Origin of the sequence: Flavonifractor sp. An306, assembly GCF_002159455.1 — a bacterium.
GTDB lineage: Bacteria > Bacillota > Clostridia > Oscillospirales > Oscillospiraceae > Flavonifractor.
Window position 1 is genome coordinate 1 of record NZ_NFIQ01000003.1, and the last position, 57671, is coordinate 57671.

The window sequence follows — 57671 nt, forward strand, 5'->3', positions numbered from 1 at the left end:
GGGTTGGGGTAGGGGTAGGCGTAGGCGTGGGAATGACCTCCCACAGGCCAAGTTCCACCGCTGCGTAGCCGGTGGCTCCGTAGACGGGCAGCTCCAGCCCGTTGGAGGTAAGCTTGGGCAGCGCCCGGTCCAGGGTGTGGTCCTCGTCAAAGACGGGAGGCGTAGGTTCCGGGGTAGGCGTGGGCTCCGCCGAGGGGGAGCCGGTGGGCGCGGGGGAGAGGGTCGCGGCGGGGGTTGGCTCCGGCGAAGCGGAGCCGGTGGGCTGGGGCTCCTGCGTGGTGCAGGCGGACAGGCTGAGGGCCAGCGCCAGTGTGCACAGCAGAGAAAGGCCTCGGCGCATGAGGGGCGTCACTCCTTCCTGTAGGCGTTAAGGGGTCAGGCGGTCAGGTCCAGGAGCCGGTTGACCATGGCGGCGGCCTGGGCGCGGGAGGCGGAGGCGTTGGGCATCAGCTTGCCGTTGTTCCCCTGGATCAGCCCGGCGGCAGTGGTGCGGGCGGCGGACTCCAGAGCCCAGAAGGCGATCTGGCCGTCGTCGGAGAAACCCAGGCCGTTCTCATCGGGCAGGTCCATGCAGCGGTCGATGAGCACCATCATCTCCTGCCGGGTGATGGCCTGGTCGGGGGAGAAGGTGTCCGAGCCGGTGCCCGAGATCAGGCCGAACTGGATGGCTTCCTCAATATAGGTCTGGGCCCAGTGGCCTTGGATGTCGGTAAAGGCAGGTGCCTCCGGCTCCGGCGTGGGGGTGGGCTCCGGGGTGGAAGCGGCGTCCGGGTCGGGCTCCGTGGTGTTTTCCGGGGGGAGGCTCTGTTCGCTGTCCTCCTCGGCAGGCAGGGCGGATTCCGTCGGCTCCGGGGGCTGGGTAGTCTCCTCCGGCAGCTCCGGCAGGGCGCCGGACTGGGCCAGCGCGGTGTAGAGCATGGCGGTGAATTCCGCACGGGTCACGTTGGCGTCAGGCCGGAAGGACTCCCCGTCGGGGTGGAGCTCCACCCCCAGGTCCTTCAGAGCCGCCACGTCCTCCCGGCCCCAGTGATAGGCCATGTCGGTATAGGGGGCCTGATACTCCAGCATGGCGAAGCCGTAATCCAGCAGGGCGGTGGTGTCGGTGTGGCGGGTCTTGTCGTCGTCGGCGTGCATGACCACGCTGATGATCCGGCGGCCGTTCTTCACGGCGGTGGCGCTGAGGCAGTAGCCCGCGGCGCTGATGGTGCCGGTCTTGAAGCCGTCCACCCCGTCATAGGCGTAGTCCAGGCCGGGCAGCAGTTTGTTGGTATTGGGATAGTACTTGCCGTTGAAGGTCACTCCGGTCATGGAGGTGTACTCCAGCACCTGGGGGAAACGGCTGATAAACTCCCGTACCAGGATGGCCTGGGACCGGGCGGTGAGGTAGTGAACGTGGGCCCCGTGGCTGTTCTCGTATTCAGCGGTCATGCCCAGCCGCTTGGCGGTCTCGTTCATCCGCTGAACAAAGGCAGCCTCGCTGCCGGAAATGTAGTCCGCCATGACAATGCAGCTGGCGCTGGCGGAGGGGATGAGGATCAGCTTGAGCAGGGTGTCCACCGACTGGGATTTCCCGTAGGGCAGCGGCACCATGGCGGGGTAGCTGGAGCTGCGGGAGCGGTCGGCGTTGGTGTTGCTGACGGGCACCATGGTGTCCAGCGTCAGGTTGCCGGCCTCCAGCTCCTCAAAAATGATGTAGGCGGTCATCACCTTGGTCATGGAGGCGGGCACCCGCATGGTGTCGGCGTCCTTTTCATAGAGTACCTCGCCGGTGTCGTAGTCCACGACAATGGCGCTGTCCGCGGTGATGTTGGGGGGCGTGGGAGGCGTGGCTGCCACAACGGTGGATGTGAGCAGCAGGGCAAACAGCAGGGTCAATGCGGTGATTCGTGTGAACAGAGAGGCTTTGCGTTGATACATCGTTTTCATCTCCAATCCAATCCCTGCGGGCGTACACCCGCTTTTCTGAAATTTAGTATGGCATAGATGGCCGGGTTTGTCAAACGCGGAAGGATCTGCCTTTTGCTTTTGGGCAAGCTATGATATAATAAGCCATTCTGTATGGAAAGGGGCGCTGGTATGCTGAAGCTGCTGCTGGGGCGGTCGGGAACCGGAAAGACGGAGGCGCTTTTGCAAACAATTGCCCGGGAAGCCAGGCTGCGGCCCCAGATCCTGGTGGTGCCGGAGCAGCACTCCCACGATATGGAGCGGACCCTGTGCCGCCTGGGGGGGAACGCTGTCTCCCCGGGGGCGGAGGTGCTCTCCTTTACCCGCCTGGCCAGCCGGGTGTTTTCCGTGTACGGCGGCCTGGCGGCCCCCGCCCTGGATGCTGGCGGGCGGCTGCTTCTGCTCCACATGGCCCTGGGATCGGTGGCCGGCCAGCTGAAGGTCTATCAGCGGCCCTCCCGCAAGTCCGCCTTTCTCAGCGGCCTGCTGGCCACGGTGGACGAGCTCAAGACCTGCCGGGTCACCCCGGAGCAGCTGTGGACCGCCGGCACCGAGACCGGGGGGGAGGAGGGGGACAAGCTGGCTGACCTGTCCCTGATCTACGGCGCCTATGAGGCCATGACCGCCCGGCAGGGGGCGGATCCCCGGGACAAGCTCACCCGGCTGGCGGAGGTCCTCCGGCGGGAGGACTGGGCCAGGGGCAAGGACTTCTACCTGGACGGCTTTACCGACCTGACGCCCCAGGAGCGGCAGGTGGTGGACGTGCTGCTGGGCAAGTGCGGCAGTCTTACCGTGGCCCTCACCTGCGACAAGCTGGAGGAGGACCAGGGGGGCGCTGGGATCTTTTCCCCCGCCCGCCGCACCGCCCGGCAGCTGCTCCGCCTGGCGAAGGACAGAGGAGTACCCGCCCAGGTGGCGGTGCGGGAGGAGACCCAGGGAGTACGGACGCCCCCTCTGGCCCATCTGGAGCGGGAGCTGTTTTCCCCCCAGCCCCGGCCTTTTTTGGAGGAGGCGGAGGGGCTGGGCCTGTTTACCGCCTGCTCCCCCTACTCCGAGGTGGAGTGGGTCGCCGCGGAAATGTTGCGGCTGGTGCGGGAGGAGGGCTACCGGTTCCGGGATATCGCCGTGTGTGCCCGGAGCATGGAGGGCTACGGCAGTCTGATTGAGACGGTCTTTGCCCGGTACGGGGTGCCGGTGTTTTTGAGCCGCATGAGCGATATCCTGGAAAAGCCCATCCTGGCCCTGATCACCGCCGCCCTGGACACGGCGGCGGGGGGCTACCGCTATGACGACGTGTTCCGCTACCTGAAAACCGGCCTCACCGACCTGAGCCAGGAGGATGTGGACCTGCTGGAAAACTACGCCCTCACCTGGAACCTGGAGGGGAGCGCCTGGACAGGGAGCAAGCCCTGGACCAACCACCCCAAGGGGTACGGCCGAACCTTCACGCCGGAGGACAAGGCGCTGGTGGAGCGGCTGGATGGCCTGCGGCGGCAGGTGGCGGGCCCGCTGGAGACCCTGCGGAAGAACCGGGACAGGACAGGGGCGGGGCAGGCGAAGGCCCTTTACAAGCTGCTGGAGGACATCGGAGTGCCCCAGCGGCTGGCCGAGCGGGCCCAGGCCCTGCGGGCGGACGGCCAGGAGGCCCTGGCGGAGGAGTACGCCCAGCTGTGGGACATCCTGTGCGGGGGTCTGGAGCAGTGCGCTCAGATTCTGGGGGAGAGCCCCATGGAGCTGGAGGAATTTGCCCGGCTGTTCGCCCTGGTGCTCTCCCAGTACGACGTGGGCTCCATCCCGGTGTCCCTGGACCAGGTGACCTGCGGAGAGATGCCCCGGCTGGCCCACAAGCAGTATCGGGCGGTCTTTCTGCTGGGGGCGGACGACGGGGCCATTCCGGCGGCGGCCCCCTCTCCCGGCCTGCTCAACGACGACGACCGGAGCCTGCTGGCCTCCTACGGCCTGGAGCTGGCCCCCCAGCTGGGGGACAAGCTGTATCGGGAGATGACCATTGTATATGAGTGCTGTTCCATGGCCCGGGAGCGTTTCTCCGTAAGCTGGGCCGCCGCCGGGCCGGACGGGGCGGAGCGCCGGCCCTCCTTTCTGGCGGAGAAGCTGCGCCTGCTGTTCCCCAGGCTGATCCGGACGGAGGAGAGCCGGCTGGACGGCTCCTTCCGGCTGGCCGCACCCCGGCCCGCCCTGGAGCTGGCGGGCCGCTGGCGGTGGGTGGGGGAGGCCCTGGAGCGGCTGCCCCGCTACGCCCCCCTGGTGGAGCGGATGGAGCGGGCGGCCTCCCTGGACCGGGGACGGCTCCACCGGCAGGCGGTGGACGCCCTCTACGGCAGCCGGGTGCCCATGTCCGCCTCCCGGATGGACAAGTACAAGGCCTGCCACTTCTCCTACTTCATGCAGTACGGCCTGAAGGCGGAGCCCCGCCGGGCCGCCGGGTTCCAGGCTCCGGAGTACGGCACCTTCCTCCACTATGTGCTGGAGCATGTGCTCCGCCAATGCAAGGAGCTGGGCGGTGTGAAGGAGGTCCCCGCCGGGGAGCTCCATGCTCTGTGTGATCAGGCGGTGGAGCGCTACGTGGCGGAGGAGCTGGGGGGCCTGGAGCATGAGACCGCCCGGTTCCGCTACCTGTTCCGGCGGTTGCGCAAGTCAGTATACGCCGTGGTGGACAACGTGGCGGAGGAGCTGCGTTCTTCCCAGTTCCAGCCCATCTCCTTCGAGTTGGGCTTTGGCCGGGGCCAGGACCTTCCTCCGGTGGAGCTGAGTGTGGACGGCATGACGGTGAGCATTTCCGGCTTTGTGGACCGGGTGGACGGCTGGGTCCACGACGGGCGGCTCTACCTGCGGGTGGTGGACTACAAGACCGGCCGGAAATCCTTCGACCTCACCGAGATCTGGAACGGCATGGGCCTGCAGATGCTCCTCTACCTCTTTACCCTGGAGGAGCAGGGAAAGGAACTGTATCACATGGACGTCACCGGGGCGGGGGTGCTCTACCTGCCCGCCCGGGACGCGGTGGCGGCGGGGAGCCGGGCCATGAGCGACCAGCAGCGCCAGAAACTGGTGGATACCCAGCTGCGGCGGCGGGGCATTGTGCTGGACGACCCGGAGGTGCTCTCGGCCATGGAGGACCCGGAGGCGGGCATCCGCTTCCTGCCTGTCCGGGTGACCAAGACCGGCAAGCTCAGCGGGGAGGCCCTGGTGTCCGCCCAGCGGCTGGGCAAGCTGGCCCAGCACACCCGGAAGATCATGCAGGAGATCGGCCAGGAGCTGGCCGCCGGCAACATCAACGCCGACCCCTTCTGGCGGGGGCCGGAGCACAACGCCTGCCAGTGGTGCGAATATGCCGCCGCCTGCCACTTTGAGGAGGGCCGGGGGAACGACCGGCGGCGCTGGCTGCCTGCCGTCAAGGGGGAGGACTTCTGGACGGCGGTGAGCAAAGAAACCGAGGATAGAAAGGAATCGTAACTCTATGACCGCTTTCGGAACCTTGCTGGGGGAGCTCAGCAACTTTCTGTACACCTATATTCTGATTATTCTGCTTATTGTGGCGGGATTGTATTTCACCCTCCGCACCGGCGGGGTGCAGTTCCGGCTGTTTCCCGAGGCCCTGCGGGTGCTGGGGGAGAAGAAAAAGGACGGCAAGGACATCTCCTCCTTCCAGGCCCTGATGATCTCCACCGCCTCCCGGGTGGGCACCGGCAACATCGCCGGGGTGGCCAACGCCATTATCGCCGCCACCCTCATCGGCGGCTACGGGGCGGTGTTCTGGATGTGGCTGCTGGCGATCATCGGCGCCGCCTCCGCCTTTGTGGAGAGTACCCTGGCCCAGTGTTATAAGGAAAAGCACGGGGAGAACTGGGTGGGCGGCCCAGCCTACTATATCCAGAAGGCCCTGGGCAGCCGGGCCTTCGGTGTGGTGTTCGCCGTGCTGCTCATCGCCTGCTTTGCCTACGGCTTCAACGCCCTCCAGGCCTATAACGCCGGCTCCGCCCTGCAATACTATCTGCCCGGCTACTCCTCCAGCGTGTGGCCCGCCGTGGTGGGGGCGGTGCTGGCCGCCCTCACCGGGCTGTGCATCTTTGGCGGGGTGCGGCGCATCAGCGCCATCACCTCCGGCATTGTGCCGGTGATGGCCGCCATCTATATCGCTCTGGGTCTGTTCATCACCATCCGGAACATCGGCCAGGTGCCCCATATGCTCTCCCTTATTTTCTCCCAGGCCTTTGATCCGAAGGCCATGTTCGCCGGGGTGGGGGCCTCCTGCGTCATGCAGGGCATCAAGCGGGGGCTGTACTCCAACGAGGCGGGCATGGGCTCGGCCCCCAACGCCGCCGCCGCTGCCGACGTGTCCCATCCGGTGAAGCAGGGACTGGTGCAGATGCTCTCCGTGTTCATCGACACCATTCTCATCTGCTCCACCACCGCCTTCATGCTGCTGCTCTCCGGGGTGCCCATCGACGCCTATGCCGAGGGCATGAACTTCGTCCAGGCGGCGGTCCATGCCCAGGTGGGGGCTTTCGGGCCGCTGTTCATCACCGTGTCCATCTTCCTGTTCGCCTTCAGCTCCCTGGTGGGCAACTACTACTATACCGAGTCCAACCTGAAGTTCATCAAGGACTCCAGACCACTGCTGCTGGTGTTCCGCATCACCTGTGTCGCCGCCATCTTCATCGGCGCCCAGATGGATTTCTCTATGGTGTGGGACCTGGCCGACGTGCTCATGGGCCTGATGGCCCTGGTGAATCTGGTGGCCATTCTGCTGCTGGGAGGCAAGGCCATTAAGGTATTGAAGGACTATATCCGCCAGAAGAAGGCGGGGAAGAACCCGGTGTACCGCTGGGACGAGGTACAGATCGGGGACCGGACGGTGTGGGACGAGGCCCACGCCCGCAAATGGGAGGAGGGGTGAGCGATGGCCTTTTCCCTGACAGGGGAACAGCAGGCCGCGGTCGATAACCGGGGCGGCGGGCTGCTGGTGTCGGCCGCCGCCGGCTCCGGCAAGACCCGGGTGCTGGTGGAGCGGCTGCTGGCCCGGGTGGAGGAGGGGGCGGACATCGACCGCTTCCTGGTGATTACCTACACCAAGGCCGCCGCCGCCGAGCTGCGGGGGCGGATCGTGGAGGAGCTGTCCGCCCGGCTGGCCGGGCGGCCTACCGACGGCCACCTGCGGCGGCAGGCCACCCTGGTGTACAAGACCCAGATCTCCACCATCCACGCCTTCTGCGCCCAGCTGCTGCGGGAGCGGGGCCAGGAGGCGGATGTGGACCCCGACTTCCGGCTGTGCGACGAGGGGGAGGCGGGCATTTTGATGCTCCGGGCCCTCAACGACGTGCTGGACGCCCGGTATGAGGACATTACGGAGGGCAGCGATTTTGCCCAGCTGGTGGATACCATGTCCGCCGGGCGGGATGACGCCCGGCTGGTGCAGATCGTGCTGGATATCCGGGGCCGGGTCCAGGCCCACCCCAACCCGGGGGCCTGGCTGGACCAGCAGGAGCGGGCCTTCGCTCTGGAGGGGATCACCGACCCGGCCCAGACCCCCTGGGGGGAGCTGCTGCTGGCCGATGCCGCCGGGCAGGCGGCTTATTGGCGGCGGCGGATGGAGGAGGCACTGGAGCTGTGCCAGCGGGACGAAAACCTGGAGGCCAATTACGCCCCCAGCATCCAGGACACCATCGCCGCTCTGGACGGCTTTCTGGCGGGGGCGAAAGCCGGCTGGGATCAGGCGGCCGCCGCCCTGCCCATCCCCTTTCCCACGGTGGGGCGGAAGAAGATCGTGGACGACCCGGCCGCCGCTGAGCGGGTGAAGGCCATCCGCAATACCTGCAAGAAGCGGCTGGAAAAGCTGGAGGACTGGTTCAGCGAGGACGGGGCCGGGCTGCTGGAGGGCCTGCGGGCGGTGTATCCGGCGGTGCGGGGCCTGTTCGCCCTGGTGAAGGACTTTGAGGCGGCCTACACCGCCGAGAAGAAGTGGCGGAGCCTGCTGGACTTCTCCGACCTGGAGCATCTGGCGGTGGCCCTGCTGGTGGGGGAGGACGGAACCCCCACCTCTCTGGCCCGGCAGTGGGGCAGCCGGTACGACGAGATCATGGTGGACGAGTACCAGGACACCAACCAGGTGCAGAACGCCATTTTCACCGCCCTGTCCAAAGACGGTACCAACCTGTTTCTGGTGGGGGACGTGAAGCAGTCCATCTACCGGTTCCGGCTGGCCGACCCCACCATTTTTCTGGACAAGTACCAGCGCTTTACCCCCTATGACCAGGCCGGGGATGGGGAGGAGCGGCGGGTGATCCTGTCTAAAAACTTCCGCTCCCGGCCCGAGGTGCTGGAGGGGTGCAACTTCCTGTTCCGCAACATTATGTCGGTGCCCTTTGGGGAGATGGACTACACCGACGACCAGGCCCTCTATCCCGGCGCCCCCTACGAGCCCGACCCTACCTACCAGGTGGAGCTGGATGCCCTGGACGCCTCGGTGACTGGGGAGGAGGAGGGGGAGAAGGTGGCCCGGGACCTGCTGGAGGCCCGCTTCGCCGCCCGGCGGGTCCGGGAACTGCTGGACAATTCCTTCCCGGTATCCGACGGGGAGGGGGGGACACGGCCCGTCCGCCCATCCGACATTGTGATTCTCCTCCGTTCCCCCAACACGGTGCTGCGGCACTACGCCCTGGCCCTGGGGGAGCAGGATATCCCCTGGGAGGCGGAGGGGGGAAGCGACTTCTTCTCCGCCACCGAAGTCAACGTGGCCCTGTCCCTGCTGCAGATCATCGACAACCCCCGGCAGGACGTGCCCCTGGTGTCGGTGCTCCGCTCCCCGGTGTACGGCTTTACCGCCGACCGGCTGGCCCAGCTCCGGGCGGCCTCTCCCAACACCGATCTGTACGCCGCTTTGGAGGCCGACGGCGGCGACGACTGCAGGGCCTTTCTGGAGGAGCTGGCAAAGCTGCGGCTGGGGGCGGGGGACCAGAGCAGCCATGAGCTGCTCTGGCACCTCTACGACCGCACCAATCTGCTGGGCATTTTCGGCGCCATGGGGGAGGGAGAGACCCGGCAGGGCAACCTGCTGGCCCTGGCGGAGCTGGCCCGGCAGTACGAGGGGGCGGGCCACAAGGGCCTGTTCCGGTTCCTGACCTACCTGACCCGGCTGCGGGAGAACGGCTCCAAGCTGGCCCTCCCCGGGGTGGGCCGCAGCGGCGGCGGGGTGCGGATCATGAGTATCCACAAATCCAAGGGCCTGGAGTTTCCCGTGGTGCTGCTGTGCGGCCTGGCCCGGCAGCTCAACCGGGAGGACACCCGGCGGCCCATCCTGTTCCACCCCCAGCTGGGGGTGGGGCCCAAGGGGCTGGACCTGGAGCGGGGGGTGGAGTACCCCACCCTGGCCCGCACCGCCGTGGCCCGGCAGCTGGAAAAGGAGATGATGGCGGAGGAGCTGCGGCTGCTCTACGTGGCTATGACCCGGGCCAAGGAGAAGCTGATTTTGTCGGTGGCCCTCACCGGCGGCGGCAAGGATCTGGCCAAGCTGGCGGGGGACGGGGACTGCCCGGTGGACCCCCAGGTGCTGCTGGCCTGCCAGAGCGTGGGCCAGTGGGTGCTGCTGGCGGCCCTGTGCCGCCCCGACGCCGGAGCCCTCCGCCGGGCGGCGGAAACCGATGTGCCCATCCCCCGGACAGACTTCGGCCCGGCCTGGGACGTGCGTTTTGTGGACGGCACCCCCTTTTTGGAGGGCCCGGAGCGGTTCCGATTTGCCCCAACCCAGGCCCAGGAGGCGGCGGAGCCGGAGCATGACCCGGCGGAGCTGGCGGAGCGGCTGGCCTGGCGCTACCCCCACGCCGCCAGCGTGGAGCTGCCCTCCAAGCTCACCGCCACCCAGCTGAAGGGCCGGGGGCTGGACGAGGAGGCGGCGGAGCAGGCCCCCAAGGCCCCCCGCACCCTCACCTTCGGCCGGCCCCGGTTCGCCGCCGAGGAGTGGGGTCTCACCCCCGCCCAGAAGGGCACTGCCCTTCATCTGGTGATGCAGTACATCGACTTTGAGAAGGCGGGCACCCCGGAGGGGGCGGCGGCTGAGATCAGCCGACTGGTGGAGGGCCAGTTCCTCACCCCCCAGCAGGGGGAGGCCGCCGATCCCGCCCGCATCGCCGCCTTCTTCCAGTCCCGGCTGGGCCGGGAGCTGATGGATTCCGTGTCCCTCCGCCGGGAGTTCAAGTTCTCCATCCTGGCGCCCGCCGGGCGGTACTACAAGGCCGCCGGGGAGGGGGAGCAGGTCCTCCTCCAGGGGGTGGTGGACTGCTACTTTGAGACCCTGGAGGGCATCACGGTGGTGGACTTCAAGACCGACCGGGTGACGGCCAGAACCGTGCATGAGCGGGCGGAGAACTACCGGCCCCAGCTGGAGGCATACAGCCAGGCCCTGGCCGAGATCACAGGAAGGCCGGTGGTCCGCCGGGCGCTGTGGTTCTTCGCCCTGGACCAGGCGGTGGAGGTATAAAAAAATTTTTGAAAAAACCCTTGCAATGCCCAAGTTGTTGTGCTATTATGTTCTAGCGTTTATAAGGCGTGGAGGTTTGCTGCGCCGCTTCATCCGGAACGAGAAAGAGGTGAACACAACATGAAGGAAGGCATCCATCCCAACTACGAGCAGACTACGATCAAGTGCGCCTGCGGCAACGTGATCGAGACCGGCTCCACCAAGAAGGACATCCGCGTCGAAGTCTGCTCCAAGTGTCACCCCTTCTTTACTGGCAAGCAGAAGATGGTGGATACTGGCGGACGTGTCAGCCGCTTCAACAAGAAGTTCGGCCTGGACAAGAAGTAAGCTGGTCAAGAGAGCCCGTACCGGAGCCGGTACGGGCTCTTTTTCATCCGGCACGCATACAATAAGCCTGACAGGAGGGTAACGCCATGTTTGAACGAATCGACCCCAAGAGTCTGGACCAGAATGTGTTTTCCCTGATCGGAGACCAGTGGATGCTGCTTACCGCCGGAACCGGGGAGAAGTGCAACACCATGACCGCCAGCTGGGGCGGCTTGGGAGTGCTGTGGGGCAAGCCGGTGGCCACGGTATATATCCGCCCCCAGCGGTATACCCTGGAATTTGTGGAGCGGGAGGAGAAATTCACCCTGGCCTTTTTCGGGGAGGAATACCGGAAGGCCCTGGCCCTGTGCGGCTCCAAGAGCGGCCGGGACATCGACAAGGTGAAGGAGTGCGGCTTTACCGTGGAGACGGCGGACGGCGCACCCTATTTTGCTCAGGCCGACCTGGTGCTGGTGTGCAGGAAAGCTTACTGGCAGGACATGGACCCCACCCACTTCCTGGACGGGGAGATCGACGGCAAGTGGTATCCGGAGAAGGACTACCACCGGATCTTCATCGGCGAAATTGAGACGGTACTGAAAAAGAAATGACGCCGGGGCGGCACACCCGGCGCGGAGGAACCAATGACAGAGAACCAAGAGAAAAAAGCAATCAACCGGGCGGTGCTGGTGGGCCTGAACGCCCACTGCCTGCCTGAGGCGGAAAACGCCGACGACTCCTCCATGGAGGAGCTGGCCGACCTGCTGGAGACCGCCGGGGGTATGTGCGTGGGCACCGTGTTCCAGAACAAGGACGCCCCCGACCCCCGCACCTTCATTGGCGAGGGCAAGGTGGCCGAGGTGAAGGAGCTGGTGGACGCCATGGGGGCGGATATGGTGATCGTGGACAATCCCCTGTCTCCCTCCCAGCAGCGGGCCCTGTCGGAGGATTTGAAGGTGCAGGTGCTGGACCGGGCGGCCCTGATCCTGGACATCTTCGCCCAGCGGGCCCGCACCAAGGAGGGCCGGCTCCAGGTGGAGCTGGCCCAGTACCAGTATCTGCTGCCCCGGCTGCTGGGCATGTGGACCCACCTGGAGCGGCAGGAGGGCGCCATTGGTACCCGTGGCCCCGGCGAGACCCAGCTGGAGACCGACCGGCGGCACATCCGCCGAAAGATCCAGAAGCTGCGGGAGGAGCTGGAGCAGGTGCGCCGGGTGCGCTCCACCCAGCGCGCCCGCCGGGAGAAAAACGAGGTGCCGGTGGTGGCCATCGTGGGCTACACCAACGCGGGCAAGTCCACCCTGCTCAACAAGCTCACCGGGTCGGATATCCCCGCCAACAACCGGCTGTTCGACACCCTGGATACCACCACCCGCACCTTGGAGATTTCCGATACCTGCACGGTGCTCCTCAGCGACACCGTGGGCTTTATCCGCAAGCTGCCCCACCATCTGGTGGAGGCCTTCAAGGCCACCCTGGAGGAGCTGAGCTATGCCGACCTGCTCCTCCACGTCATCGACACCTCCAACCCGGAGTGGCGGGCCCAGGCCGATGTGGTGGACCGGCTGATTGTGGAGCTGGGGGCGGAGCAGACCCCCCGGCTGGAGGTATTCAACAAAATCGACCGCTGCCCAGGGGAGATCCTGCCCCACGGGGAAGATATCGTGTCCGTATCCGCCAGGACCGGCCAGGGCCTGGACGAGCTGCTGCAAAAGATCGGGGACCGGCTGGACACCGGGGCCCAGAAGGTGGTGCTCCGCATCCCCTATGACAAGGGGGGCATCGTGGACCTGCTTCACCGGGAGGCCAAGGTGGAGCGGGTGGACTACGGCGACGCCATCGAGGTGGAGGCGGTGTGTACCCCGGTGCAGCTGGGACGGCTGAAGGAGTATATCGTCTCCGGCTGGACGCCCCCCAAGGAGTTCTGGGAGGACTAAAGAAAGGAGCCGCATGATGTATCTGGAAACGGAACGCCTGATCCTGCGTCCCTTTACCGAGGAGGACGCCGACGGACTGTACGCCTATGCCAGCCACCCGGAGGTGGGGCCCCCGGCGGGGTGGAAGCCCCACGACAGCGCGGAGGAGAGTTTGCGGGTGATCCGGGAGATTTTCCAGCCCGCCGACTCCCTGGCGGTGGTCCGCAAGTCCGACGGGCGGCTTATCGGCTCGGCGGGCTTTGTGGACCGGCACCGCACTGAGCTGGGCACCCCCAGCGAGGAGATCGGCTACTCCCTGGCCCGGGAGTGCTGGGGGCAGGGCCTGATCCCAGAGGCGGTGGCCGCCATCATCCGCCACGCCTTTACACAGATGGACTATCAGGCCCTGTGGGCGGCCTACTATGACGGAAACCGGAAGTCCAAGCGGGTGATGCAGAAGTGCGGCATGACCTACCGCCTGTCCCGGGTGGAGCCGGTGGCCCAGCTGGGGGAGACCCGGCTGGCCCATTACTTTGCCATCACCAGGAGGGAGTGGGAGCGGACATGACGGAATATTTCATCCCCACCGCCGCCGCCGAGGCTGAGCTGGTGGAGAAGCGCTCCCGGTTCATCGGCCACGTCTGGCCGGTGGACAGCGAGGAGGAGGCCCGGGGCTGGATCGAGGCCATGAAGAAGAAATACTACGACGCCCGGCACAACTGCTGGTGCTACCGCATCAAAGAGGGGGGCGTGGAGCGCTACTCCGATGACGGGGAGCCCCAGGGCACCGCCGGCCAGCCCATGCTCAACGTGTTCCAGCGGGAGGAGGTCACCAACGTGTGCTGCGTGGTGACCCGGTACTTTGGCGGGGTACTGCTGGGTGCGGGAGGACTGGTGCGGGCCTATACCCAGAGCGCCAAGGACGCCCTGGACGCCGCCGGGATCTCGGTGGTCCGCCGGTGGGTGGAGGTGCTCGTCCCCTGTCCCTACTCTTTCCTGGAGCGGGTCCGCCAGGAGGTGGAGGCCCAGGACGGTGTGGTGGGGGACGTGGAGTACGCCGCTGAGGTCACCGTTCACGCCCTGCTTCCGGAGGGCAAGGTGGATGACTTTACATCCCGCCTCACCGAACTTACTGCCGGGGGCCTGGCTCCCATTGTGGCAGGGGAGCAGTTCCAGGGCGTGCCCAGAAAAAATTATGAATAAATCGTAAACCTTTTGGAAGAAGGAAGGGTTTTTCCGGAGAAGGGAGTATATAAACGGATAGACGAACGCGAAAAAAGGGAAGGCGGTGACCCTTTTTGACATTGAGAGAGCGCACCGAGCAGCGGGAGCGGGAGACTCTGTCCCCCTACGCCTGCCTGTCCGCCCGATCCAGGGGGCGGCAGCGGCCTATGGAGGACTGCCCCGTCCGCACCTGCTTTCAGCGGGATATTGACCGTATCGTCCACTCCAAGGCCTTCCGGCGTCTCAAGCACAAGACCCAGGTTTTTCTGGAGCCGGAGGGGGACCACTACCGTACCCGGATGACCCACACTATTGAGGTCAGCCGCATTGCCCGCACCATCGCCCGGGGTCTGAGCCTTAACGAGGACCTGGCGGAGGCGGCGGCTTATGGCCATGACCTGGGCCACACCCCATTCGGCCACGCCGGGGAGCGGGTGCTCAACGAGATCATGCCCGGCGGCTTTGCCCACAACGAGCAGTCCCTGCGGGTGGTGGACCGGCTGGAGAAGGACGGGGAGGGGCTCAACCTGACCTATGAAGTCCGGCGGGGCATCCTGTGCCACACCGGCCCCAACCGGGCGGAGACGCTGGAGGGTCAGCTGCTCCGTCTGGCGGACAAGATCGCCTACATCAATCACGACATTGACGACGCCATCCGGGGGAAGATCATCTATCCCATGGACCTTCCCCTGTCGGTATCCCAGGTGCTGGGCTTCACCCACTCGGAGCGGATCAACACCCTGACGGTGGATATCATCACCCAGTCCCAGGGAAAGGACCAGATTCTCCAGTCCCCCGCCTGCCGGGATGCCATGCACCAGCTGCGGGAATTCATGTTTGAGTACGTCTACCGCAGCCCGGTGGCCAAGGGGGAGGAGGGCAAGGCCCAGGATATGCTCCGCCGCCTGTTTGAGGCCTATGTGCGGGATCCGGACAAGCTGCCGCCGGAGTACCAGGCCATCCGGGTGGAGGAGGGCGTGGAACGGGCGGTGTGCGACTACCTCTCCGGCATGACCGACAAATATGCCGTGGAGCAGTTCGGAGAGCTGTTTATCCCCCATTCCTGGAGCGTCAAATAGCCCAAAACCGCCTTTTGGTATGAAGGTGGTATCTTTTGGAAAAGATAGTCGGAAGGAGGGTATGGCTTGGCCATCCCGGAACAATTCATTGACGAGCTGGTGGCCCGCAGCGACATTGCCGACGTGGTATCCTCCTATGTGCATCTCACCAAGAAGGGGAGCAACCTGTGGGGGCTGTGTCCCTTCCACAGCGAAAAGACCCCCTCCTTTTCCGTCTCGCCGGAGAAGCAGATCTATCACTGCTTCGGCTGCGGCAAGGGGGGCGGGGTGATCTCCTTTGTGATGGAGATGGAAAACCTGCCCTTTCCCGACGCGGTGCGGCTGCTGGCCCAGCGGGCGGGGCTGGAGGTGCCGGACACCGGCACCGACGAGGCGGTCCGGAAAAAGCGGGCCAGAGCGCTGGAGGCCAACAGGCAGGCGGCCCGGTTTTACTACGACTATCTCAACAGCCCCGGGGGTCAGCGGGTGCGGGACTATATCGCCCAGCGGCAGATTACCCACCGCTTTGCCGTCCGCTTCGGACTGGGGGCGGCCCCGGACAGCTGGGATGAGTTGACCCGGGCCCTCACCGCTCAGGGGTTCAGCAAGATGGAGCTTATCGACGCTGGTCTGGCGGTGGCCGGAAAAAACGGCGGCGTGTACGATAAATTCCGCTCCCGCCTCATGCTCCCCGTCATCGACGTGCGGGGGGAGGTGGTGGGCTTTACCAGCCGGATCCTGCCGGGGGAGGAGGGGGCCAAGTACCTGAATACCCCGGAGACCATCGTGTTCCACAAGGGCCGACTGATCTACGCCCTCAACCTGGCCAAGAATACCAAGCGGCCCAATCTGGTGCTGGTGGAGGGCAACATCGATGTCATCACCCTGCACCAGGCGGGCTTTGACAATGTGGTGGCCACCATGGGCACCGCCCTCACCGAGGAGCACGCCCGGATCCTGGCCCGGTATACCAAGGAGCTGGTGCTGTGCTACGACAACGACGCGGCGGGGAAGCAGTCCACCCAGCGGGTGCTGAACATCCTGAAAAATGCCCAGCTCAACGTGCGGGTGCTCCAGCTGCCCAACGCCTATGACAGCGAGGGCAAGCCCCTGAAGCAGGACCCGGACGACTTTATCAAGCGGTTTGGTCCGGCGGCCTTTGAGAAGTGCCTCAATGACAGCGCGGGACAGAACGACTACCGGCTGGGGGATCTGATGAGCCGCCACGACCTGAGCCAGGAGGAGGGCCGTCTGGCCTATCTGAAAGAGGCGGTAGGGATCGTGGCCGCCCTCCAGAGCCCCATTGAGCGGGAGATCTATGGCAACAAGGCCGCCGCCGCGGCGGGGATCTCCGGCCAGGCCTTTGCCCAGGAGGTGGAGCGGTTCCGCAAAAACCGGACCTGGCAGGCCAAGAAGCGGCAGGAGCGCCGGGACCTGACCCCCGCGGTCCGGGTCCAGCCCAGAGAGCGGGAGCTGCGGTACGACAACGTGCGCTCCGCCCGGGCGGAGGAGGGGGTGCTGCGGCTGCTGCTGCTGGAGCCGGCCCTGTTCCCGTCGGTGGAGCGGCTGGAGCCGGAGCAGTTTTCCGCCCCGGCCCTGGCGAAGATCTACGGCCTGCTGCGCCAACGCCACCGGGAGGGGCGCAGCGTTCAGCTGGCCTCTCTGGCGGGGGAGCTGACGCCGGAGGAAATGAGCCGTCTGGTGGAAATTATGGAACAGCCCGAGCGCCTGTCCAACAGCGGGCAGGCCCTGGGGGACTACATAGAGATCATAGAAACAGAAGCGCTGAAGCGGGGCGGGTCGGCAGAAGACCCTCTGCTGGCCGCGCGGGAGAAATTCAGAGAGAAAAAAGCGTATGATGGAGGATAGCCGCATGAGTGAGAAAAAGACCACCGGCAAGAAGGTACACACCCTGACGCTGGAGGATCAGAGCAAGCTGGCCCGGGAAAATGCCAGGAAGATGGAGCAGGGCAAGATCGAGGTCATGAAGGTGGTAGAGGGGGTCCAGGGGTCCGAGAAGCTGGCGGAGCTCATTGAGCGGGGCAAGAAGAACGGCAAGCTGTCGGCCAGCGAGCTGATGGACGTGCTGGAGAATCTGGACCTGGAAAGCGAGCAGATGGACAAGATCTACGATACCCTGGAGAACCTGGGTATCGACACGGTGGGCGACGACTATCTGCCCGAGCTGGCCGACGACGTAATGCCTCCTCTGGAGGAGCTCAACGAGATTGAGGAGCTGCCCGAGGAGGAGATGGTGGACCCCAACACCCTGGTGGACTCCTTCAGCATCGACGACCCGGTGCGCATGTACCTGAAGGAGATCGGCAAGGTCAATCTGCTCACTCCCGACGAGGAGGTGCAGCTGGCCCAGGACATGGGGGCCGGCGACGCCGCCAAGGAGCAGCTGGCCGAGCTGGAGGAGGATGACAGCATCACCCTCTCCGACGAGGAGCTGAAGGAGCTCCGCCGCCTGGTGAAGCGGGGCGAGGCCGCCAAGCAGCGCTTGGCGGAGGCCAACCTCCGTCTGGTGGTGTCCATTGCCAAGCGGTATGTGGGCCGTGGCATGCTGTTCCTGGACCTGATCCAGGAGGGCAACCTGGGCCTCATCAAGGCGGTGGAGAAGTTCGACTACACCAAGGGCTACAAGTTCTCCACCTACGCCACCTGGTGGATCCGGCAGGCCATTACCCGTGCCATCGCCGACCAGGCCCGCACCATCCGCATCCCGGTCCATATGGTGGAGACCATCAACAAGGTCATCCGGGTCTCCCGTCAGCTGCTCCAGGAGCTGGGCCACGACCCCACGCCGGAGGAGATCGCCGAGGAGATGAGCATGCCGGTGGACAAGGTGCGGGAGATTTTGAAGATCGCCCAGGAGCCGGTCTCTCTGGAGACCCCCATCGGTGAGGAGGAGGACTCCCACCTGGGAGACTTCATCCCCGACGAGGACGCCTCCGAGCCCTCTGAGGCCGCCTCCTTCACCCTGCTGAAGGAGCAGCTGGTGGATGTGCTGGGCACCCTGACCCCCAGGGAGGAGAAGGTGCTCAAGCTCCGCTTCGGTATTGAGGACGGCCGCACCCGCACCCTGGAGGAAGTGGGCAAGGAATTCAACGTCACCCGGGAGCGCATCCGTCAGATCGAGGCAAAGGCCCTGCGGAAGCTGCGCCACCCCTCCCGCTCCAAGAAGCTGAAGGACTTTTTGAACTGAGTACAGCAACGGCCCCGGCGGAAAAATCCGCCGGGGCCGTTTTTTTCTGAAACGATGGGCCATCCTCAGACGAATATAGGATAAGAAGGGCGGTGAGGCAGTGGAGGAGGAGCAAAAATGGATTCGGGAGATCCAGCGCCGGGGCTCCCGGCAGGCCGCCGACAGGCTGGTCCAGGCCTACTACGACGAGATCTACCGCTTTGCCTACCGGCAGACGGGGCATAAGGAGGACGCCATGGACCTGACCCAGACCATCTTCCTGGCGGTACTCCGGGCTCTGCCCAGCTTTGACAGCCAGAAAGCCTCCTTCCGCACCTGGCTGTACCGCATCGCCGCCCATAAGGCGGTGGACGGCCGGCGGAAGGTCCGGGGGGACATTGTGCCCCTGGAGGACGGGGAAACGCCGGATACTGCCGACTTTGCCGCCCAGATCCAGGACCGGGACCTGCTGGACCGGCTGGAGGAGTATGTCTCCCGCCTGGACCCGGATACCCAGGCGGTGTACCGCCTGCGGCTCTACGGAGAGCGCACCTTTCCCGAAATCGCCGCCGCCCTGGGCCAGCCGGAGGCGGCGGTAAAAACCCGATACTACCGGCTGATGGCCCGGCTGAGAAAGGAGTTTGGCTGATATGAGAGACTGGAAGGAAGAAATGCCCGCCCGATGGGAGCGGGAGGCGGCCATCTCCGCCATTTTGGACCGGGGCCTGGTCCCCAGGCCGGGGCTGGCGGAGATCCTTCGCTCCGCCCTGGACGCCCGGGTGCTCTTTTTCGGGGTGGTTGACTGCATTTTTCTGAGCATCCTGGCGGCGGCGCTGCTGCTGATCCCGCTGCTGGCCGCCGCCCTTCAGCTGCTGTCCCCGGCTCCCGCCCTCTTTCTGGCCTCCCCGGCGCTGTACGCCCTGCTGCTGGGCCTCACCGCCTGGAAGGAGGCCCAGTCCGGCCTGCTGGACTGGAAGCGGAGCTGCCGGCTGTCCCTCCAGGTGGTGGCCGCCCTGCGGATGGTGGTGTTCGGCGGCGGCTCGGTGCTGGTGTGTGTGCCGGTGAATCTGTGGCTGTGGAGGGCCAGAGGGGGCGAGCTGCCCCTGAGCTGGATGCTGGGGGTGTCCCTGTCCAGCCTGTTCCTCTACGGCCTGCTGTCCCTGCTTTGCCTGGAACGACGGGGACGGGGGCGGCTGATTGCACCGCCGGCCATCTGGGCGGCCCTGGGGGGGCTGCTGCTGATATGGGACGGGGCCTCGGATTGGCTGGCCGCCCTGCCGGGGGCGGTGTTCCTGGCCCTGGCCGGAGCCGCCCTGGCGCTGTACCTGTTGGAATTGAGACGGTTCTGCCTGGGGCAGAGGAGAGGAGAAGGCTATGCTTTCAGTTGAACATGTGACCAAGCGCTATGGGACGTTTACCGCTCTGGAGGACGTGAATCTGGCCTTTGAGCCGGGGGTGTACGGCCTGCTGGCCCCCAACGGGGCGGGCAAGACCACCCTCATCAAGCTGCTGGCCACCCTGCTCTTTCCCACGGAGGGGCGGATCCTGTGGGACGGGGAGGACATCCATACCCTGGGGGCGGAGTACCGGGGCTTGCTGGGCTATCTGCCCCAGGATTTCGGCTTTTACCCCTCCTACACCGCCCGGCAGTTCCTCCGCTACGCCGCCGCCCTCCAGTGCCTGCCCAAAGGGGAGGCGGAGGGGCGCATTACGAAACTGCTGGACACTGTGGGCCTGGCCGACGCGGCGGATAAGAAGCTGAAAACCTTCTCCGGCGGCATGCGCCAGCGTGTGGGTATCGCCGTTGCCATGCTCATAGACCCCAGACTGCTGCTGCTGGACGAGCCCACCGCCGGGCTGGATCCCCGGGAGCGGGTGCGGTTCCGCAACCTGATCCACGCCCTGGCCGCCGACCGCATCGTGATTCTGTCTACCCACATCGTCTCGGACATCGAGACCATCGCCGGGCAGATTGTCCTGTTCAAAGACCACAGGCTCTACTGCTGCGACAGCCCCGCCCGCATCTGCGCCCAGTGGAAGGGCAAGGTGTGGCAGGTGCCGGCGGGAACCGCCCTGGGGCCGGATCAGCTGGTTCTCAGTGAGGGCCAGAGCGAGGCGGGGCCGGTGCTGCGGGTGCTGAGCGACACGCCCCCGGCGGGGGCCATCCCCGTGACGCCCGGCCTGGAGGACGCCTTCCTGGCCATCTACCGGGAGGAGGGGCGGGCATGAGGCTGGCGGTGTGGGAGTGGCGGAAGCAGTTCCGCCTGCCCGCCCTGTGGGTGTTCGTGGGGCTGTGCCTGGTGTTCAACGGCCTGCTGCTGGCCGGTCCCTCCGCCCAGGATCGGGCCTTCTTCAACGACACCTCGGCGGACGCCTCCCTCCTGGGCCAGCGGGTGGACGTGGAGTTCCTGGCGGGTCTGGACACCCTTCCGGACACCGAGAACCGGGCGCTTCTGCGCCTTTCTGTAACAGGGCTGGAGAACACTCTGGAGGGCTACGACACCGGGGAGCTGACCGACTTTTACCAGAATCTGATGGAGGGGGACCCCCTGGCTCAGAGCTGGATGGCCTGGAAGTACGATCTGCTCCAGGCCCGGGTGGATCACCTGGCCCAGACCGGCGCGGCCCTGGACCTGTACGCGGGCCCCATCACCTATAACAGCCATCAGTATCTCTACGACACCCTGTTCCGGGCCGTTGTGGCCGAGAGCATCTTATTGGGCCTGCTGTGCGCCCTCTATCTGGTGGGGTATGAGGGCATGAGCGGCACCCGATCCCTGACCTGCGCCAGCCGAACAGGACGAAGGCTGTGGCGAAGCAAGACTCTGGCCGCTCTGGCCGCCGCTTTGGGGCTGTATGCCCTGCTGGCGCTGCTCACTCTGGGGCCCTATCTGCTCCTGTGGGACTACGGCGGTATCTGGTCAGCCAGCGTGTCCAGCCAGTTCAACTATTTGGTGGATATGCTCTACTCCCGCCCCTTCCTCACCTGGGCGGATTTCACTGTGGGGAGCTATTTTGCCGCCATGGTGGTGGCCGGAGGGGCGCTGGTAGCGGTCTTTACCCTGATCGGAACCGTGGCGGGCCTGCTGGTCGGGAATACTTACGGGGCGGCCATCGCGGCGGCGGCCCTGTGCGCTCTGATAATCGGCCTGTCCTCTCTCCTGGTCAACAGCCTGGGCCTGTGGTGGGCCTATCTGCTCACCACCTTTTCCCCGGCCCATCTGTGGCTGGCCATCAACGGCTGGTTCACCGAACTGGGGCAGGGAGGGCTGGTGCCCTGGCAGGAGACAGTGGGTCTGACCCTCAACCTGCTGGTGTGGGGCGGCTTTACCCTGCTGGCCCTGAGGCGGTTCGGAAGAAAGGACGTGGCGTGAATGGCTCTGCTGAAATGGGAACTGAAAAAAATCTGGCGGCCCGGCCTGCTGCTGGCCATCGCCCTTATCGGCCTTGTGTTTTATGACGCGCGGCCCGGATTTTATCTGGAACACTTCTGGAATGCAAGCGACTTGCGGCTCTCCGCCGGCTGGCTGGAAGCCTACGGCACCACCATGGAGCCGGAGGAGCGGGCTCAGCTGGACGGCCAGCTGGCGGAGCTGGAGGCGGAGTTCGCCCAACAGGTAGCGGAGATCCCCGGCGCGGCGGAGGCGGGGATCTCCGATTATGAGAGTTACCTGGACTGGGATGCGGCCCACCAAACTGGCCTGACAGAGGAAGATCACCAACTGGGCTTTGCGTTCTACTCCAATACCAATATGAACATGGTGGAGTCGCTGATGGAGTTTATGGAGAACTATGACACCCTGGCGGAGGGGGAGGAGCCGGAGATCTGGGGCGGCTGGGTGGGGGAGTATTCTCCTGCCCACCAGCCCAGCATCCGGCGGGTGGAGGAAGTGAGAGCAGCGGGTGTTTTCGGGTTCCTGCCCTCAGCCGCCATCAACTCCGCTGACAACTTCTTTCACTACTTCGCCATCTGGTGCGTATTCAGCGCGGTGCTGCTGCTCTCTCCCACTCTGGTGCGGGACGCCCTCCGCCGCACCAGAGCCATGCAGTGGACTTCCCGCCGGGGACGGGGGGTGCTGAACGCCCAGATGGGGGCGGCCCTGCTGTCCGGGGTGCTGCTCACTCTGCTCAACTGCGCCGTCTATCTGGGCCCCTTCCTGGCAACCGGCGCCCTGCGGTTTTGGGACTGCTCCCTGGTCAGCGTATGGAACGCTGAATTTCCCTGGTTCGACTGGACCTACGGCCAGTATCTGCTGGCCCTGCTGGGGCTCACCTTTCTGCTGACCCTGGCGGCCTCCGGGTTCACGGTGGTGCTCTCCCAGTTCAGTGCCAGCTATGTGGCGATGCTCCTCAAGGCCATTCCCCTGATCTTCGTGCTGTGCTGGGGCGTGGTGCCCTGGCTTATGGCGGGGGCGGGGCTGTTCTCCGGCCGCCCCGTCCGGCTCACCGGCCTGCCGGGCACGGAGTTTATCTGCGTGGTTTTGGTCGTTCTGCTGGCCCTGGCGCTGTGCGTCCTGACCCTCCGCCGCCAGCGGCGTGCGGAACTGTAGACAGGTAGACCATGCCCCGGCTCGATTGCATCGAGCCGGGGCATGGTTTTGTTTTATGGGTCCACAGGACTTTGAGCGATGGGTGTAAAATACTTTTCCCGGTACTGGCCAAACAGCCGGTCAAACTCCGGGTTGGAGCCGCCGTGGTGGAGATCCCGCATATAGGCGTGGGTGTCAATGCGGATTTTGTCATCCTTGGAGGCAGTCTGACGCACGATGCGCAGGGCCACGTTGGAGCAGTGGTCGGAGATGCGCTCCAGGTTGATAAGCAGTTCCAGGAATTGGGTGCCCAGTTCTACCGTACAGGCTCCAGTTTTCAGCCGCTCCACATGGCGGTTCTTCAAGGTGTCGGCCATCAGGTCAACCACCTCTTCCAGCGGCTCCACCTGGACGGCCAGTACACGCTGGCGGCTCTGGTAGCAGGCGATGGTCTTGTCCAGGGTCTCGCCCACGGCAGCGGTGAGCTGTTCCAGCTCGCCCTTGGCCTCGGGGGAGAAGGAGATCCCCCGGTTGTAGAGCACCGTGGCGCTCTCCGAAACATTGACGGCATAGTCGCCGATGCGCTCAAAGTCGGACAGGGTGTGGAGCAGCTCGGATACCTTGGTACTCTCCTCCTGGGTGAGAGCCCGGTCGGTGAGCTTGACCAGGTAGTTGTCCAGCAGCTCCTCCAGCTTGTCCAGCGCCACCTCGGTTTCGTTGAGCCGTTCCAGTTTTTTGGGGTCGTACTTGTTCAGCAGCTCTACCGACAGCAGGAAATTGTCCCGGGAGAACTCGCCCATCTGCACCACCGCGTCGTGGGCCTTTTCCAGGGCCAGGGAGGGGGAGGACAGGAACCGGTCGTCCAGCACGGACAGCTCCCGCTCCTCCGCGTCGCCGGGGACCACCAGCTTGACCAGCTTGACCAGCTGGCGGTTGAAGGGGAGCAGCAGCGCGGTGCAGGCCACATTGAAGGCCAGGTGCAGGTTGGCAATGGAATTCATGCTCATGGTGTTGGCCCAGAAGGGGAAGTGGAACAGGGCGTTGCCCGCGTAGAGCACCACCAGGAAAAAGACGGACCCGATGATATTGAAGAACAGATGGATCATGGCGGTGCGCTTGGCGTTGCGGGAGGCGCCGATAGAGGAGATAAGGGCGGTAATGCAGGTGCCGATGTTCTGGCCCATGATCAGCGGCATGGCGATATGGAAGGTGACCACGCCGGTGGTGCTGATGGCCTGCAGGATGCCCATGGAGGCGGAGGAGGACTGGAGCAGGGCGGTGATCAGCGCTCCTACCGCCACGCCCAGGAAGGGGTTGGAGAAGGCGGTGAACACCGCCTGGAACTCCGGCAGCTCCTGCAGGGGGGCCACCGCGGTGGACATGGTGTTCATGCCGATAAACAGCAGGCCCAGACCCAGGATAATCTGCCCGATGGTCTGTTTGTGTCCGCCTTTGATGAACATATAAAAGACAATGCCGATCACGGCCAGGATGGGCCCCAGGAAGGAGGGCTTGAGGAACATCAGCACGATGTTGTCCGAGGAGATATCCCCCAAACTGAGCAGCTGGGCGGTAACGGTAGTGCCGATATTGGCGCCCATGATGATACCCACCGTCTGCTCCAGCTTCATGATGCCGGCGTTGACGAAGCCCACGCACATGACGGTGGTGGCCGCCGAGCTCTGGATGAGACCGGTAACCACGGCGCCCAGCAGCACGCCCTTCAGCACGTTGCTGGTCAGCCGCTCCAGAATCTGTTCCAGCCGTCCGCTGGACAGCTTTTCCAGACCGTCGGTCATGGTGGACATACCAAACAGGAAGGTGGCCACAGCGCCCAATACGGCGATGATATTCCCTAATTCCACAATACTCCCCCAAATCCGGCCCACGGCCAAGGGTTTGTCTCTGTACGGACTACACGTTATTTTTATTATATCGCTCCAGCCTGACTTCGTAAATGGCGGTGGAGGTTTTTCGGGAAATTTGGCGGTTATGCCAAAAGTGGAAGGAGATTTTTAGATGAAATTTTTATGCGGAACAGCGGAGGGACCGGGGGTCCGGCGCAGGGAGCGGTAGGTGCGTGCGAGGACCACGGCGGAGAATAGGAAGGTGAGCAGGTCGGACACCGGCATGGAGTACAGCACGCCATCCAGCCCGAAAAAGCGGGGGAGCAGCAGAGAAAAGCCCACGCCGAAGACGACCTCCCGCACCATGGACAAAGCGGTGGAGAGAAAGGATTTGCCCAGGGCCTGCAGATAGATGAAGGCGGCCTTGTTTACGGTGGCCAGCACCATCATACACAGATAGACCCGGAAACAGCGCACGGCGAACTGGGTGTAGTAGGGGCTTTCGTTGGCCGCGCCGAACAGGCCGATGAGCGGTTGGGGGAAGAGCTCCACCACCAGCAGAGCGGCAAATCCTACCGCCGCCTCCGCCGCCAGCAGGCGGGTCAAAAGGCCGGCGGCCCGATCCCGGCGCTCCGCCCCCAGGTTGTAGCCAATGATGGGGATACACCCCGCCGCCATACCCACGGCCACCGAAATGACGATCTGGAAAAATTTCATCACGATGCCCAGCACCGCCAAGGGGATTTGGGCGTACTGGCTCTGGGAGAAAATGGGGTCCAGCCCGCCGTATTTCAGGGTCATGTTCTGCATGGCGGCCATGGCGGCCACCAGGGAGATCTGGGAGAGAAAGCTGCAGATGCCCAGGGGGATGTAGCGCTTGACCAGGGAACCGTGGAAACGGAAGCAGGAGCCCTCCAGACGGACGGATTTCATATGGCGCAGATACCAGACGGACAGTAGGGCGGTGAGGATCTGGCCCAGAATAGTGGCCAGAGCGGCCCCCATCATGCCCCAGCGGAAGCCGAAGATAAACACTGGGTCCAGAATCAGATTGACCACCGCCCCCGCCAGGGTGGAGGCCATGGCAAACCTGGGACTGCCGTCGGAGCGGATGATGGGATTCATGGCCTGCCCAAACATATAGAAGGGGATGCCCAGGGTGATCCAGAAGAAGTATTCCCGGGCACAGGCATAGGTCTCCGGGTGACCTGGCCGCCGAACAGGGTCAGAATCTGCTGGGAGAAGAGCAGATAACACACAGTCAGGATGACGCCCAGCAGTATGCTGAGCAGGACGGCGCTGCCGATGCTGTTTCGGGCCCGTTGAGTCTGGCCGGAGCCCAGGCTGATGCTGACAAAGGCGCAGCAGCCGTCACCGATCATCACCGCCAGAGCCAGTGCCACCACTGTCAGGGGAAACACCACCGTATTGGCGGCGTTGCCGTAGGAGCCCAGATAGCTGGCGTTGGCAATGAAGATTTGATCCACGATGTTGTACAGGGCGGCCACCAATAGGGAGATGATACAGGGAATGGCGTACCGCCGCATCAGCCTGCCGATAGGCTCCGTGATCAGATAGCTGTTGGACTGTTCCTGCATGGGATGCAGCCTCCTTATTTGTCAGATAAAGAAAAAGCGTGTGGCCGAAAGCTGGATTTATGCCTTCGGCCACACGCTGTATCTTTATTATAAGGAAGTCGCGGCCCTTTTTCAAAGGGCGTTTTTCACAAAACTGAGGCGGTTTTCTCCGTCAGTCTGCGCTGGGCGCAATGGTATAGCCGCTCAGGTCAATGGTAAAGGTGCAGGTAGCCACCACATTGTCCTGGCCGCCGTCGCTCTCCAGGAAGTGCAGGGTGTACTGGTAGAGGCCGTCGTCGGTCATCACATACTGACCCTCCTGCTGGGTGGCAAACACGGCGCCCCACTTGAAGAAATAGTGGGTGCTGTCCTTGGTCCACCAGCCGGAGCCGGACTGGGCGTCGGTCTCGCTGGAGATGCTCCAGGTGTTGAGGGCCCCGCCGTTGATGGAGCGGGCGATCTTGTCGAACTTCAGGGTGCCGTCTCCCAAGGCCTGGGGCACGGCGTAATAGACGGTGTACTCGCCGCCGCCGCCCATACCCTGGACCTGCTCCTGGCTCAGCTCGCCGGAGCCGCCGCTCTGCACCAGGGCGGTGCTGGCGTCAAAGGACAGACCTTCGGCGGAGGACTCCACCCCGGCGGGCAGCTCGTGGGTGGACACCGTCACGCCCTCCAGCTCCACAGCGGGGGTCTTGACCCCGGACAGGTCCACCTCATACCGGACAGGCTCGCTCTCCTCGCCCCACTGGAGGGTAATGTGGGTCTTGGGGGAGATGGAGCTGGCGTTGATGAAAAACACCGCGTACTTGCCCTCCCCGATGTCGGGGTTCTCGGTCAGCTCGGCGCTGTTGTCAGCGGTGGGGGAGGACTGGGTGGAGAAGGTGTAGCGGAAGGTCTCCTCGGCATACCCCTCGGGGGCCTCAAAGGCCACGCCTACCCAGGCGCCCTTGCCGGCTCCTTCGCTCTGGTGGATGGGCACCACGTCGTCGGTAGACAGGGCAATGCGGACGAAATCCTCGCCCTCCTTCTGGGTGGCCTGAGCGGTGACGGCGGGCAGCTCCTCCAGGGAGCCCTCGTGATCCACGGGGCGTACCCCCAGGATGCCGGAGACGGGCTTGTCCTCCTGGCTGCCGCCGGAGCCACCAGAGCCGCCCTGATCGCCGTCCTCAGAGCCGGTGACCTCATCCCCCTCGCTGTTGGTGGGGGGAGTCACGCCCTCGGCCACCTCCACGGAGGCGGGGCGGTTGCCGTCAATAACCACCTGGTCGGCCTGGACCCGGGCGGTGGAGATCACGCCCTGGTTGTCCACCTTTACGGCGGAGCGGGCGGTCAGGGTGTCCACGGAGGCGCCGTCGGCCACCGACACGGAGCAGTCCGCCCCGTCCACAGACAGCAGGGACACCTGGCAGTCAGCCCCCAGCTCCAGGGTGTTCTCCCCGCCGGCCAGATTCAGCTCGCCTTCCACTTTCACGCCGTCCAGGGAAAGGGCTGCGCCATTGGCGTCCACCAGCAGGTCGCCGTCCAGGGTGCTGTCCTTCACCGTCAGGTCGCCTGCGGCGGGAGCGGCCAGCACGTTGCCGTGGATCTGGGCGTTTTCCACCGTCACATTGGGGGCGGCCACCAGCAGGATGCCGTTGACCTCGCCGGTGATCACCGCGCCCTCCTCCTGGACGTACTGGGCCACGGAGTTATTGAGAATGGTGACGATGGAGCCACGGGTAATCTCCCGGTTCAGGGCCAGCTGGCCGCCGCCCACGCCATGGATGATACCCGCCTGGGCCATGGCGTCGATGTACCCGGCGGCCCAGTCGGCGGCCTGGTCGCCGTCTACAAACTCGCTCAGGTCGGGGTCCTGGCTGGGAGTCATCCGGATGGCCCGGGCGTACAGGACGGTGGCCCGCTGGCGGTCCATGGGCTCAGTGGCCCGGCAGTTTTTGCCGTCGCCCTGCAGGATACCGGCGGCGGTCAGGCGCAGGATGTAAGGGGCATACCACTCGTCCCCCTTCAGGTCGGCGTAGGGGTTGTCCACGGTCTCGGTATAGCCCAGGGTGCGGCAGAGCAGGGCCGCGAACTCGCCCACGGTCATGGCGTCGTCGGGACGCATGCCCCGGACGTCGCCCTCTACGATGCCGTAGCCGTGCCAACGCTCAAAGGCGGCCTGACTCCAGTGGCCGTCCAGTTCGGGCAGACTGGAGGTCTGCCGGGCGGCTGCGGCCGTTGGGACGGTCAGGGAGGCGGTGAGGGCCAGGGAAAGCAGGGCTGCGGGAATTTTACGCATGATGGTTCTCCTTTTTGTGCAAGTTTGCCCGAAAAAAGGGACTCCCGTAGGGGAGCCCCTTCCGCCGTCCGATCACAGCGGTCAACCGGGCTGTGAGGATAGCATACCGGATAGATGGGAAATTTGCAATGCAAAGGATCTGCCAGGTGAGGGAAGATTTACGAGATGGAAACCACCTCATAGCCCGCCTGAACCACAGCGTCTTTCAGCACATCGTCGCTCACCGGGGCGTCCAGAGTGACGGTGGCGGTCTTGGCCTCCAGATTCACGGTGGCGGAGACCCCGTCCAGAGCGTTGAGGGCCTTCTCCACGTGGGCCTGGCAGTGGGCGCACATCATACCTTCAATTACCATTGTCTTTGTCATAAGCTCGCTTCCTTTCTCGGTTTGGGGTGGATTGCCGGGAGCAGGGGAGGGGACCCGATGCTCCGGCTGGAAAAATTTAAGCCGCAGCGCGTTGGTGACCACGCATACAGAGCTCATGCTCATGGCGGCGGCGGCAAACATGGGGGAGAGCTGGAGGTGGAACAGGGGATACCACACACCGGCGGCCAGGGGAATGCCGATGATGTTGTAGATAAAGGCCCAGAACAGGTTTTCCTTGATGTTCCGGATTACCTTCTTGGACAGCTTTACGGCGGTCACCGCGTCCAGCAGGTCGCTCTTCATCAGCACGATATCTGCCGACTCGATGGCCACGTCGGTGCCCGCTCCGATGGCGATGCCCACATCGGCCCGGGCCAGGGCGGGGGCGTCGTTGATGCCGTCTCCCACCATAGCCACCCGCTTGCCCTGGGCCTGGAGCTCCGCCACGGTTTTCTCCTTGTCCTGGGGCAGTACCTCGGCGATGACCCGGTCCACATTCAGGGCCTTGCCCACCGCCTCGGCGGTGCGGCGGTTATCGCCGGTGAGCATGATCACGTCGATGCCCATGGCCTGGAATCCGGCCACTGCCTCGGCGCTGGTGGGCTTGGGGGTGTCGGCCACCGCCACAATGCCCAGCAGCTTGCCGCTCTCGGCAAAGAACAGGGGGGTCTTGCCCTCCTGGGCCAGAGCCTCCGCCTGGGCGGCGAAGGGGCCCAGCCCAATCCCTGCCTCCTCCAGCATGGCCCGGTTGCCCGCCAGCACGGGAGCGCCGTGGAGGGTAGCGGAGATCCCCCGGCCGGGAGTGGCCAGAAAGTCCGCCACCTGTACCAGGGGGATGTTCCGCTGCCGGGTCTCTGCCAGGATGGCCTCCGCCAGAGGGTGCTCGGAGGGCTGCTCCAGGGAGGCGGCTACGCACAACAGCTCCTCCTCCGTCACCCCCTCCGCCATCCGGCAGTCAGTGACCACCGGCTTGCCCTGGGTGAGGGTACCCGTTTTGTCCAGCACCACCGCCCCGATGGTGTGCAGGGTCTCCAAAGCCTCGGCGGACTTGATCAGGATGCCGTTTTCCGCCCCCTTGCCGGTGCCCACCATAATGGCCACCGGGGTGGCCAGCCCCAGGGCGCAGGGGCAGGAGATTACCAGCACCGCCACCCCGGCGGTGAGAGCCCGGGTGATGTCCCCGCCGGTGGCCAGCAGCCACACGATGGCGGTGATCACAGCAATGGCGATGACAGTGGGGACGAAGATACCCGCCACCTTGTCGGCCAGCTTGGCGATGGGGGCCTTGGAGGAGGCGGCCTCCTCCACCAGACGGATCATCTGGGCCAGGGTTGTGTCCTCGCCCACCCGCAGGGCCCGGAAGGTAAAGGAGCCGGACTTGTTGATGGAGGCGGCGGCCACCTTGTCCCCCGGCCCCTTCTCCACCGGCAGGGATTCGCCGGTGAGGGCGGACTCGTCCACGGAGGAGCGGCCCTCGGTTACCACCCCGTCCACCGGGATCCGGCCGCCGGGGCGTACCACCACCAGCTCATCCACCCGCACCTCCTCCACTGGGATCTCCACCTCGGCCCCGTCCCGGAGCACCGTGGCGGTCTTGGGGGCCAGATCCATCAGCCGGGTGATGGCCTGGCTGGTTTTGCCCTTGGAACGGGTCTCCAGCCATTTGCCCAGGGTGATGAGGGTGAGGATCATGCCCGCCGACTCAAAGTACAGGTCCATGGACCAGCGGTCCACCCGGGCCTGATCCCCGTGGCCCAGGCCCCAGGCGATCTGGAACAGGGCGGCGATGCCGTAGACCATGGCGGCGGCGGAGCCCAGAGCGATGAGAGAGTCCATATTGGGAGCCTGGCGCCACAGGGATTTGAAGCCCACCTTGTAGTATTTGTCGTTGATGTAGAGGATGGGCAGGGTGAGCAGGAACTGGAGAAAGGCCACCACAAACACATTGCCCGGGTCGTGGAAGAAGGCGGGCAGGGGCCAGCCCATCATATGGCCCATGGACAGGTAGAACAGGGGCACCAGAAAGACCAGAGAGGCGCAGAACCGCCGCTTCATTCCAGCGGCCTCCTCCTCCATCAGGTTTTCCTGGCGGACCGGGGCGGCTGCGGCGGACGCCTGGGGCAGGGAGGCCCCATAGCCCGCCTCCTCTACCGCCTGAATGATGCGGGCGGCATCGGTGGCCCCCTCCTGGTACTCCACCAGCATGGAGTTGCCTAGCAGGTTCACATTGACCTGGTCCACACCGGCCAGGTGACACACCGCCTTTTCCACGTGGGCGGAGCAGGCGGAACAGGTCATGCCGGTGACGTTGAATTTTTGCTTCATGGTCTCACCAGACTTTCTAACGGAAACAGGTTACTTCAAAATGCGGCCCAGGGTCTGGACGAATTCGTCGATCTTGGCGCTCCGCTCCTCCGGAGAGGCGGCCTCCTGGACACAGTGTTTCAGGTGGGCCGCCAGGATCTCCTTGTTGGCCCGGTTGAGAATGGCCTCGGTGGCCATCAGCTGCTGTGAAATGTCGATGCAATACCGGTTTTCTTCCACCATTTTCAAAATACCGTCCATCTGTCCCCGGGCGGTTTTCAGCAGACGCAGGATGGTTTTGGTATCTGCCATCATAGAGTAACACCCCCCTGGGGTGTAGTATACGACAAGGCACAAAAAAAGTCAAGGCCCTTTTCAGAAGGGCCTTGACTAGAGCGGGTGTTCGTCAGGCGTCTTTGGAGTGGGAGTCCCGGAAGAGCAGGGAAATGCACCACAGGGCCGCCAGACCCACCAGGGCGTAAATAATGCGGCTGACCATGCTGGTCTGTCCGCCGAACAGGGCTGCCACGATGTCAAACCGGAACAGGCCGATGCTGCCCCAGTTGAGGCCGCCGATGATGGCCAGGATCAGGGCGATCTTGTCAAGAATCATAGGATATGCTGCCTCCTCAAATTTGAGATACCGTGGCTAGTATCCGCGCATAAGAGGCAAATTATACGGCCTTCCAAATTTTAAAACAGTCGAAAAATTATGGTGATTCAGGCGGGGCTTTTCGCTGGGACAGGGCCAGGCCGGCCAGGATCAGGGCGATGGCGCCCAGGGTGAGGGCGGTGACCGGCTCCCGGAGGATCAGGGCGGAGGCCGCCACGGTGATCACCGGCATCAGGTAGAGGTAGACGTTGGTGGCCACCGGGCCGATGAGGGCGGAGGCCTTGTTCCAGGCCAGAAAGCACAGGGCGGAGGCCCCGATGCCCAGGTAGAGGGTGTTGCCCAGCAGCGTGGGCTGGGCAAAGCGGGTCAAATCGGGCGCCAGGCCGCCGCCCCACAGGAAGGGGAGGGTGAAGAGCAGGCCCCAGAAAAAGATTTTGCGGGTGCTCTGCAGCTCGCTCAGGCCGGAGTTGGCCTGGGCCCACTCCAGGCACACGCTGTATCCGCCCCAGCAGACGGCCGCCGCCAGGGAGAGCAGGATGCCCAGAGGGTTGGAGTCAAAGGACTCCCCCTCGGCCAGGGAGATGAGGGCGATGCCCGCCATGGCCAGGCAGAAGCCGATAAAAAAGGCCGGTCCCGGCCGCCGGGACCGGCGGCACAGCCACAGCAGCAGGGCGGTAAACATGGGGGCAGCGGCGATGATCAGCCCCACCGTGGAAGCCAGGGAGAACTCCAGCGCGTAGTTTTCCAGAATGGAGTAGAAGGTGAGCCCGGTGAGGCCGCAGCACACAAAGGGGAGCTCCTGTTTCACGCCTTTGGGGAGCAGGGGCCTGGGGGAGCAGAGGAAGAGCACCGCCCAGGCCAGCAGGAACCGGAACACCAGAATTTCCACCGGGTAATACCTTGGTGGAGATATAGGTGGTGCCCCACACCGCCGATACGGCCAGCGCCAAGTGATTTTTCACGCAGTCCATCCTTTCGCAAAAAACAGCGTGCGCGGAAACCGCGCACGCTGTTCGTTTTTCTTTACCGATCCATTTGCCTGCCAAGCAATGGATTACAGGACCCGGCGGGCGTACACATACACGTTGTTGTAGTAGCCGCTGGTCAGGTTGTCATAGCGAACTTCGTATGTATTGGTGGAGGCGTGGATGAACTGGCCGCCGCCCACATAGATACCCACATGAGAGACGGGCTTGCTGCCGCCGGACTTGAAGAACACCAGGTCGCCGGGCTGCAGCTCGCTCTTGGAAACGGACACGCCGTTGGAGAGCTGGCCGGTGGCGGTGCGGTTCAAGGTGTAGCCGAAGTGACGGTACACATAGGAGGTAAAGCCGGAGCAGTCAAAGCTGTTGGGGCCGTTGCCGCCGTACACATAGGGGGTGCCCAGGAACTGAGCGGCGTAATCCACGATCTGCTGGCCCAGGCTGCTGGAGGCGGCCACCACAGTGCCGTCGCCCCGGGAGCCGGCGGAATCCTTGCAGGTGACCATGTACTCGCTGCTGACATAGCCCACAGAGCCGCCGCTGGTCTTGATCTTGTACCAGCCGTTGTCAATGCCCACGATAGTCACCACAGCCCCATCGTTCAGGGAGGTAACCTTGCTGTAATCAGTGCCAGGTCCGCTGCGCACGTTCAGGGGAGAACCGTCCGTCTCAACCAGGCCGTAGCCGATGGTCACGTCGGCCTTGGTGGAGACATCCAAGTAATCGGCGGACATATAGCCCTCCACGGACTTGTAGTCCACCTTGTACCAGCCGTTGGATTCCTCCTCCAGGATCACCACCACGTCGCCCTTGGAGGCGGTGGCCAGGATGGTGGAGGAGCTGTTGGCCTCCTCCCGCAGGCGGAGCGCGTCGGTGTTGACGGTACCGGCGCCCACGCTGGCGGCGGAAGCGCCTACCACACAGACGGCGGAGACGGCGACGGTCAGAAGAGCGGTGCGTACGAACTTGGCAGGCAATATCATTGGTAAATTCCTCCATTCAGAATAATGCCCCGCAGAGGCGCGGGGAAGGGGCGCGGAGTTACTTGCTGGAGAGCGCCCGGTCCAGCCAGACGGAGGCCACATCCATAGCGGCGTACAGGCTGTCTTTCTCTGTCTTTTTCACCACCCGGTCCCGGCTTTTCAGGTCGGGGTCGGTGAGCTGCAGCTGGACGGAGACCTTGGTGGCCACGTCCATGTCCTTGTCCTTCTTCTGGTCCAGAACCTGGAGCATGATGATATATTTTTCCGCCATGCTGCCGTAATAGATCAGGCTGTCTTTCCGGCGCAGCGGATGGCCTTTATAAGTCAGAGGAATGGCTTGAGCTGACATAATACCTCCTTAAAGACTGGGTTGTTACTGATTTTTAAAAACTGTAACCAAATTGTAACACGTTGTTTCCAAAGAGTCAACCGTTTTTCTGCAATTTTTCAGGAATTGGCACGGAACGGGTCTTACGGTTGGGGAACGATCTGATTTTTGCCTTTCCCTGTCTGGCGCAGCTCCAGCCAGAGCGCACAGCAGGCATAGGCCAGAGCCGCCAGGATCAGCAGAGATTCCACCAGCATGGTATAGGTTTTGCCCCCCAGCTGGAGCACGAAGGTGTACCGCTGCCGGAAGTAGACCAGATAGGCGCTGAGGGAGGCCAGCTGCGCCAGCGCCGGGGCGGGGAGGTGGCTGGGCATGGCGCAGGCCCACACCAGGGTGAGCACGTCGGCCAGAAAGAAATAGCGGTCGTGCATATAGGGCAGCAGGAAGGGGACCCCCAGAGCCAGCACCACGCCGGCGGAGAGCAGGGCGCTGTCGGTCAGCCGCCTGCGGAATACAAACAGGGCCCCCAGCAGGAGCAGCACCAGCACGAAGGCGGCCAGGATGCCCGCCCGGGCCGCCGGAGCCTCCGCCACCGAAGCGCCGTAGGGGAGGAAGGAATAAATGGAGGCGGAGTTGTAGTTCAGGCTGCCGGCCCCCTCCTGGGTCTGGCCCACGTAGACGCTGAGGATGTCCCCCAGGGGTTTGCCCAGCAGCAGGGCGGGGACGCAGGTGACGGCGTAGGCGGCGGGGAAGAGGAAGAGGTGGCGGAACCTGATCCGGCCCGCCAGCCACAGGGCCCCCCAAAGGGGGAGAATGAAAACGGTCTGGAGCTTGAAGGAGAAGGCGACCCCCAGCAGCGTGAGAGAGGCGGCGCCCCGCCGCTCCAGGGCGGAGGCCAGGGCGTGGAGGACCAGAGCGCCGTAGAGGGCGTCGCACTGTCCCCAGTAGGCCCCGTTGAGCATGACGGTGGGGAGCAGCAGCAGGGCGCAGAAGCACAACAGCGGCCGCAGGCTGTCCGCCTCGGAGAAATGGGCCGCCAGCCGGGCTCCGCCCCAGGCCAGAACTACGTCGAACAGGATGGAGAAAAGCTTGATCAGGTAGAGGTCGGGGATGGGCAGATAGGAGATGGCGGCTAAAAAATAGAGGTAGGGGGCGTTGTAGTTGCCGATGGGCAGCCTGATGGCCCCAAAGCCGCCGTTGTCCCGGAGGGTGGCCACCCACTGGGACAGGAAGATCTCGTAATCTGAGGAGACGTAGGAGAGCATCATGGCCCGGAAGAAAAAGGCCAGGCCGATGGGGAGCAGGGCAGTGAGCAGCCGGCTGGGCGGGGTGCGGCCAAAGACCCGGAGCACCGCCAGGGCCAGCACGGCCAACAGCAGCAGGAGGAGATAGACCGCCAGCCGTGCGCCCTCCGTGCCCCGGTCCAGGTTCAGGACGGGGAGCGCGGCCACACCCAGCAGGGCCAGCCCGGCGCAGCCGCAGGCCAGGGAGAGGGGAGAACAGGACTTCATAAGCACACCTCACAATCAAAAAGGGCCCGGAGCGATACTCCGGGCCCTTGGAAACAGAGGTCAGATCTCAACGGGCTCCGCCGTGGAGGAGGCGGCCTCCTCCACCAGGATTTCCTCCGGCGCGCCGGTCTGGGCGGTTCCCTCGTCGTCCATCTTGTCGTACTTGCGGTACATGGACAGGCCGGAACCGGCGGGGATCAGCTTGCCGATGATCACGTTCTCCTTCAGGCCCAGCAGGTGGTCCACCTTGCCCTTGATGGCGGCCTCGGTGAGCACCTTGGTGGTCTCCTGGAAGGAGGCGGCAGACAGGAAGGAGTCGGTGGCCAGAGAGGCCTTGGTAATACCCATCAGCAGACGGGTGCAGGTGGGCAGCCGCAGCTCGATGCCGTTGTTGGTCTCCCCGGCGTCGATGCGGGCCTGGACAGCGGCCTTGGCGTCCTCAAACTCAATGAGCTCGATGGTGGAGCCGCTGAGCAGGTCGGAGTCGCCGGCGTCCTCCACCCGGACCTTGCGCATCATCTGGCGGCAGATGACCTCGATGTGCTTGTCGTTGATATCCACGCCCTGCTGGCGGTAGGGCTTCTGCACTTCCTGGATCAGGTAGTCGTACACCGCATGGATGCCCCGGACCCGGAGCACGTCCTGGGGATAGAGGGCGCCCTCGGTGAGGGCAAAGCCCTTCTCCACGGTGTCGCCGTCCTTCACCCGCAGGCCGGCGTAGGGCAGGGCGTAGGTGACGGTCTCGCCGTCGCTGGCGGTGATGGTCAGGTTGCACATGGAGTTGCGCTTGGCCTCCTCCAGGGTGACTTTGCCGCCCACCTCGGCCAGCTGGGCCATCTTCTTGGGCTTGCGGGACTCGAACAGCTCCTCAACACGGGGAAGACCCTGGGTGATGTCGCCGCCGGCCACGCCGCCGGTGTGGAAGGTACGCATGGTCAGCTGGGTACCGGGCTCGCCGATGGACTGGGCGGCAATGATACCCACCGCCTCGCCGGAGCCCACGGGCTCGCCGATAGCCAGGTTGATGCCGTAGCACTTGGAGCATACCCCGCTGCGGGCCCGGCAGGTGAGCACGGAGCGGATCTTCACCTGATGGATGCCGTGGTCCTCCAGCAGCTTGGCGTGGTCCACGGTCATCATGGTGTGGTGGTCGATGAGCACCTCACCGGTCTTGGGATCGCAGATATCCTCCACCGGATAGCGGCCCTTCAGACGCTCGCCAAAGGTTTCGATGACCTGGCCGTTCTCCACGATCTCGCTGACCAGGATGCCGTCGTCGGTGCCGCAGTCGTCCTCCCGGATGATGACCTCCTGGGACACGTCCACCAGACGGCGGGTCAGGTAACCGGAGTCGGCGGTACGCAGCGCGGTATCGGCCATGCCCTTCCGGGCGCCTCGGGAGGAGATGAAGTACTCCAGCACGGACAGGCCCTCACGGAAGTTGGACTTGATGGGGATTTCGATGGTGCGGCCGGAGGTGTCGGCCATCAGGCCGCGCATGCCGGCCAGCTGACGGATCTGGGCGGAGCTACCACGGGCGCCGGAGTCCGCCATCATCCAGATGGGGTTGTAGCGGTCCAGGCCGGCCATCAGGGCGTCGGTCACGTCCTTGGTGGTCTTTTCCCAGGCCTCCACCACCAGGCGGTAGCGCTCGTCGTTGGTCAGGAAGCCCCGCTTATACTGCCGCTCGATCTTGACGATTTCCTTCTCGGTGTCGGCAATCAGGCCGTACTTCTTTTCGGGAATGGTCATGTCGTAGATGGAGACGGTGAGGGAGCCCCGGGTGGAGAACTTGTAGCCGCGGGACTTGATGATGTCCAGCACGTGGGCGGACACGGTGAAGCCGTGCTTGGTGATGCACTTGTCGATGATCTTGCCCAGCTGCTTCTTGCCCACCATGAAGTTGACCTCGGGCTCAAACATCTCCTCGGGGTTGGTGCGGTCCACGAAGCCCAGGTCCTGGGGGATGCCCTCGTTGAAGATCAGGCGGCCCACGGTGGTGCGCACCAGCTTGTGGCGGGTTTCGCCGTCCACCTCGGCCTCCCGGCGGACCAGAATGGGCACATGGAGCTCCAGCTCGCCCTCGTCATAGGCCAGGCGGGCCTCGATGTCGCTGGCGAACACATGGAGAACCTCACGGGGCAGCTGGCCGTCCTCGGTGTCGGCGCAGATACCGGCGTAGGTGGGGATGTCATCCAGGGCGTTGGGGTTCTTGACCCAGACGTAAGAGTCGGGGTTCAGCTTGCCCTCGGCCAGAGCCGCCTTGACGGCGGACACATCCTCGTAAGTGTCCTCGGCGGCGTGCTCGGGATACTTCTCATAGGTCAGGTAGTAGGAGCCTAGCACCATGTCCTGGGTGGGCACGGTGACGGGGCCGCCGTCCTGGGGACGCAGCAGGTTGTTGGCGGAGAGCATCAGCACCCGGGCCTCGGTCTGGGCCTCGGCGGACAGAGGCACGTGGACGGCCATCTGGTCGCCGTCGAAGTCGGCGTTGAAGGCGGTACACACCAGGGGGTGCAGCTTGATGGCCCGGCCCTCCACCAGGACGGGCTCAAAGGCCTGGATGCCCAGACGGTGCAGGGTAGGGGCGCGGTTGAGCATGACCGGGTGGTCCTTGATGACGAACTCCAGGGCGTCCCACACCTCGGCCTTGCCCTTGTCCACCATCTTCTTGGCGGACTTGATGTTGTTGGCCAGGCCGTTTTCCACCAGCTTCTTCATAACGAAGGGGCGGAAGAGCTCAATGGCCATCTCCTTGGGCAGGCCGCACTGGTAGATCTTCAGCTCGGGGCCTACCACGATAACGGACCGGCCGGAGTAGTCCACGCGCTTGCCCAGCAGGTTCTGACGGAAGCGGCCCTGCTTGCCCTTGAGCATGTCGGACAGGGACTTCAGCGCCCGGTTGTTGGCGCCGGTGACCGCCCGGCCCCGACGGCCGTTGTCGATGAGGGCGTCCACCGCCTCCTGGAGCATCCGCTTCTCATTGCGCACGATGATGTCGGGGGCGTTGAGCTGGATGAGCCGCTTCAGGCGGTTGTTGCGGTTGATCACCCGGCGGTACAGGTCGTTCAGGTCGCTGGTGGCGAACCGGCCGCCGTCCAGCTGCACCATGGGGCGCAGTTCGGGGGGGATGACAGGCAGCACGTCAATGATCATCCACTCGGGCTTGTTGCCGGAGATGCGGAAGGCGTCCACCACCTCCAGCCGCTTGACGATGCGGGCCTTCTTCTGGCCGGAGGCGTCCTTCAGCTCGGCCCGGAGGGAGACGGACAGCTGTTCCAGGTCGATGTCCTGGAGCAGCTTCTTTACCGCCTCGGCGCCCATGCCGGCCTCAAAGTCGTCCTCGTACTTCTCCCGCATGTCCCGGTATTCCTTCTCGGACAGGATCTGGTTCTTGGCCAGGGGGGAGAAGCCGGGGTCGGTGACAATATAGCTGGCGAAATAGAGCACCTTCTCCAGGATCCGGGGGCTGATGTCCAGCAGCAGACCCATCCGGGAGGGGATACCCTTGAAATACCAGATGTGGGACACGGGGGCGGCCAGCTCGATGTGGCCCATGCGCTCCCGGCGCACTTTGGCCCGGGTGACCTCCACGCCGCAGCGGTCGCAGATCTTGCCCTTGTAGCGGATCTTCTTGTACTTGCCGCAGTGGCACTCCCAGTCCTTGGTGGGCCCGAAGATCCGCTCGCAGAACAGACCGTCCCGCTCCGGCTTCAGGGTGCGGTAGTTGATGGTCTCAGGCTTCTTCACCTCGCCGTAGGACCACTCGCGGATCTGCTCCGGGGAGGCGATGCCAATCTGGATGGCGTCGAATTCAGCGTAACTCATAGTTCTGATCGTCCTCCCTTATTTATTCCATATCATCGGCGCCGTCGCCGAAGTCGTCGTCGGAAAAATCGTCGTCGCCGTCTTCATCGCTGTCCTCGGCGATGAGGTCGTCGTCGTCGCTGCCCTCTTTCAGGGTGTAGCCCGCGGCGGCGAAGTCGGACTCCCCGCCGGCGTTGTAGCCGTAGAAGTCGTCATCGTCGTCCCGGAACTTGCCGGGCTGGTAGGTGTCCTCGTCGTCGTCCTTCAGCTCGATCTCGTTGCCCTGGTCGTCCAGCACCTTCATATCCAGGCACAGGGACTGCAGCTCCTTGATGAGAACCTTGAAGGACTCAGGCACGCCGGGCTTGGGCACGTTGTGGCCCTTGACGATGGACTCGTAGGTGCGCACACGGCCGGTCACGTCGTCGGACTTGACGGTGAGGATCTCCTGCAGGGTGTAGGCGGCGCCGTAGGCCTCCAGCGCCCACACCTCCATTTCGCCGAAGCGCTGGCCGCCGAACTGGGCCTTGCCGCCCAGAGGCTGCTGGGTGACCAGGGAGTAGGGGCCGGTGGAACGGGCGTGGATCTTGTCGTCCACCAGGTGGTGGAGCTTGAGGAAGTAGACGTAGCCCACGGTGACCGGGTTATCGAACCGCTCGCCGGTACGGCCGTCGTACAGCCAGCTCTTGCCGTCGGGGCGCAGGCCGGCCATCTTCAGGGTCTCGGCGATGTCCTTCTCGTCGGCGCCGTTAAAGACGGGGGTGGCTACCTTCCAGCCCAGGGTCTTGGCGGCGTAGCCCAGATGGACCTCCAGCACCTGACCGATGTTCATACGGGAAGGCACGCCCAGGGGGTTCAGTACGATGTCCAGGGGGGTGCCGTCGGGCAGGAAGGGCATATCCTCCTGAGGCAGGATGCGGGACACAACACCCTTGTTGCCGTGGCGGCCGGCCATCTTGTCGCCCACGGAGATCTTCCGCTTCTGGGCGATATAGACCCGGACCACCATGTTGACACCGGGGGAGAGCTCGTCGCCCGCCTCACGGGTGAACACCTTCACGTCCACGATGATGCCGCTCTCGCCGTGGGGCACCTTCAGGGAGGTGTCACGGACCTCACGGGCCTTCTCACCAAAGATGGCCCGGAGCAGCCGCTCCTCGGCGGTGAGGTCGGTCTCGCCCTTGGGGGTGACCTTGCCCACCAGGATGTCGCCGGCACGGACCTCGGCGCCCACCCGGATGATGCCCCGCTCGTCCAGGTCCTTCAGGGCGTCCTCGCCCACGTTGGGGATATCCCGGGTGATCTCCTCGGGGCCCAGCTTGGTATCACGGGATTCGGTCTCGTACTCCTCAATATGAATAGAGGTAAAGACGTCCTCCTTCACCATCCGCTCGTTGAGCAGGATGGCGTCCTCGTAGTTGTAGCCCTCCCAGGTCATGAAGCCCATGAGGATGTTCTTGCCCAGGGCGATCTCGCCGTTGGAGGTGGAGGGGCCATCCACGATGACCTCGCCCTTTTCCACCCGCTGGCCGGCGTCCACGATGGGCCGCTGGTTGATGCAGGTGCCGTGGTTGGAGCGCAGGTACTTGGTCAGCTTGTAGTCGGCCACCCGGCCGCTGTCGTAGCGGACGGAGACGGCGTCGGCGGCCACCTTGGTGACGGTGCCGTCCTCCTCGGCCAGAATGGCGATCTCAGAGTCGATACAGTTCTTGTGCTCCTGGCCGGTGGCCACAATGGGAGCCTGGGTGGTGAGCAGAGGCACGGCCTGCCGCTGCATGTTGGCGCCCATCAGGGCGCGGTTGGCGTCGTCGTTCTCCAGGAAGGGGATCTGGGCGGTAGCGATGGAGAACATCATCTTGGGGGAGACGTCGATATAGTCCACCTGGTCCCGGTCCACGTCGATGATCTCGTTGCGGTGGCGGCAGGTGATACGGTCGTGTACCAGGCAGCCGTTCTCGTCCAGCGGCTCGGTGGCCTGGGCGATGGTGTACTCGTCCTCGATGTCGGCGGTCATATAGTCTACCTGGTCGGTGACCCGGCCGGTGGCCTTATCCACCTTGCGGTAGGGGGCCTCGATAAAGCCGTAACGGTTGATGCGGGCGTAAGAGGCCAGGTAGGAGATCAGGCCGATGTTGGGACCTTCGGGGGTCTCGATGGGGCACAGGCGGCCATAGTGGGAGTAGTGGACGTCTCGCACGTCGAAGGAGGCCCGGTCACGGGACAGACCGCCGGGGCCCAGGGCGGACATACGGCGCTTGTGGGTCAGCTCGGCCAGGGGGTTGGTCTGGTCCATGAACTGGCTCAGGGGGCTGCTGCCGAAGAACTCCTTGATGGCGGCGGTGACGGGCCGGATGTTGATGAGGGACTGGGGGGTGACGATATCCAGGTCCTGAATGGTCATCCGCTCCCGGATCACCCGCTCCATCCGGGAGAAGCCGATGCGGAACTGGTTCTGCAGCAGCTCGCCCACGCAGCGCAGACGGCGGTTGCCCAGGTGGTCGATATCGTCGGCGTTGCCCACGCCGTGGCCCAGGCAGTTGAGGTAGTTGATGGAGGCCATGATATCGTCCACAATGATGTGCTTGGGGATCAGGTCGTCCATCCGCTCCTTAATGGCGTCCTTCAGCTCCTCGCCGGAGTAGTTCTGCAGCAGCTCCTGGAGGACGGTGAAGCGGACCTTCTCGGTGATGCCGCACTCGGCGGGGTCAAAGTCCACGAAGCCCGCCATATCCACCATGTGGTTGGAGAACACCTTGATCTGGGTGCCGTCCAGATCCAGCATGACCTCGTTGACGCCCTTGGCGTCCAGCTCCCAGGCCTGCTCCCGGGTGAGCACTACGCCGGGCTCGGCCAGGATCTCGCCGGTCATGGGATCGGCCACCGGCAGGGCCAGCTTCTGGCCGGCCAGACGGGTCCAGATGGACAGCTTTTTGTTGAACTTGTAGCGGCCCACGGCGGACAGGTCGTACCGGCGGGGGTCGAAGAACAGGGCGTTGAGCAGGCTCTCGGCGGAGTCCACCGTGGGGGGCTCGCCGGGACGCAGCTTGCGGTAGATCTCCAGCAGGGCGTCCTCATAGGTTTTGCAGGCGTCCTTCTCCAGAGTGGCCACGATCCGGGGATCCTCGCCGAACAGCTCCAGAATCTCTGCGTCGGTCTTGGGACCCACCGCCCGGATCAGGCAGGTGATGGGCAGCTTGCGGTTTTTGTCGATGCGGACATAGAAGATGTCGGAAAGGTCGGTCTCATACTCCAGCCAGGCGCCCCGGTAGGGGATGACGGTGGTGGCGTAGGCCACGTTGCCCGCCTTATCCTCGGTGCGGGAGTAGTAGATGCCGGGGGAGCGGACGATCTGGGAGACGATGACGCGCTCGGCGCCGTTGATGACGAAGGTGCCCGCCTTGGTCATCAGGGGGAAGTCGCCCATGAAGATCTCCTGCTCCTTGATCTCCTCGGTCTCCTTGTTGCGCAGGCGCACCCGGACCTTGATGGGGGCGGCATACGTGGCGTCCCGGGCCTTGCACTCCTCCACGGAGTACTTGGGGGGCTCATCCATGGAGTAGTCGATGAAGGAGAGCTCCAGGTTGCCCGCGTAGTCGCTGATGGAGGCCACATCCTTAAAGACCTCCCGCAGTCCCGTGTCCAGGAACCACTGGTAGGAGTTCTTCTGCACCTCCAGGAGGTTGGGCATGTCCAGGATCTCCTCATGGCGGGCAAAGCTCTTGCGGAGGGTTTTGCCGTAGTAGACGTCCTTGACCATCGTAGAAAAAACACCTCGTTTTCTTTGTCTGGGAACCGCCGGGGAGGGGCGGATCCCGGTTTCCGTCGGCTGCTTTTCGTCGAACCGCACGAACCGGGCGGTTCAATCCGGGTGCTGCACACCCGGGCGGGTGGATAAAATGTTAAAATATCCTCTTGCGCTTCGCCGTGCCCTGTGCTATGATGAGGCACAGCATGGGAGACTAGCGAAAAAACGCGGTTTGGACATAAGAGCGTTTAAGTATACCATGTAACAGTTGGAAATGTCAATAGAATTTTGTGGAAGCCTGGGGTATGCCCAGGTTTTTTTCTGCAAAAAGTTTTACCGATTTTCTGATTATCTTTTCAAATCTCCGCAAATGTCGGAAAGGCTTGGAATATCAAGCATTTCCGGCATTTTGCGTTTTGGAAGATACCCCGCATATCATGGCATTTCGGAGCCTCACTTGGCGTTGAAAAGTAGTAAAACCGTAGTAGAAACGGCGGCTTACTACTACGCCGCCAGCCTGTCCATCGCCGCCTTTGCAGAGGCGTAATCCGCATGAGCGTAATAGTTCAGCGTCATGGTGATGTTGGAATGTCCCATGATGTATTGCAGGTCTTTGGGGTTCATTCCAGCATGGGCAAGCCGAGTACAGAAAGTGTGCCGCATGGTATGGGGCGTGATGTTCGGCAGGGCCTCATCAGGCTTGTGGTGCTTGTTGTACTTCCTGACAAGCCCCTGGAACATGCTCTCGTAGCAGGACGCCGTTTTGGGAAGGCCGCTCTGGTTGAGGAACAGGAAGTTGGTGTAGCCCCCGATATTGACCGGAGCGGCCTTGCCTCTGTTCTTCACAGCCCGCTTCAACGCCTGGTAGACCTTCTCGCTCATGGGGATCTGCCGCGCACCCTTTTTGGTCTTTGGCTCGTCCACATAGTAGCCGAGCTCGCTGTCCCGCAGGAGCTGGTGGTCCACATGGATGCAGCGGTTTTCAAAATCCAGGTCCGTTGTTAATCCGCACAGCTCGGAAACGCGGAGGCCAGTTCCCAGCAGAATGATGATCTCATCACAATACTTCCGGTAGACCGGGTCGCTGCCGGCGAAGGCCAGGAGGCGGTCCTCCTGTTCCTGGGTCAGCGCGGCCTTTTCCTCCGTGTCATCCTCCAGGACATCGGCTATGGCGAAGTTGAACGGGTTTTTGCGGATGCAGTCATCCTCGATCGCCGTGTAGAAGGCAGCCTTCAAAGACCGTTTCCAGTTGCTGACGGTCTTGTAGGCGTAGCCCTTCTCGCTCATCCTGATGGCCCATTCCTTGGCGTCCGACAGCTTTACACTGTCAATGCTTCGGGAACCCAAGGGGTCCTCTTTCAGAACGGACATCAGGTATTCCCGGCCCTTCTCGGTGCTCCGCTTGACATTCTTCCGATGGCTGTTCTGCCGGGCGTAAAGCTGGCAGACCGTCATCTTCTTGCCGATGGTGTCGATCCCATCGTTAATGTCACGCAGGATCTCCTTCACCTTCTCACGGAGCGAAGCATCGTCCCGCTTGCCTGTGGGGGTCTTGTCGGTGGGCACCAGTTTCCAGGCATACACGAATTGAGTTTTACCGCAGGCGTCCGTGTACTTGTAAGCGTATCTTCCGTCTTTTCTCTGGCTCTCTCCAGTTCTTAAAATTCGACCTTTGCTATCGCGTCTTTTCTCTGACATGATGTAAAGCTCCCTTCCATCGCTGGAATGAGCCTCGATACGCTATCATTATTATACCGCGCCCTGGGCTCATTGTCAGCCGGCTTCGTCAAATAACCTCCAGCTCGTCGATGACTTTCTCAAACTGCTTGCGCTTGATCTGGAGGCGGTTGCCGTTCATGATGAGCCAGTTGGCGTCAGGGTTTTCCTCGGCTAACCTGCGGAGCTTCTTTTCCCCAATGCGGAAATATCTGGACGCCTCCTCAATGGAGAGCGTGTATTTTTGCCAGATAGGAATATCGTTCGTGTTCAAATACAACACCTCCTGTAAATTTGCGCGTCCCCTTTCAGAGGACGGTGTTGCAAAAAATAAGAGGCAGAAAACGGATGGCTGCTGGCACAGCTCCACGGGAATTTCACCCCGGCCCATGCTGATGGGTGCGGCGCACGATGCTTTGCGGGCGTCCAATGCGCGAGTATCTTTGACCTGCCTGTATGTCATCGCCCGCAGAGTGCCGCGTCCGCTTTGCGGCCTGGTGTGGATCGCTCGCTCCCGGAGGGGAAGTCATGGCGCACCGGCCGTATGGCTCGATACAGGACAGAATGTATCCGTCTGCCTTATGCTGCGCCGGAGGCCTCCCGCCGGGCTTTCTTTGTCAAGGAGCTATAACGGGACGCCGCGTGGAAAGGGGGACACGCAGCGCCCGGCCCTGGATCAGCTCAGGTCAAAATCCAGGATGGAAATAATCAGCTTTGCTTCCAGCCGACCGCGCAGATCTTCGTCCACCTGGGGACGGGGATAGCCGTCAGGGCCATAGCTCGTCCGTGTAGACAGCGCGGCGATGTAGCCGGAGTAATGCCGGACTACCCGGTTCACCGCTTCGGGGTCGCCTCCGACAGCGGCGGCGATCACCGGGTAAGGGATCAGCGATGCCCGCGTGCACGCAGATTTAGTCATCCGCTTCACCTCCCATCAGCTCCTTCAGCAGCCGATAGGCTTTATGCCTGCGGGTATTGACCGTCCGACGGGGCATATTTATGTACCTGGCGATCTGTGCGTCGGTCATCCGCAGGAACCAGTGCATCATAAAGATTTCCCGGTCCTCCTGGGCCAGCCCCAGAAGCGCCTCGGCCAGCCCGTCGTCCTCTATAAGGATCACGGCCCCGCCCACAGGGAAGGTCGTGTATTCCCACGGGTAGCGGTCATATACCGCAAGCTGGGCCATTTCTGCCTCGGACAGTTCTTCCAAAGATGTGAAACGCTTCTGGCGCCGGCTGATCTGGCGATAGCCGTTGCACGCCTCGCATTTCAGCACCTTCTTGCAGTAGCTGTCAAAGGCGTACTGCTTGTGCTCGTAGTGGCGGTCAGGTTTCAAGTTCTCACCTCCCTTCGTGCCGGGAGGCAATTCTTTTCTTCCCCTTTCGCTCACTACTCGTTCACGAGAGGTCCTGTTTGGCTGGTTTTCGGGATCTATCTGAAAAAATTTTTTGCCGCTCATACTTGGCTCCTTTCGTTTCGTTCTGGTTGACAGGCCGGAACGAAACGGGGCGGGGAGCGGCAGCCCACGCCCAGGCGCAGGCGGTCACGGGGACGGGCTTTGTTGGATATGAGCCGCAGTATATAAAAAGCGAGCCATAACTCACTTTCATGAGCATGGCTCGCTACTGCGTTATTGGAATATTTTTCGTAGTGGCATGGGCGTCCGCCGTACAAGAGGCGAACCCCGCCTTATTTTGACCTCCTTTGTGTTGGCGCTCTCATCCATATCTCCCTTTACTCTGAAATATGAGTTATAACTCACTTTACATGAGTTCTATGGTTATTTATATGAGCGGAAGCACACCCTACAATGATGTAGAGGTGATGTGCAGTGAACAATCCGCTGGATCTATTTGCATGGAAGGTGCGGTCAGAACGGAAGCGGCAGCATCTGACGCAAAAACAGTTAGCTGAACGCCTCGGTATGAACCCCCGCACGATCATAGATTTGGAGGCCTGTCAGAGTAATCCGAAATTTGAAACGGTGGTCCTTGTCGCCAAAGAACTGAATATCAGCGTGGACGCCGCCATCTTCCCGGAAATGGTAAATCAGACAGTCTCGAAAACAGTCGTGGACTTCTTTGCCGGGAAAAGCGAAGCAGAGATTGAAAAATTTATCGCGCTCTGCAAACAGGCGGAAGCCTTCCAGAAAGACGAGTAACGCGGTCGGGTTCGATGTGCCCGGCCGCGTTACTGTTTTACCCGTTTGCTATGCGGGCAGATCATTCTTTCCTTGTTTTATAGGCATCGCGCAGACGCTCGAAGGACTCCTGGCTGATGACATGCTCCATCCGGCAGGCATCCCTTTCCGCCGTTTCCGGGTCTACGCCGGCTTCAATCAGTCGGTCAGTAAAGAAGCGGTGCTTTTCGTAGATCTGCTCCGCCACTTCCCGGCCCACATCAGTCAGGTGCAGGAAATAGTCGCTGTCCATCGTCAGGAAACCCCCGTCCCGCAGGGTCGCCACCGCATGGCATACGCTGGGCTTTGTGACCTCCAGGTGCCGGGCAACATCCACGGAGCGCACCATTCCCATCTTCTTATGGAGAACAAGTATGGCCTCCAGATAGTCCTCCCCGGACGCATGAAGTTTCATTGCAACCTCCTAATCGTCAATTTTTTGTGGGTGCAAAGAACTTTTCTAATGTGCCAATACATTTCCGAGTCGTTCCAAAATCGTAATTACAGCGGATAATCTCGAAAAAACTTGACAGATATGCTTTCGATAGCAGCCAGCAAAGATTTTCTGCATGATTGCTTTTCAATAAACGCTGATAAATGATTTTTCTTACGACATCGTAAAATTTATCGTAATAGGAAGTACATTTGCAACGGACAACTATCCTGAACACATCCAAATGCAGATAGATGAATACTAAACATGGTTTAGGAATTACTGATTGTTCAGCACCTATGGGAGAAGTATTTAGCATTTCCAGAAACTTCATTGAGTCGGGTACAACAACAGCCTCATATAACTCGCTTTTTCCTGAAAACCGGTGATAAAATGCCCCCGTTGTTATACCTGCACGATGGCATATAACCTTTAGTGATGCGCCTTGGTATCCGTTTTGCAAAAAATTTTTCTTTGCACTCTCTATAATTCTTAAAGTTGTTTCGTCATGTGATACATCCTTCATTTAGACCAGGCTCCATCCAGCAGCATTCTTTCGAATATTGACGAAATCCTGATAGATACCCGGCTGCTCCAGAAGTTCCTCGTGGGTGCCATGCTGTGCGATTTGGCCGTTGTCAATTACCAGGATTTGATCGGCATTTTGAATGGTATTCAAGCGGTGAGCAATCACAAGCAAGGTCTTACCCTTTACCAACTCCGAAATAGCCTCTTGAATATAGCTTTCATTGTCGGTATCAACACTTGCGGTAGCTTCGTCCAAAATAACGATAGGCGCATCCTTCAAGATGCAGCGCGCAATCGAAATTCGCTGTTTCTCACCGCCGGAAAGAGTAGCGCCGCCTTCACCCACCACGGTTTTGAACCCGTCAGGCAAAGCCATGATGAAATCATAGCAGCGGGCTTTTTTTGCCGCTTCATATACTTCTTCCTCCGTGGCATCCGGTTTTCCCATGCTGATGTTGTTATAGATCGTATCCTGGAACAAATACACCCTCTGGAACACCATACTGATTTGATCCATCAGCTCCGACAGGGGTACATTCCGAATATCCACACCTCTAATTGCCACGCTGCCGGATTTTACATCCCACAACCGGGCCAGCAGATTTGCGATAGTGGATTTGCCGCCACCGGAAGGACCGACCAGGGCCGTCATAGAGTTTTTCTTCATAGTGAAATTGATATGGTGCAGCACTTCTTTGTCCTGATAGGCAAAAACAACATCGCTAAACTGTACTTCCGGCTGCCCTGGTTGTGCCTGGGAAGGCAAGTGCTGCTTACCAGTATCGGGGAGTTCCGGCTCATCCAATACCGCTTCAATGCGATCCAATGCCGCGTTCATTACAGTCAGGCGAGATGCCTCGCCATAGAGTGCTTTCAGCGGTCCAAATAAATCAAATACGAACAACAGAACGCCAAGGACATAAGCCAGGGAAAGGCCGCCATTCTGTTCCAGAAAGATTGCCAGCCCGAAGATTGCCGCAATACCAATGCCATAAAGGATATTCAGCCCCATGGTCCAGGGGGTCATTTTTCTCTCAAAGGCAAGAGAGGTATTTCTGGATCGCTTGAAATTCCCAGTTAATTCTTCCGACTTCTCACCCAGCAGGTTATAGCTCTTGATGACACCGATCCCTTCTACAAAGGACAATACCGCATCGGTCAGTCGCTCACTTTGCTCCTGGCGGCCTGCGGCTTCGCGTAGGGAGACCTTGTTCATTCCTTTTGACACCAGCCATGCCAAAAGCGTCACGATGGCAGCAATTAAGCCGAGTTGCCAGTTCAGATAGAACATGAACACCAGGAGAACCAGGGCGGACAGGAGATAGCTCATCATGTTTCCCAAGGTACTCATGGCAACTTCTTCGATAAATACCATGTCGGTGCTGAGAACCGAGCTAATCTTGCCAATATTGCCGGAGGTAAAATATCCCATAGGCAGTTTTCGGAGGTGCCCGCCCAGCTCCATTCGCTTGTCAGCAAACATCAGGTAGCCCGCTGCGCTCTGCAAACTGTCACTAAGATAGTGTACCAGCATCTGAATCAACACAGATGCTCCAAGACCAAGCCCCACATAAAGGCAGGTCTGCCCAGTCAAAGTCCCGGCGGCAAAACCGCTCAAAACCACAAAGGCCAGAAAAATCGGCATTTTGGACAGAATTGACTCCAGAAAAGCGCATACAACAGCTCCCTGAATCCGCCCTTTATAGCGACCGGACAGTTTCAAAATTCTTGAAAACAGTGCAAACATTTATTTTCCCTCCTTTGCGGTATGGACTTTCCATTCGGCGCTGTCCTGTGCAGCTTTCCATAGTTTTTGATATTCCGGGCAGGACTGGATCAATTCCTGATGTTTTCCGGTAGCCACCAGATTACCATGATCCATAACACAAATCTGGTCAGCGTTCATAATTGCGGGTAGTTTGTGAGCGATGACAACCAGCGTCTTACCCTTCACCAGTTCTGCAATAGCGGCCTCCATTTTTTCCTCATTCTCTGGATCAGCATAGGCGGTCGCTTCATCGAGGACAACGATAGGAGCATCTTTTAAGATTGCCCGCGCCAAAGAAATGCGCTGGCGCTGGCCGCCAGAAAGCATTTTCCCGGCATCGCCTGCCATAGAATGAATGCCCTGGGGAAGTTTTTCGAGGAACTCCATGCACTGAGCTTTCTTTGCTGCTTCCATTACTTCCTCGTCTGTTGCGTTCAGTCGGCCAAGCCGGATGTTTTCCAACAGAGAAGTATTAAACAGATATTGATCCTGAGCCACATAGGAAATGCGGCTGTTCAATGCTTCCAGGCTCATATCACAAAGTTTCTGCCCGCCAATGGAAATGCTGCCTTTTTGTGGGTCATAGTAGTGGATCAGTAGTTTGGCTAAGGTACTCTTGCCGGAACCAGACTCGCCTACGAGGGCTGTTTTTTGTCCTGCTTTTGCGGTAAAAGAAATATCATGGAGGACTTCATCCTCCACAACCGTAGGTTTCCCGTCCGGGCCTGGCTGCATGGTCTGATACGCAAACGAAACATGGTCATAAGTGATTGTGTCGTCTTTTCCATGGAACACATCGTCAGTCTGCTGAAGTTCAGGCGCGTCCAGCACTTGCTCCAACGCAGAAATCTTATAGTTAAGCTGGGGCATAGTAGGCAGAAATCCCAGCGATTTGAGCAATGGCATACCGATACTCAAGGACAGGCACAGCACCAGAATCAGGTCTGGCAGGGCCGACCAGCCAGAGAGAACAAACCAGGCTCCCAATGGCAATGTCAGAATAATAGTGCAAGGTAATAAGCTGCTGTAAATCGCCATCCAGGGCCACGCTGCTTTATACCATGCCAATGTATAGTCCCGGTAATCAGATACATCTTTGCGGAATCGTTCATAGGAGTCCGCATCCTTATTGAACACTTTGACGACTTCCATGCCATTGATGTACTCGATGATGGTGTTATTCATCTTCTGCCCGGCCATATAGTATGGTCCCATTTTCTTCATGCCGACAGAGTACATGGTTTTCATGGCAATCAGACTGATGGGGATAGAGGCCAGCGACAACAGCGCCAGTTTCCAGTCCACAAAAAACATGGCTACATAGACCGCTATGGGGATCATCAGATTTGCGATACCCTCTGGCATGGAGTGAGCCAACAAGACCTCCAGACTATCCACATCGTCCACGAACAACTTTTTGACGGTGCCTGTGCCTTTATCCTGGATAACGCCCAGCGGCAACTTTTCAAATCGTTTTTGCAAGGCGGTACGCAGGCGGAGCAAGGTATCATAAGCCGCCTTGTGTGAAATGTTCAGCCCCCATCCATAGAGAATAGCTTGCAGCACCAGGCAGACCAGCACAAGCACAACTCGCAGGATGATAAATGAGGCATCGATTGTCTCCCCCATGACCAACGGCGCGATCACCTGGTAGGCCAGCACAAAGGGAAGGACCCCCATTAAAACGCTGACCAGTACAACCGCCGTGGCTGCGTAAAGTCCCTTTTTATGAGGCCCGGCGTATTCAAATACTTTTTGAAACATAAGTCTAACCTCCCATCAGTTGAAATATTTTTCGGAAAGAGTTTTCAAAATTTCCGGCGAAAGCCGGTGATTTTGGATGGCTCCGCAGTCATCCAACTGGACTACTTCGGTACAGGTACGAACAATGAACTCAAAATCGTGGGATACCACAAAAACAATTACCCCGGAATTTGAAAGCTGTTCAATCAGATTGCTGACGCGTATCATCGAGTCATAGTCCAAACCGCTGGTAGGTTCGTCAAAGTAAATCACCGGACTGTCCTTTACGATTGCTGCGCCGATAGTGACCCGTTGCTTTTGACCGCCTGAAAGAGAGGCAGGGTGACGATCCCGATATTCTGAAAGCTCCAAAGCCTCCAATGTTGCGTCCACTTTTTCTTTGCAATCATCCCGTATTCCCAGGGACAGTTCTTCTTCCACGCTGCTGGCAAAGAGCTGATAATCTGTATCCTGCATTACCAGATAAGACAAGGCGCGCCTCTGACGGGGCGTGAGTTTCTTTCCGTCAAAGCTGATTTCCCCTTGCCACTGTTTTAAGAGGCCGGTCAAAATCGACAAAAGGGTTGTCTTGCCCGCGCCATTGTGACCGAGAATCCCAATGACATCTCCCGAATGGGCTTCAAAACTGACATTCTGAAACACATTAGGGCCTTTCTTATAAGAGAACGCGAGGTCATGCACCGCTAACAGATGTTTTCCATCGTAAACACGATCTTTTTCATGATAGTTTTCCGCATCTCGTTCCGGGTACGCTGTCCGCAGGCCGTAGGAAATCCGCGTTTTCTCAGGCAGCGTACAAAACTGTTCTCTGGTAAATTCCCGTTCGACCTTCCCATCTTGAATGAGAAACACCCGGTCAATCAAATCGCGCAGGTAATAAAAACGATGTTCCACCACAAAGATGGTATATCCATCTTGCTTCAATTTTCCCATGATTTCAGCCAACCGTTTGGTCGCTGCATAATCCAAATTTGCGGATGGCTCATCGAAAATGTAGACCTTGGGTGAGAGAGCGTAAACTGAGCCAATGGCAATCTGCTGTTTTTCTCCACTGGACAGGGCAAAAATGCTCCTGTTCAGATAGTCCACCAGTTCCAAATCTTTGGCCGCCTTTGCGATACGATCAATCGTTTCTTCACGGGAAAGCCCCATGTTTTCGCATCCAAAGGCCAGTTCGCGCGTAGTATCTGTCATAAAAAACTGAGAGCGCGGGTCTTGGAATACGGTTCCCACCTGTCCGGCCAGTTGTGAAGGTTTCATTTCCAGGAGTGAACGCCCGTCCATCATAAGATCCCCTTGGATTTCTCCAGGGTAAAAATGCGGAATCAGGCCATTGAGTGAACGGATCAGTGTCGTCTTACCGCAGCCGCTTCGCCCGGTCAATAGGATAAACTCGCCGGTCTGTATGGTCATATCAATGCCACGGAGGGTAAAATCCTGGCTTTCTTCATAGCGAAAGCTGAAATTCTGAAATGAGATCATCGTCATACCCTCCACAAAATGATTTCCCCGATTTTGGTCTGGTCAATAAGAAGCAGGCCAGCTAAAAAGAGGATACCAAGCAGAGATACCACAATTTCCGGCCATGCAAAACGAATCGGCCGCAGCGCATATCGTTTGCACTCCAACTCCAGACCGCGTGTTGTACCGGATGCCGCCAGCTCATCGGTAACCTTCAGGCACCGCATCAACAGTGGTATCAAAATATACTCTATCGTCGCCAGCGGATGAGATACCCGTTTCCAGAGGGTATCGCTGATGCCTCGAATATCCATCGTGCTGCGGATTTGCCGGTATTCAATCCGTAAAGTAGGGATATAGCGGAACATGACCACAAGAGGGATCGTGACTGCCTGCGGCAGGCGCATCCTTTGAAGAGCCACCATCAGATCATCCATGTAGGTGGTCCGCAATATCCAGAGTCCCATCATTACAATGGGGATCAGTTTCAGAACCGTCACGCCGAACACGCTCATAATCACACTCAAAACCGGCACCTGCACATAACGGAGCAGAGCATTGAGATAAGCGACAATGATATAGGTCACTATCATCTTTACAGCCCATTTTCCGCCATTGCCCAGGGCGATGAACAATCCGTAAACCAGCATGAGTACAAGACTGACAACTTCTCCGGCCAGAAAATAGCTGACAAAGCCGATGCAAACCAGGAGAAGGATCTTGCAGCGCGGGTCCAGGAGCGCAGACCCGTGTAGGGGTTGTCGCTCAATAATCTGTTTGATTTGTGCTTCTTCCATTCCAATGCCTCCCTATAAAATCAAAGCGCGGGACCACATTCAGCCCCGCGCTCTAAAATCAGGCAGCCCGCTTGCCTGCGTTTGTCTGATGAATTTTCAGGGGGCTGATCCTGTTATTTTACTGAAACGAGTCCAGCCTTGATAAAGTGTTTCTTCAACGCTTTCTGGCCGATAAAACCGCCAAGCAGACCACCAATCAGCCCGGCAGCTACAATGACTACCAGCATAGGAACAGAAGTAATATTCAGCATCCCTTCGATGTACTCCGGTGCGATGTTGTTCTTCTCCATCGCGCCCACAAAGGCACTTTGAAGGAACTTGATGGGGCAGATGGCGCTGAAAGCAAAAATAGCACTGAACAGCGCATACGCCACCATCATGGACTTCATCGTGATTTCTTTGCGGCCCATAACCAGGAAGTCGCAGACGACACCGCCAATCACCAGACCGATGGGGATGAACCAGAAAGCGCCCACCAGCAGGAACAGAATGGCTTGAATGGCGGCGCAGATGGTGAATACGCCCTTCTTTGGCACTTTGGCCAGCAGGAGCATCATCACGATACCATTAGGGATAGCAACAACGGACGGGTAAAACACATTTGTCACCGGGCCAGCCACGCTCATAATGGTGCTGATAATCATGCAGATGATCCACATGAGGGCAGTCAGGACACCGATGAGAATAAAGTCTTTCGCATTCAACTTTTGTTTCATGCTCATGCCTCCTCACTTTGTTGGAAAATAAAAATGTGGTGTAGTTAGCAGAACCTAACCACACCACATAGAATATCAGTTATCGCAGACTAATCCAACCCAAAACCTGCCCATTTTGACCCAAAAACAGTCAGACTTTATTTTTTGCGCTATCGAACCGGCTTTCCCGATAATTTTTGGGAGCTACGCCATACCGCTTTTTGAAGGCAGCCGCAAAATTGCTGGCCTTACCATAACCAACTATTGCGGCAACTTCGCTTACATTCCAGTCTCCTTCTAAAAGCAACTGTGCGGCCTGTGCCAAACGCTGTTCAATAACATATTGATGGATCGGCATACCATAAAACAAAGAGAACCCGCGTGTCAGTTTTGTCATGCTTAAGTGTACCATACGGGATAGTTCTTCGCAGGAAGGGGCGAATGCAAGCTGACTGTCTATAATTCGCTTGGCTTCCATAATGGCGGTTCTTTCCGTCCGGGACATGGAGATGCTTTTTCCCATCAGGATGTCCAATTCAAGCACTTCTCCCAAATAAATTGACAACAGCTCCAGTAACTTACCATCCAAGTATAGATAGCCCAGACCTCCGCGATATTGCGTGAACTGACTTGTCTCTGTTAAAATCTGCTCCATGATAGGTGTTACCGGGACTTTAGAAATCCCGCCCAGAAGTTTCTTTTCGTAAGCAGTTACTTCCTGCCCGTCAAAGTAATCTGCGAGGAGATGAGAGAAATAAGGGATGGGGATTTTTATGCTCTTGAATGAGAAATTGCTGTCTTTCTTGTAACAGATATATTCTGTTCCTCCATGCCCGGCATAAATGCAGGACTCATTCTTCTGAATAGTAACAGAACGTCGGTCATCCATGATCCCCCAGGAAATCCCGTCATTCAAGCAGAAAATAATTTGCATATACTCCTTACTGACAGGTCCCTGCACATTCATGTCAGACTGATAACACATTTGCCAGTCGGAAAGAATAACTCCATGTTTGATCTTTGTTTGGGCAATTCTTCCTTGCCCCATATCAGACGGAATATCCATCGAAATTGTTTGGGGAGAATTGATTATGAGGTCATTGTATAATTTGCCAAGATAATGGCTCCCATGCGTCATGATGTGAGTTTCACCTCTTTTTTGGGTTAGTTACTGCTAACCATGATACAACTTTTTTGCTTCCCAGTCAAGATATAGCCAAAATACAGCTTCCGAATTGTAGTATTAGTAGAGGGTAAATACGAGGGAAGGGTTACGGTAGCAAGCACAGCCAGTGAGTACCCACTGGCGGATTTTGTGTTTAGGGGAACCCCCGCCCCTAAACACAAAAATGCTTGCTGGGATAGTCCCAGATCCTTATGAGAACGGAGGCGGTGCGGCATGGCAAATCGAAAGCGGAATATCCAGATGAAATTCTGGGTTACAGAGGAGGAAAAGCGGCTCATTGACGAGAAAATGAGCCAGTTTCCCACAAAGCGCTATGGGGCGTACTTGCGGAAGATGGCGATTGACGGATATATCATCCAGGTGGACACCACCGACATTAAGGAAATGACGAAAGCCCTTGGCTCCATTGGCCGGAACATCAATCAGATCGCCAAGCGGGTCAACGCCGAAGGTCCTACCTATCAGGCTGACATGGAGGAAATCCGGGAGAGATTGGAGCAGATATGGCAGTTACAAAGACGCATCCTATTAAGTCAACGCTGAAAGCGGCGATTGACTATATCTGCAATCCCGACAAGACGGACGGAAAGCTGCTGGTATCCTCCTTCGGCTGCACCGCCGAGACCGCCGACATTGAATTTGCCTGGACCCGCCGCCATGCCATCGACAAGGGCACGAACCTGGGCCGACATCTCATCCAGGCGTTTGAACCTGGGGAGGTCACGCCGGAGGAGGCCCACCGGATCGGCATGGAGCTGGCGCGGGAGGTCCTGGGCGGCAAATATGAATTTGTCCTTACCACCCACATAGACAGGGATCACATCCATAACCACCTGATTTTCAATGCGGTCAGTTTCCAGGATCACCGGCACTACCACTCCAATAAGCGGAGCTACCATGAGATCCGCCGCACCAGCGACCGAATCTGCAAGGAGCATGGCCTGTCCGTCATCGTCCCAGGCCGGGACAAGGGCAAGAGCTACATTGAGCATCAGGCGGAACAGAACGGCACCAGCTACAAGGCGAAGCTGCGTGCCGCCATTGACCGGCTCCTGCCCGGCTGCTCTGACCTGGAGGACCTGCTCCGCCGCCTTCAGCGGGAAGGGTACGAACTGAAACGGGGCAAGTACATATCCGCCAGGGCTCCGGGCCAGGAACGGTTCACCCGATTGAAAACCCTGGGCGCCGATTATGCCGAGGAGGCCCTGACCGCCCGGATGGCCGGAAGGCCCAGCCCCTCCCGCCAGCCGCAGCAGCGCACCGGGAAGCCCAGCCTGCTCATCGACATCCAGAACAATCTCAAAGCCCAGCAGAGCGCCGGCTACAAGCATTGGGCGACTATCGAGAATTTGAAGCGGGCGGCGGAAACGCTGAACTTCCTGACGGAACATGGCATCGGAAGTTTGGAGGATCTGTCCGAGCGGTGCGACGGGGCGGCGGCCGCCACCGCCAGGGTAAAGGCGGACCTCCGGGCAACGGAGAAGGAGATGGAGCGGCTGACCCTCACCATGAAGCACGCCGCCACCTACCGCCAGCTCCGTCCCCTGTATGACCAATACCGCCAGTCCAGGGACAAGGAGAAATTCCTCCGGGGGCATGAGGGGGAGATCATTCTGTTTGAGGCGGCGGCAAGGGAGCTGAAACGCCTGGATGCCGTACCCCTGCCCGCCACCCAGCGGCTCCGGGCCGAGATGGACGGGCTCACCGCCAGGCGGACCGCCCTGCAATCGGAATATCGGAAGGCCCAGCGGGAGGAGCGGGAGTACGACACCCTCCGCCAAAATGTGGAGGCCCTGCTGGAAAAGCCGAGAGAGGCCGAACCGCAAAGACAGCGAAATAACGAACTGGAATAGCGGCAGTTGTACGCCTTTACCAGACTTTTCAAAAACTCCTGGGCGCGTTTCAATTTTCCCGGTATAATGGAGGCAGGAATGGAGGTGTCACCATGACGAGAACCGAGGCCATCAAGGAATTTTTCAAGAAGGCAGTTTTGCCCGTCGCCATCGCCGGGCTGCTGTACTGCATTTTCAAATCCGCCTGCATCAGGAATGGAGAGCTGGATCTTCTCTGGCTCTGGATACTCTGCGGTCTGCCCTTCGGCATCCATCGGATGTGCGTCTGGATCGTGCCGGGCGGCGGCTCCC

General features: G+C 61.1%; 44 protein-coding genes and 2 pseudogenes (1 of these 46 running past the window's edge). 20 read left to right on the forward strand and 26 right to left on the reverse strand.

The genetic code is table 11. The features are described from left to right. Together B5F88_RS01130 and B5F88_RS01135 are read right to left on the reverse strand one after the other, a co-directional pair. Positions 1–340: pseudogene (locus tag B5F88_RS01130) on the reverse strand (hypothetical protein); the annotation flags it as partial. A gap of 35 nt (positions 341–375) precedes the next feature. Further along, entirely contained in the window at positions 376–1917 is a 1542-nt protein-coding gene (locus B5F88_RS01135; RefSeq protein WP_162612090.1) for an S-layer homology domain-containing protein, read from the reverse strand. Positions 1918–2076: 159 nt separating this feature from the next. Here B5F88_RS01135 and B5F88_RS21700 point away from each other — a divergent pair, with 159 nt between their 5' ends. From B5F88_RS21700 to B5F88_RS01215, 16 genes are all read left to right on the forward strand, one after another. Then, positions 2077–5418, forward strand: coding sequence for a PD-(D/E)XK nuclease family protein (locus B5F88_RS21700; protein WP_087341166.1), 3342 nt, complete (start codon positions 2077–2079; stop codon positions 5416–5418). A gap of 4 nt (positions 5419–5422) precedes the next feature. Beyond that, complete coding sequence (locus B5F88_RS01145; RefSeq protein WP_087341167.1) at positions 5423–6862, forward strand: alanine/glycine:cation symporter family protein; 1440 nt, start codon at positions 5423–5425, stop codon at positions 6860–6862. Positions 6863–6865: 3 nt separating this feature from the next. Continuing rightward, positions 6866–10438 carry a helicase-exonuclease AddAB subunit AddA gene (gene addA, locus B5F88_RS01150; protein ID WP_087341168.1) on the forward strand — a complete coding sequence of 1191 codons (3573 nt, stop codon included), beginning with the start codon at positions 6866–6868 and terminating at the stop codon, positions 10436–10438. 120 nt (positions 10439–10558) lie between these two features. Then, the gene (gene rpmE, locus B5F88_RS01155) at positions 10559–10765 is read left to right on the forward strand and encodes a 50S ribosomal protein L31 (protein WP_007489589.1); all 207 of its coding nucleotides are present in this window, start codon (positions 10559–10561) and stop codon (positions 10763–10765) included. 86 nt (positions 10766–10851) lie between these two features. Further along, positions 10852–11355 (forward strand): flavin reductase family protein, encoded by a 504-nt coding sequence (locus tag B5F88_RS01160; protein WP_087341169.1) that lies wholly within the window; start codon positions 10852–10854, stop codon positions 11353–11355. A 33-nt stretch (positions 11356–11388) separates the two neighbouring features. After that, entirely contained in the window at positions 11389–12681 is a 1293-nt protein-coding gene (gene hflX, locus B5F88_RS01165) for a GTPase HflX (protein WP_087341170.1), read from the forward strand. Positions 12682–12694: 13 nt separating this feature from the next. Further along, on the forward strand, positions 12695–13228 hold the full coding sequence (locus tag B5F88_RS01170; RefSeq protein WP_087341171.1) for a GNAT family N-acetyltransferase: 534 nt from the start codon (positions 12695–12697) through the stop codon (positions 13226–13228). Continuing rightward, positions 13225–13863, forward strand: a complete 639-nt coding sequence (locus B5F88_RS01175; RefSeq protein ID WP_087341172.1) for a YigZ family protein — start codon at positions 13225–13227, stop codon at positions 13861–13863. The genes B5F88_RS01170 and B5F88_RS01175 overlap by 4 nt, the downstream gene beginning before the upstream one ends. Positions 13864–13958: 95 nt before the next feature. Then, positions 13959–14963 (forward strand): deoxyguanosinetriphosphate triphosphohydrolase, encoded by a 1005-nt coding sequence (locus B5F88_RS01180; RefSeq protein WP_087341173.1) that lies wholly within the window; start codon positions 13959–13961, stop codon positions 14961–14963. A gap of 66 nt (positions 14964–15029) precedes the next feature. Then, positions 15030–16811, forward strand: coding sequence for a DNA primase (gene dnaG / locus B5F88_RS01185; RefSeq protein ID WP_087341174.1), 1782 nt, complete (start codon positions 15030–15032; stop codon positions 16809–16811). Positions 16812–16815: 4 nt separating this feature from the next. Next, a complete protein-coding gene (rpoD, locus tag B5F88_RS01190) occupies positions 16816–18150 on the forward strand; it encodes an RNA polymerase sigma factor RpoD (RefSeq protein WP_204246179.1) in 1335 nt (444 codons plus the stop codon). Positions 18151–18250: 100 nt separating this feature from the next. Next, entirely contained in the window at positions 18251–18778 is a 528-nt protein-coding gene (locus tag B5F88_RS01195; protein WP_087341175.1) for a sigma-70 family RNA polymerase sigma factor, read from the forward strand. A gap of 1 nt (position 18779) precedes the next feature. Continuing rightward, on the forward strand, positions 18780–19517 hold the full coding sequence (locus B5F88_RS01200; RefSeq protein WP_087341176.1) for a hypothetical protein: 738 nt from the start codon (positions 18780–18782) through the stop codon (positions 19515–19517). Beyond that, complete coding sequence (locus B5F88_RS01205) at positions 19504–20358, forward strand: ABC transporter ATP-binding protein (protein ID WP_087341177.1); 855 nt, start codon at positions 19504–19506, stop codon at positions 20356–20358. The genes B5F88_RS01200 and B5F88_RS01205 overlap by 14 nt, the downstream gene beginning before the upstream one ends. Next, a complete protein-coding gene (locus B5F88_RS01210) occupies positions 20355–21503 on the forward strand; it encodes a hypothetical protein (RefSeq protein WP_087341178.1) in 1149 nt (382 codons plus the stop codon). The genes B5F88_RS01205 and B5F88_RS01210 overlap by 4 nt, the downstream gene beginning before the upstream one ends. Next, positions 21504–22679 carry a hypothetical protein gene (locus B5F88_RS01215; RefSeq protein ID WP_087341179.1) on the forward strand — a complete coding sequence of 392 codons (1176 nt, stop codon included), beginning with the start codon at positions 21504–21506 and terminating at the stop codon, positions 22677–22679. A gap of 53 nt (positions 22680–22732) precedes the next feature. On the opposite strand, the gene B5F88_RS01220 is transcribed toward B5F88_RS01215, so the two are convergent. The 16 genes and pseudogenes from B5F88_RS01220 to B5F88_RS01295 form a co-directional block, all read right to left on the reverse strand. After that, on the reverse strand, positions 22733–24523 hold the full coding sequence (locus tag B5F88_RS01220) for a Na/Pi cotransporter family protein (RefSeq protein ID WP_087341216.1): 1791 nt from the start codon (positions 24521–24523) through the stop codon (positions 22733–22735). A 150-nt stretch (positions 24524–24673) separates the two neighbouring features. Beyond that, positions 24674–26103: pseudogene (locus B5F88_RS01225) on the reverse strand (MATE family efflux transporter). Between the two features lie 151 nt (positions 26104–26254). Next, positions 26255–28360 carry an S-layer homology domain-containing protein gene (locus tag B5F88_RS01230; RefSeq protein ID WP_087341180.1) on the reverse strand — a complete coding sequence of 702 codons (2106 nt, stop codon included), beginning with the start codon at positions 28358–28360 and terminating at the stop codon, positions 26255–26257. Positions 28361–28518: 158 nt separating this feature from the next. Further along, positions 28519–31050 carry a heavy metal translocating P-type ATPase gene (locus tag B5F88_RS01235; protein ID WP_087341181.1) on the reverse strand — a complete coding sequence of 844 codons (2532 nt, stop codon included), beginning with the start codon at positions 31048–31050 and terminating at the stop codon, positions 28519–28521. 30 nt (positions 31051–31080) lie between these two features. After that, a complete protein-coding gene (locus tag B5F88_RS01240; protein WP_087341182.1) occupies positions 31081–31344 on the reverse strand; it encodes a metal-sensing transcriptional repressor in 264 nt (87 codons plus the stop codon). Positions 31345–31435: 91 nt separating this feature from the next. Then, positions 31436–31642: a DUF378 domain-containing protein gene (locus B5F88_RS01245; protein WP_087341183.1), complete on the reverse strand. Its 207-nt coding sequence runs from the start codon at positions 31640–31642 to the stop codon at positions 31436–31438. Positions 31643–31739: 97 nt separating this feature from the next. Next, positions 31740–32531, reverse strand: coding sequence for a DMT family transporter (locus tag B5F88_RS01250; protein ID WP_087341184.1), 792 nt, complete (start codon positions 32529–32531; stop codon positions 31740–31742). A 165-nt stretch (positions 32532–32696) separates the two neighbouring features. Further along, positions 32697–33608 (reverse strand): SH3 domain-containing C40 family peptidase, encoded by a 912-nt coding sequence (locus B5F88_RS01255; protein ID WP_087341185.1) that lies wholly within the window; start codon positions 33606–33608, stop codon positions 32697–32699. A 58-nt stretch (positions 33609–33666) separates the two neighbouring features. Beyond that, on the reverse strand, positions 33667–33957 hold the full coding sequence (locus tag B5F88_RS01260; protein ID WP_087341186.1) for a hypothetical protein: 291 nt from the start codon (positions 33955–33957) through the stop codon (positions 33667–33669). Between the two features lie 122 nt (positions 33958–34079). Further along, positions 34080–35447, reverse strand: coding sequence for a DUF2029 domain-containing protein (locus B5F88_RS01265; protein WP_087341187.1), 1368 nt, complete (start codon positions 35445–35447; stop codon positions 34080–34082). 60 nt (positions 35448–35507) lie between these two features. Next, on the reverse strand, positions 35508–39275 hold the full coding sequence (rpoC, locus tag B5F88_RS01270) for a DNA-directed RNA polymerase subunit beta' (protein ID WP_242959583.1): 3768 nt from the start codon (positions 39273–39275) through the stop codon (positions 35508–35510). A gap of 22 nt (positions 39276–39297) precedes the next feature. Next, on the reverse strand, positions 39298–43011 hold the full coding sequence (rpoB, locus tag B5F88_RS01275; RefSeq protein ID WP_087341188.1) for a DNA-directed RNA polymerase subunit beta: 3714 nt from the start codon (positions 43009–43011) through the stop codon (positions 39298–39300). A gap of 492 nt (positions 43012–43503) precedes the next feature. Further along, positions 43504–44697 carry a site-specific integrase gene (locus B5F88_RS01280; RefSeq protein WP_087341189.1) on the reverse strand — a complete coding sequence of 398 codons (1194 nt, stop codon included), beginning with the start codon at positions 44695–44697 and terminating at the stop codon, positions 43504–43506. Positions 44698–44785: 88 nt separating this feature from the next. After that, the gene (locus B5F88_RS01285) at positions 44786–44989 is read right to left on the reverse strand and encodes an excisionase (RefSeq protein ID WP_025654190.1); all 204 of its coding nucleotides are present in this window, start codon (positions 44987–44989) and stop codon (positions 44786–44788) included. A gap of 402 nt (positions 44990–45391) precedes the next feature. Beyond that, positions 45392–45634 carry a helix-turn-helix domain-containing protein gene (locus B5F88_RS01290; protein ID WP_008817058.1) on the reverse strand — a complete coding sequence of 81 codons (243 nt, stop codon included), beginning with the start codon at positions 45632–45634 and terminating at the stop codon, positions 45392–45394. Then, entirely contained in the window at positions 45627–46052 is a 426-nt protein-coding gene (locus tag B5F88_RS01295) for a sigma-70 family RNA polymerase sigma factor (protein WP_242959584.1), read from the reverse strand. Before B5F88_RS01295 ends, B5F88_RS01290 begins: the two co-directional genes overlap by 8 nt. Before the next feature lie 495 nt (positions 46053–46547). Here B5F88_RS01295 and B5F88_RS01300 point away from each other — a divergent pair, with 495 nt between their 5' ends. Next, positions 46548–46877, forward strand: a complete 330-nt coding sequence (locus B5F88_RS01300; RefSeq protein ID WP_087341191.1) for a helix-turn-helix transcriptional regulator — start codon at positions 46548–46550, stop codon at positions 46875–46877. A 61-nt stretch (positions 46878–46938) separates the two neighbouring features. Here the strand turns inward: B5F88_RS01300 and B5F88_RS01305 are convergent, their stop codons facing one another. The 8 genes from B5F88_RS01305 to B5F88_RS01340 all read right to left on the reverse strand — a co-directional run bounded on the left by B5F88_RS01305 (position 46939) and on the right by B5F88_RS01340 (position 55479). Further along, entirely contained in the window at positions 46939–47310 is a 372-nt protein-coding gene (locus B5F88_RS01305; protein WP_087341192.1) for a metal-dependent transcriptional regulator, read from the reverse strand. 16 nt (positions 47311–47326) lie between these two features. After that, positions 47327–47854, reverse strand: a complete 528-nt coding sequence (locus tag B5F88_RS01310; RefSeq protein ID WP_087341193.1) for a TetR/AcrR family transcriptional regulator — start codon at positions 47852–47854, stop codon at positions 47327–47329. Then, a complete protein-coding gene (locus B5F88_RS01315) occupies positions 47855–49603 on the reverse strand; it encodes an ABC transporter ATP-binding protein (protein ID WP_087341194.1) in 1749 nt (582 codons plus the stop codon). After that, positions 49604–51388, reverse strand: a complete 1785-nt coding sequence (locus tag B5F88_RS01320) for an ABC transporter ATP-binding protein (protein ID WP_087341195.1) — start codon at positions 51386–51388, stop codon at positions 49604–49606. A 15-nt stretch (positions 51389–51403) separates the two neighbouring features. Beyond that, on the reverse strand, positions 51404–52870 hold the full coding sequence (locus tag B5F88_RS01325; protein ID WP_343286443.1) for an energy-coupling factor ABC transporter ATP-binding protein: 1467 nt from the start codon (positions 52868–52870) through the stop codon (positions 51404–51406). A 2-nt stretch (positions 52871–52872) separates the two neighbouring features. Continuing rightward, positions 52873–53646 (reverse strand): energy-coupling factor transporter transmembrane component T, encoded by a 774-nt coding sequence (locus B5F88_RS01330; protein ID WP_087341197.1) that lies wholly within the window; start codon positions 53644–53646, stop codon positions 52873–52875. 113 nt (positions 53647–53759) lie between these two features. After that, positions 53760–54362: an MptD family putative ECF transporter S component gene (locus B5F88_RS01335; RefSeq protein ID WP_087341198.1), complete on the reverse strand. Its 603-nt coding sequence runs from the start codon at positions 54360–54362 to the stop codon at positions 53760–53762. Positions 54363–54492: 130 nt separating this feature from the next. Beyond that, on the reverse strand, positions 54493–55479 hold the full coding sequence (locus tag B5F88_RS01340; RefSeq protein ID WP_087341199.1) for an AraC family transcriptional regulator: 987 nt from the start codon (positions 55477–55479) through the stop codon (positions 54493–54495). A gap of 261 nt (positions 55480–55740) precedes the next feature. Between B5F88_RS01340 and mobC the strand changes: the two genes are divergently transcribed. From mobC to B5F88_RS01355, 3 genes are all read left to right on the forward strand, one after another. Further along, a complete protein-coding gene (mobC, locus tag B5F88_RS01345) occupies positions 55741–56070 on the forward strand; it encodes a plasmid mobilization relaxosome protein MobC (RefSeq protein WP_087341217.1) in 330 nt (109 codons plus the stop codon). After that, positions 56031–57380 (forward strand): relaxase/mobilization nuclease domain-containing protein, encoded by a 1350-nt coding sequence (locus tag B5F88_RS01350; RefSeq protein WP_087341200.1) that lies wholly within the window; start codon positions 56031–56033, stop codon positions 57378–57380. Before mobC ends, B5F88_RS01350 begins: the two co-directional genes overlap by 40 nt. Before the next feature lie 92 nt (positions 57381–57472). Beyond that, positions 57473–57671, forward strand: the 5' portion of a protein-coding gene (locus B5F88_RS01355; protein WP_087341201.1) for a DUF6050 family protein. Its footprint extends 137 nt past the window's final position; 199 of the gene's 336 nt are visible here — the first part of the coding sequence; its start codon is at positions 57473–57475; its stop codon lies off the right edge, out of view.

Coding starts and splice junctions, on each gene's coding strand:
- B5F88_RS01135 (WP_162612090.1), bottom strand. CDS start 1,917: ATGTATCAACGCAAAGCCTCTCTGTTCACACGAATCACCGCATTGACC.
- B5F88_RS21700 (WP_087341166.1), top strand. CDS start 2,077: ATGCTGAAGCTGCTGCTGGGGCGGTCGGGAACCGGAAAGACGGAGGCG.
- B5F88_RS01145 (WP_087341167.1), top strand. CDS start 5,423: ATGACCGCTTTCGGAACCTTGCTGGGGGAGCTCAGCAACTTTCTGTAC.
- addA (WP_087341168.1), top strand. CDS start 6,866: ATGGCCTTTTCCCTGACAGGGGAACAGCAGGCCGCGGTCGATAACCGG.
- rpmE (WP_007489589.1), top strand. CDS start 10,559: ATGAAGGAAGGCATCCATCCCAACTACGAGCAGACTACGATCAAGTGC.
- B5F88_RS01160 (WP_087341169.1), top strand. CDS start 10,852: ATGTTTGAACGAATCGACCCCAAGAGTCTGGACCAGAATGTGTTTTCC.
- hflX (WP_087341170.1), top strand. CDS start 11,389: ATGACAGAGAACCAAGAGAAAAAAGCAATCAACCGGGCGGTGCTGGTG.
- B5F88_RS01170 (WP_087341171.1), top strand. CDS start 12,695: ATGATGTATCTGGAAACGGAACGCCTGATCCTGCGTCCCTTTACCGAG.
- B5F88_RS01175 (WP_087341172.1), top strand. CDS start 13,225: ATGACGGAATATTTCATCCCCACCGCCGCCGCCGAGGCTGAGCTGGTG.
- rpoD (WP_204246179.1), top strand. CDS start 16,816: ATGAGTGAGAAAAAGACCACCGGCAAGAAGGTACACACCCTGACGCTG.
- B5F88_RS01200 (WP_087341176.1), top strand. CDS start 18,780: ATGAGAGACTGGAAGGAAGAAATGCCCGCCCGATGGGAGCGGGAGGCG.
- B5F88_RS01205 (WP_087341177.1), top strand. CDS start 19,504: ATGCTTTCAGTTGAACATGTGACCAAGCGCTATGGGACGTTTACCGCT.
- B5F88_RS01210 (WP_087341178.1), top strand. CDS start 20,355: ATGAGGCTGGCGGTGTGGGAGTGGCGGAAGCAGTTCCGCCTGCCCGCC.
- B5F88_RS01215 (WP_087341179.1), top strand. CDS start 21,504: ATGGCTCTGCTGAAATGGGAACTGAAAAAAATCTGGCGGCCCGGCCTG.
- B5F88_RS01230 (WP_087341180.1), bottom strand. CDS start 28,360: ATGCGTAAAATTCCCGCAGCCCTGCTTTCCCTGGCCCTCACCGCCTCC.
- B5F88_RS01235 (WP_087341181.1), bottom strand. CDS start 31,050: ATGAAGCAAAAATTCAACGTCACCGGCATGACCTGTTCCGCCTGCTCC.
- B5F88_RS01240 (WP_087341182.1), bottom strand. CDS start 31,344: ATGATGGCAGATACCAAAACCATCCTGCGTCTGCTGAAAACCGCCCGG.
- B5F88_RS01245 (WP_087341183.1), bottom strand. CDS start 31,642: ATGATTCTTGACAAGATCGCCCTGATCCTGGCCATCATCGGCGGCCTC.
- B5F88_RS01255 (WP_087341185.1), bottom strand. CDS start 33,608: ATGATATTGCCTGCCAAGTTCGTACGCACCGCTCTTCTGACCGTCGCC.
- B5F88_RS01260 (WP_087341186.1), bottom strand. CDS start 33,957: ATGTCAGCTCAAGCCATTCCTCTGACTTATAAAGGCCATCCGCTGCGC.
- B5F88_RS01265 (WP_087341187.1), bottom strand. CDS start 35,447: ATGAAGTCCTGTTCTCCCCTCTCCCTGGCCTGCGGCTGCGCCGGGCTG.
- rpoC (WP_242959583.1), bottom strand. CDS start 39,275: ATGAGTTACGCTGAATTCGACGCCATCCAGATTGGCATCGCCTCCCCG.
- rpoB (WP_087341188.1), bottom strand. CDS start 43,011: ATGGTCAAGGACGTCTACTACGGCAAAACCCTCCGCAAGAGCTTTGCC.
- B5F88_RS01280 (WP_087341189.1), bottom strand. CDS start 44,697: ATGTCAGAGAAAAGACGCGATAGCAAAGGTCGAATTTTAAGAACTGGA.
- B5F88_RS01290 (WP_008817058.1), bottom strand. CDS start 45,634: ATGACTAAATCTGCGTGCACGCGGGCATCGCTGATCCCTTACCCGGTG.
- B5F88_RS01305 (WP_087341192.1), bottom strand. CDS start 47,310: ATGAAACTTCATGCGTCCGGGGAGGACTATCTGGAGGCCATACTTGTT.
- B5F88_RS01310 (WP_087341193.1), bottom strand. CDS start 47,854: ATGAAGGATGTATCACATGACGAAACAACTTTAAGAATTATAGAGAGT.
- B5F88_RS01315 (WP_087341194.1), bottom strand. CDS start 49,603: ATGTTTGCACTGTTTTCAAGAATTTTGAAACTGTCCGGTCGCTATAAA.
- B5F88_RS01320 (WP_087341195.1), bottom strand. CDS start 51,388: ATGTTTCAAAAAGTATTTGAATACGCCGGGCCTCATAAAAAGGGACTT.
- B5F88_RS01325 (WP_343286443.1), bottom strand. CDS start 52,870: ATGATCTCATTTCAGAATTTCAGCTTTCGCTATGAAGAAAGCCAGGAT.
- B5F88_RS01330 (WP_087341197.1), bottom strand. CDS start 53,646: ATGGAAGAAGCACAAATCAAACAGATTATTGAGCGACAACCCCTACAC.
- B5F88_RS01335 (WP_087341198.1), bottom strand. CDS start 54,362: ATGAAACAAAAGTTGAATGCGAAAGACTTTATTCTCATCGGTGTCCTG.
- B5F88_RS01340 (WP_087341199.1), bottom strand. CDS start 55,479: ATGACGCATGGGAGCCATTATCTTGGCAAATTATACAATGACCTCATA.
- mobC (WP_087341217.1), top strand. CDS start 55,741: ATGGCAAATCGAAAGCGGAATATCCAGATGAAATTCTGGGTTACAGAG.
- B5F88_RS01350 (WP_087341200.1), top strand. CDS start 56,031: ATGGCAGTTACAAAGACGCATCCTATTAAGTCAACGCTGAAAGCGGCG.